Annotated in this window: 49 protein-coding genes (2 of these 49 running past the window's edge); 38 read left to right on the forward strand and 11 right to left on the reverse strand. The window is 71.5% G+C overall.

Annotated elements, in window-relative coordinates:
* Both UA75_RS09605 and UA75_RS09610 read right to left on the reverse strand, forming a co-directional pair.
* A protein-coding gene (locus tag UA75_RS09605) for a DUF58 domain-containing protein (RefSeq protein WP_075739952.1) crosses the window boundary here: on the reverse strand, positions 1-510 show its start. Its footprint begins 768 nt before the window's first position; 510 of the gene's 1,278 nt are visible here — the first part of the coding sequence; its start codon is at positions 508-510; its stop codon lies off the left edge, out of view.
* A 61-nt stretch (positions 511-571) separates the two neighbouring features.
* Positions 572-1,666, reverse strand: a complete 1,095-nt coding sequence (locus tag UA75_RS09610) for an AAA family ATPase (RefSeq protein WP_075739953.1) — start codon at positions 1,664-1,666, stop codon at positions 572-574.
* 570 nt (positions 1,667-2,236) lie between these two features.
* Between UA75_RS09610 and mraZ the strand changes: the two genes are divergently transcribed.
* The 14 genes from mraZ to UA75_RS09690 all read left to right on the forward strand — a co-directional run bounded on the left by mraZ (position 2,237) and on the right by UA75_RS09690 (position 20,313).
* Entirely contained in the window at positions 2,237-2,668 is a 432-nt protein-coding gene (gene mraZ, locus UA75_RS09620; RefSeq protein ID WP_075739955.1) for a division/cell wall cluster transcriptional repressor MraZ, read from the forward strand.
* A 218-nt stretch (positions 2,669-2,886) separates the two neighbouring features.
* The gene (gene rsmH, locus UA75_RS09625) at positions 2,887-3,873 is read left to right on the forward strand and encodes a 16S rRNA (cytosine(1402)-N(4))-methyltransferase RsmH (RefSeq protein ID WP_075739956.1); all 987 of its coding nucleotides are present in this window, start codon (positions 2,887-2,889) and stop codon (positions 3,871-3,873) included.
* The gene (locus tag UA75_RS32695) at positions 3,870-4,574 is read left to right on the forward strand and encodes a hypothetical protein (RefSeq protein ID WP_157434082.1); all 705 of its coding nucleotides are present in this window, start codon (positions 3,870-3,872) and stop codon (positions 4,572-4,574) included. Before rsmH ends, UA75_RS32695 begins: the two co-directional genes overlap by 4 nt.
* 23 nt (positions 4,575-4,597) lie before the next feature.
* On the forward strand, positions 4,598-6,418 hold the full coding sequence (locus tag UA75_RS09640) for a peptidoglycan D,D-transpeptidase FtsI family protein (RefSeq protein ID WP_075743607.1): 1,821 nt from the start codon (positions 4,598-4,600) through the stop codon (positions 6,416-6,418).
* A gap of 267 nt (positions 6,419-6,685) precedes the next feature.
* The gene (locus UA75_RS09645; RefSeq protein ID WP_075739959.1) at positions 6,686-8,227 is read left to right on the forward strand and encodes a UDP-N-acetylmuramoyl-L-alanyl-D-glutamate--2,6-diaminopimelate ligase; all 1,542 of its coding nucleotides are present in this window, start codon (positions 6,686-6,688) and stop codon (positions 8,225-8,227) included.
* A complete protein-coding gene (locus UA75_RS09650; protein ID WP_075739960.1) occupies positions 8,224-9,726 on the forward strand; it encodes a UDP-N-acetylmuramoyl-tripeptide--D-alanyl-D-alanine ligase in 1,503 nt (500 codons plus the stop codon). Before UA75_RS09645 ends, UA75_RS09650 begins: the two co-directional genes overlap by 4 nt.
* 20 nt (positions 9,727-9,746) lie before the next feature.
* Entirely contained in the window at positions 9,747-10,796 is a 1,050-nt protein-coding gene (mraY, locus tag UA75_RS09655; RefSeq protein ID WP_404799987.1) for a phospho-N-acetylmuramoyl-pentapeptide-transferase, read from the forward strand.
* Positions 10,797-11,252: 456 nt separating this feature from the next.
* A complete protein-coding gene (gene murD, locus UA75_RS09660) occupies positions 11,253-12,695 on the forward strand; it encodes a UDP-N-acetylmuramoyl-L-alanine--D-glutamate ligase (protein WP_083683987.1) in 1,443 nt (480 codons plus the stop codon).
* Between the two features lie 137 nt (positions 12,696-12,832).
* Positions 12,833-14,137, forward strand: a complete 1,305-nt coding sequence (gene ftsW / locus UA75_RS09665) for a putative lipid II flippase FtsW (protein WP_404799969.1) — start codon at positions 12,833-12,835, stop codon at positions 14,135-14,137.
* 61 nt (positions 14,138-14,198) lie between these two features.
* The gene (murG, locus tag UA75_RS09670) at positions 14,199-15,407 is read left to right on the forward strand and encodes an undecaprenyldiphospho-muramoylpentapeptide beta-N-acetylglucosaminyltransferase (protein WP_083683989.1); all 1,209 of its coding nucleotides are present in this window, start codon (positions 14,199-14,201) and stop codon (positions 15,405-15,407) included.
* A 133-nt stretch (positions 15,408-15,540) separates the two neighbouring features.
* Positions 15,541-16,992, forward strand: a complete 1,452-nt coding sequence (gene murC / locus UA75_RS09675) for a UDP-N-acetylmuramate--L-alanine ligase (RefSeq protein ID WP_075743609.1) — start codon at positions 15,541-15,543, stop codon at positions 16,990-16,992.
* Positions 16,993-17,928, forward strand: a complete 936-nt coding sequence (locus UA75_RS09680) for a cell division protein FtsQ/DivIB (RefSeq protein WP_083683065.1) — start codon at positions 16,993-16,995, stop codon at positions 17,926-17,928.
* Positions 17,929-18,249: 321 nt separating this feature from the next.
* Positions 18,250-19,266 carry a glucose-6-phosphate dehydrogenase (coenzyme-F420) gene (gene fgd, locus UA75_RS09685; protein ID WP_075739963.1) on the forward strand — a complete coding sequence of 339 codons (1,017 nt, stop codon included), beginning with the start codon at positions 18,250-18,252 and terminating at the stop codon, positions 19,264-19,266.
* A 201-nt stretch (positions 19,267-19,467) separates the two neighbouring features.
* Entirely contained in the window at positions 19,468-20,313 is an 846-nt protein-coding gene (locus UA75_RS09690) for a helix-turn-helix domain-containing protein (protein WP_075739964.1), read from the forward strand.
* A gap of 197 nt (positions 20,314-20,510) precedes the next feature.
* Here UA75_RS09690 and UA75_RS34895 read toward each other — a convergent pair whose 3' ends face one another.
* From UA75_RS34895 to UA75_RS09705, 4 genes are all read right to left on the reverse strand, one after another.
* Entirely contained in the window at positions 20,511-20,645 is a 135-nt protein-coding gene (locus UA75_RS34895; protein WP_257787504.1) for a hypothetical protein, read from the reverse strand.
* A 374-nt stretch (positions 20,646-21,019) separates the two neighbouring features.
* A complete protein-coding gene (locus tag UA75_RS09695; RefSeq protein WP_083683066.1) occupies positions 21,020-21,901 on the reverse strand; it encodes a biotin-dependent carboxyltransferase family protein in 882 nt (293 codons plus the stop codon).
* Entirely contained in the window at positions 21,901-22,659 is a 759-nt protein-coding gene (locus UA75_RS09700; protein WP_083683067.1) for a 5-oxoprolinase subunit B family protein, read from the reverse strand. Before UA75_RS09700 ends, UA75_RS09695 begins: the two co-directional genes overlap by 1 nt.
* A gap of 5 nt (positions 22,660-22,664) precedes the next feature.
* Positions 22,665-23,513: a LamB/YcsF family protein gene (locus UA75_RS09705; protein ID WP_083683068.1), complete on the reverse strand. Its 849-nt coding sequence runs from the start codon at positions 23,511-23,513 to the stop codon at positions 22,665-22,667.
* 680 nt (positions 23,514-24,193) lie between these two features.
* Here UA75_RS09705 and xylB point away from each other — a divergent pair.
* The 15 genes from xylB (at position 24,194) to UA75_RS09790 (ending at position 42,176) form a co-directional block, all read left to right on the forward strand.
* Entirely contained in the window at positions 24,194-25,651 is a 1,458-nt protein-coding gene (gene xylB / locus UA75_RS09715; protein ID WP_083683069.1) for a xylulokinase, read from the forward strand.
* 509 nt (positions 25,652-26,160) lie between these two features.
* Positions 26,161-27,534, forward strand: coding sequence for a cell division protein FtsZ (ftsZ, locus tag UA75_RS09720; protein WP_075739966.1), 1,374 nt, complete (start codon positions 26,161-26,163; stop codon positions 27,532-27,534).
* Positions 27,535-27,771: 237 nt separating this feature from the next.
* Positions 27,772-28,482, forward strand: coding sequence for a peptidoglycan editing factor PgeF (gene pgeF, locus UA75_RS09725; RefSeq protein WP_075739967.1), 711 nt, complete (start codon positions 27,772-27,774; stop codon positions 28,480-28,482).
* On the forward strand, positions 28,479-29,225 hold the full coding sequence (locus UA75_RS09730) for a YggS family pyridoxal phosphate-dependent enzyme (RefSeq protein ID WP_075739968.1): 747 nt from the start codon (positions 28,479-28,481) through the stop codon (positions 29,223-29,225). Before pgeF ends, UA75_RS09730 begins: the two co-directional genes overlap by 4 nt.
* Positions 29,226-29,328: 103 nt before the next feature.
* Positions 29,329-29,946 (forward strand): cell division protein SepF, encoded by a 618-nt coding sequence (locus tag UA75_RS09735; protein ID WP_075739969.1) that lies wholly within the window; start codon positions 29,329-29,331, stop codon positions 29,944-29,946.
* Between the two features lie 25 nt (positions 29,947-29,971).
* Complete coding sequence (locus UA75_RS09740) at positions 29,972-30,256, forward strand: YggT family protein (RefSeq protein ID WP_075739970.1); 285 nt, start codon at positions 29,972-29,974, stop codon at positions 30,254-30,256.
* A gap of 77 nt (positions 30,257-30,333) precedes the next feature.
* Positions 30,334-31,161: a DivIVA domain-containing protein gene (locus tag UA75_RS09745; RefSeq protein WP_075739971.1), complete on the forward strand. Its 828-nt coding sequence runs from the start codon at positions 30,334-30,336 to the stop codon at positions 31,159-31,161.
* Positions 31,162-31,646: 485 nt separating this feature from the next.
* Entirely contained in the window at positions 31,647-34,811 is a 3,165-nt protein-coding gene (gene ileS / locus UA75_RS09750) for an isoleucine--tRNA ligase (protein ID WP_075739972.1), read from the forward strand.
* Positions 34,812-34,980: 169 nt separating this feature from the next.
* The gene (locus tag UA75_RS09755) at positions 34,981-35,619 is read left to right on the forward strand and encodes a histidine phosphatase family protein (protein WP_075739973.1); all 639 of its coding nucleotides are present in this window, start codon (positions 34,981-34,983) and stop codon (positions 35,617-35,619) included.
* Between the two features lie 56 nt (positions 35,620-35,675).
* Complete coding sequence (lspA, locus tag UA75_RS09760) at positions 35,676-36,476, forward strand: signal peptidase II (RefSeq protein ID WP_404799970.1); 801 nt, start codon at positions 35,676-35,678, stop codon at positions 36,474-36,476.
* Positions 36,473-37,402 carry an RluA family pseudouridine synthase gene (locus UA75_RS09765; RefSeq protein ID WP_075739974.1) on the forward strand — a complete coding sequence of 310 codons (930 nt, stop codon included), beginning with the start codon at positions 36,473-36,475 and terminating at the stop codon, positions 37,400-37,402. Before lspA ends, UA75_RS09765 begins: the two co-directional genes overlap by 4 nt.
* A gap of 103 nt (positions 37,403-37,505) precedes the next feature.
* Complete coding sequence (locus tag UA75_RS09770) at positions 37,506-38,015, forward strand: hypothetical protein (protein WP_157434086.1); 510 nt, start codon at positions 37,506-37,508, stop codon at positions 38,013-38,015.
* Between the two features lie 1,175 nt (positions 38,016-39,190).
* Positions 39,191-39,829 carry a TetR/AcrR family transcriptional regulator gene (locus tag UA75_RS09780; RefSeq protein ID WP_075739977.1) on the forward strand — a complete coding sequence of 213 codons (639 nt, stop codon included), beginning with the start codon at positions 39,191-39,193 and terminating at the stop codon, positions 39,827-39,829.
* Between the two features lie 119 nt (positions 39,830-39,948).
* Positions 39,949-40,374, forward strand: a complete 426-nt coding sequence (locus UA75_RS09785; RefSeq protein WP_083683992.1) for a PH domain-containing protein — start codon at positions 39,949-39,951, stop codon at positions 40,372-40,374.
* Positions 40,371-42,176 carry a PH domain-containing protein gene (locus tag UA75_RS09790; protein ID WP_075739978.1) on the forward strand — a complete coding sequence of 602 codons (1,806 nt, stop codon included), beginning with the start codon at positions 40,371-40,373 and terminating at the stop codon, positions 42,174-42,176. The genes UA75_RS09785 and UA75_RS09790 overlap by 4 nt, the downstream gene beginning before the upstream one ends.
* A gap of 315 nt (positions 42,177-42,491) precedes the next feature.
* Here the strand turns inward: UA75_RS09790 and UA75_RS09795 are convergent, their stop codons facing one another.
* Together UA75_RS09795 and UA75_RS09800 are read right to left on the reverse strand one after the other, a co-directional pair.
* Positions 42,492-43,604, reverse strand: coding sequence for an AsnC family transcriptional regulator (locus tag UA75_RS09795; protein ID WP_157434087.1), 1,113 nt, complete (start codon positions 43,602-43,604; stop codon positions 42,492-42,494).
* Between the two features lie 147 nt (positions 43,605-43,751).
* Positions 43,752-44,540, reverse strand: coding sequence for a helix-turn-helix domain-containing protein (locus tag UA75_RS09800; protein WP_083683996.1), 789 nt, complete (start codon positions 44,538-44,540; stop codon positions 43,752-43,754).
* 192 nt (positions 44,541-44,732) lie between these two features.
* Between UA75_RS09800 and UA75_RS09805 the strand changes: the two genes are divergently transcribed.
* Positions 44,733-45,482 carry an SDR family NAD(P)-dependent oxidoreductase gene (locus UA75_RS09805; protein ID WP_075743618.1) on the forward strand — a complete coding sequence of 250 codons (750 nt, stop codon included), beginning with the start codon at positions 44,733-44,735 and terminating at the stop codon, positions 45,480-45,482.
* 273 nt (positions 45,483-45,755) lie between these two features.
* Here the strand turns inward: UA75_RS09805 and UA75_RS09810 are convergent, their stop codons facing one another.
* Complete coding sequence (locus UA75_RS09810) at positions 45,756-46,601, reverse strand: DUF4253 domain-containing protein (RefSeq protein WP_232237702.1); 846 nt, start codon at positions 46,599-46,601, stop codon at positions 45,756-45,758.
* Positions 46,602-47,017: 416 nt separating this feature from the next.
* Between UA75_RS09810 and UA75_RS09815 the strand changes: the two genes are divergently transcribed.
* From UA75_RS09815 to UA75_RS09850, 8 genes are all read left to right on the forward strand, one after another.
* Entirely contained in the window at positions 47,018-48,223 is a 1,206-nt protein-coding gene (locus UA75_RS09815) for a cytochrome P450 family protein (protein ID WP_075739979.1), read from the forward strand.
* Between the two features lie 710 nt (positions 48,224-48,933).
* A complete protein-coding gene (locus UA75_RS09820; RefSeq protein ID WP_075743620.1) occupies positions 48,934-50,148 on the forward strand; it encodes a cytochrome P450 family protein in 1,215 nt (404 codons plus the stop codon).
* Positions 50,149-50,461: 313 nt separating this feature from the next.
* Complete coding sequence (locus tag UA75_RS09825) at positions 50,462-51,754, forward strand: adenosylmethionine--8-amino-7-oxononanoate transaminase (protein WP_075743621.1); 1,293 nt, start codon at positions 50,462-50,464, stop codon at positions 51,752-51,754.
* Positions 51,755-51,875: 121 nt separating this feature from the next.
* Positions 51,876-52,607 (forward strand): dethiobiotin synthase, encoded by a 732-nt coding sequence (gene bioD / locus UA75_RS09830; RefSeq protein ID WP_075739980.1) that lies wholly within the window; start codon positions 51,876-51,878, stop codon positions 52,605-52,607.
* Complete coding sequence (locus tag UA75_RS09835) at positions 52,604-53,260, forward strand: hypothetical protein (RefSeq protein ID WP_075739981.1); 657 nt, start codon at positions 52,604-52,606, stop codon at positions 53,258-53,260. Before bioD ends, UA75_RS09835 begins: the two co-directional genes overlap by 4 nt.
* Positions 53,261-53,441: 181 nt before the next feature.
* Positions 53,442-54,428, forward strand: coding sequence for a biotin synthase BioB (gene bioB, locus UA75_RS09840; RefSeq protein WP_232237825.1), 987 nt, complete (start codon positions 53,442-53,444; stop codon positions 54,426-54,428).
* A 12-nt stretch (positions 54,429-54,440) separates the two neighbouring features.
* Complete coding sequence (locus UA75_RS34415) at positions 54,441-54,653, forward strand: hypothetical protein (protein WP_075743622.1); 213 nt, start codon at positions 54,441-54,443, stop codon at positions 54,651-54,653.
* Between the two features lie 19 nt (positions 54,654-54,672).
* Positions 54,673-55,470: a DUF2567 domain-containing protein gene (locus tag UA75_RS09850; protein WP_232237703.1), complete on the forward strand. Its 798-nt coding sequence runs from the start codon at positions 54,673-54,675 to the stop codon at positions 55,468-55,470.
* A gap of 96 nt (positions 55,471-55,566) precedes the next feature.
* On the opposite strand, the gene UA75_RS09855 is transcribed toward UA75_RS09850, so the two are convergent.
* Together UA75_RS09855 and UA75_RS09860 are read right to left on the reverse strand one after the other, a co-directional pair.
* Entirely contained in the window at positions 55,567-56,886 is a 1,320-nt protein-coding gene (locus UA75_RS09855; protein WP_075743624.1) for an FAD-dependent oxidoreductase, read from the reverse strand.
* Between the two features lie 154 nt (positions 56,887-57,040).
* Positions 57,041-57,671, reverse strand: partial view of an NUDIX hydrolase gene (locus UA75_RS09860; protein ID WP_269466413.1) — the 3' portion only. The gene runs 32 nt beyond the window's last position; only the last 631 of its 663 coding nucleotides appear in the window; its start codon lies beyond the right edge, outside the window; the stop codon is at positions 57,041-57,043.

The raw sequence follows: 57,671 nt of genomic DNA on the forward strand, positions 1-57,671 counted from the left end.
CGTCTGCACCGTCGGGACCACGATCACCGAGGACGTGCCTGCGGTCTCTCGGTCGAACTCGGCGAGGCCGAAGCTGTCGGTGACCTTCAGCAGCAGCGGTCCCACGCGGTGGAAGCCGCGTGTCGACGGCCTGATCCGATAGCTCAGCAACAGCGGTCTGCGCTGATGCGGCCGAGGAGTGAGAAAACGGGGCCGCTCACCGACGGCATAGGGGACCGAGTCCTCCAACAGCAGCGATCCGGCGCGCAGCCTGCCCCGACCCCATACTCGCAGCCGGACCTCGGCCGAGTGGCCTGCCTGCACGCGGGTGGGGACGATCAGCCGCTCCACCGCCACCCCGCTGCTCGACCGGCTCGCCACCCCGGCGGCGATCAACGGCAGCGCGATGGTGAAGAGCGCGACCCTGGCAAGGTCGCGCTCGTTGAGCACCAGCGCGCACAACGCCGCCGCGATCCCCGCCGCCAGCAGGCAGCGCCCTCGGGTGGTCAGTCCTGCCAGTGCCCTGCGCATCGTCCGCCTCGAACTCGACATCGTGACATCGGTGGCCCGTCGGGATCACTCCCGGCAGGAATCAGACGTGCTGCCCGGGTGTGGGCCACTCGCCGGGTTGTGCGCCGCGCGGCGGACCGCCGCCCGGTGGCACGGGACCGCCGCCCTGCGGAACGGGGACGCGGTGCAACAGCGCTCGCACCAGCTCGGACGACGTCCGCCGCGCGGCATGGGCCTCGGCGGTGAGCACCAGTCGATGAGCGAGGACGGGGATCGCCACCGCCTGCACGTCGTCCGGGACGACGAAGTCCCTGCCCAGTAGGGCGGCCTGTGCCCGAGCCGCCTTGACCAGATGCAGGGTCGCCCTCGGCGAGGCACCCAGCCGTAGCTCGGGAAGTCGTCTGCTGGCGGACACGAGCTCGACGGCATAGCGCCGGACCTCGGTGGCCAGGTGGACTCCTCGGACCGCCTTGACGAGTTCGAGGACGTGGGCGGCGGTGGAGACCGGCCGCAGGTCGGCCATCGGGTCGTGGCCGGAGTGCTCGTCGACCATCGCCAGCTCGGCCTGCGGGTCGGGGTAGCCGATGGAGACCCGAGCGGTGAAGCGGTCTCGCTGTGCCTCGGGAAGGGCGTAGGTGCCCTCCATCTCGACCGGGTTCTGGGTCGCCACCACCATGAAGGGCGCGCCGAGCGGATAGGTCTTGCCGTCGACGGTCACCTGATGCTCGGCCATGCACTCCAGCAGCGCCGACTGGGTCTTGGGCGAGGCTCGATTGATCTCGTCGCCCACGACGATGTTGGCGAAGACCGGTCCGGGGCGGAACTCGAACTCGGAGTTCTGCCGGTTGTAGATGGAGACGCCGGTGATGTCGCTCGGCAGGAGGTCCGGGGTGAACTGGATGCGGCTGACCGTGCAGTCGATCGACTTGCCCAGCGCCTTGGCGAGGGAGGTCTTTCCCACTCCCGGCACGTCTTCGACGAGGAGGTGTCCCTCGGCGAGCAGCGTCACCATCGCCGTGCGCACCACCTCCGGCTTGCCGACCAGCACCCGTTCCACATTGGCCGAGATGGCGCCCGCGACCTGCTGCACCTCGCCGAGACCTGCGGTCGGCCGGGCCTCGGGCGGCTCACCATGCTGCGCCGCGGGTGGCGCGGTGGGATGAATACTCGACGTCACACGACCTCCTGTGCTGTTCGGTGCCGCCGCAGCCGGTGGACCTCTGGGGTTCTGGCGAGGCACGGAGGGCGATGACCGGAGTGCGTCACGTCGGTCGACGGTGTGTGCCGACGTCAGTCTGTCGGTCGTGCACCGAGCGGCGAGCAGCGTCGCACTCAGTCTGTCAAACCTCGGTGCGATCCCCCATGGCGGTTGAAGATCCTTTGCGGCAGGAGTGACGCCCTGGGCACTGGCCGCGTTGCTCGCCGGCGGTCGTTCCACCGTCACCCACTTCGCTCCCGATCGCCGGGCGAGCCCGGCCGGGCGGTGTCCGATCTCGCCTCGACGCCCGCAGAAACGCCTCGCGCGATCGGGTGGTTGCGGGGGAGGCCCGTCACGGTGCTCCGGGGCGCCCCACCACGCCCCACCTCAGGGCGCACCCCTCTCAACAGGCAAAACGTCGACACGATCGAGCCGGGGCGCGCTCGTTTCGCGTTGACTGTGGTGCATGGTGGGGTAATGTGGCCGCCGGTGGGGCAGACGGGGGCCCTGTCGCCGATCTCGTCGGATCGGTGGGGGAGGTGGCGCGCGATGTTCCTCGGCACACACACTCCCCGACTCGACGACAAAGGCAGGTTGACGCTTCCTGCCCGGTTTCGCGACGCGCTGGCAGGGGGGCTGATGATTACCAAGGGACAGGATCACTGCCTCTTCGTCTTCCCGCGCGCGGTCTTCGAGGAGATGGCGCACAAGGTCGCGCAGGCACCCTTCACCAACGAGTCGGTCCGCGCGTACCAGCGGTACCTGTTCGCGGGAACCGACGAGCAGCGGCCGGACGGGCAGGGGCGGATCTCGATCACCCCGGACCTGCGGCGTTATGCGGGCCTGACCAAGGACTGTGTCGTCATCGGCGCGATCAGCAGGCTGGAGATCTGGGACGCCTCGGCGTGGGAGCGATACCTGGACGATCACGAGGACGGCTACGCGCAGGCTCGGGAGGAGGTGCTTCCGGGAGTCTTCTGAGCCGGAGGAAGTCCTCCGCGGTGCGGCGTCCTCCGCACGGCACAGCGGTGAGCGCGGTTCGGATGCTGTGAGGCCTCGGTCCGCTCGGTCCACGGTCCTGGCACACCTTCCCCGGTGTCAGGGCAGGCGGGCGGGCGGGGACCTGACGGTATCCGCCCTGGTGATCACGCGACAATTCATCTCAGTTCGCAGTCGCGCCACCGTGGGAGGGGGCCACCATGACAGAGAAGAACACGCCGTCGAGAGCGGACGGCCGGGCCCGACACGTGCCGGTCCTGCTCGATCGGACATTGGAACTGCTCGGGCCCGCGCTGTCCGGCGATCAACCGGTCCTCGTCGACGCCACGCTGGGGCTCGGTGGGCACACCGAGGCATTCCTGACCGCGTATCCGAGCCTCACCGTCGTCGGTCTCGATCGGGACCCGCACGCTCTTCGCCTGGCGGGCGAACGGCTCGCAGGCTTCGGTGACCGAGCCAGGCTGGTGCAGGCGGTCTACGACGAGCTTCCCGAGGCACTGGCGGGCCTGGGCATCCCGAGAGTCGACGGCGTGCTGTTCGATCTCGGCGTCTCCTCGATGCAGCTCGACGAGACAGAACGAGGCTTCGCCTACGCGCAGGACTCGCCGCTGGACATGCGGATGAACCCGGAGACCGGGCCGACCGCCGCCGACGTGCTCAACGAGTACGCCACCCGAGATCTGGCCAGGGTGCTGCGCGTCTACGGCGAGGAGCGCTTCGCCTCCCGGATCGCCGCCGCCGTCGTCCGCGAGCGGGCCAAGGCACCGTTCGTCACCAGCGGCAGGCTGGTGGAGCTGATCTACGACTCGGTGCCCGCCGCGACGCGCCGCACCGGCGGCCACCCCGCGAAGCGCACCTTCCAGGCGCTGCGGATCGAGGTCAACACCGAACTGGACGTGCTGGGCAGGGCCGTCCCCGCCGCCGTCGACGCGCTGCGGACGGGCGGGCGGGTGGTGGTGCTCTCGTACCACTCCCTGGAGGACCGCATCGTCAAGCAGGCGCTGGTCGGACGATCCCGGTCCACCAGCCCCGAGGGGCTGCCCGTCGAACTTCCCGGCCACGGACCGGAGTTGAGGCTGCTGGTCCGGCGAGGAGAACAGGCGAGCGAGGACGAGGTGGCGGCCAACCCGAGAGCCGCCTCGGTGCGGCTGCGGGCCGCCGAGCGGATCAAGGAGGCGTCGGGATGAGCACGGGAATGCGGACCCCCGGCCGAGCGGGTCGCAGCAGGACGGCGACCAGCATCCAGACGGCCCGCCGGGGCCGTCGTCGACGCCTCTCGGCCGTGCTGCCCAGGAGACGGCCGGGCTCCGCACCGAGAGCGCCCTTCGTGCTGCTGGTGATGGCGCTGCTCAGCGCGGGGCTGATCGGCACGCTGTGGCTGTCCACCTCGGCGGCCTCGGACTCCTACGAACTCAGCGACCTGCATGCCGAGGTCGCCTCGCTCACCGAGGACACCGAGCTGCTGCGGCAACAGGTGGCGGAGCTGGAGGCGCCGGGAACGCTGGCCGAGAAGGCGGCCGAGCTGGGCATGATCCCGGTGGAGGACCCGGCCCGGCTGCTGGTGTCGCCGGACGGGTCGGTCGAGCTCGTCGGCGAGCCGTGGCCCGCCGAGGCCGACTCTCCGGAGGAGGCGGCGTCGGGAGCAGCGCCGGAGGCAGGGGGCGATGGGGACCCCGAGCAGCAGGCGGGTCTGGTGCCCCCGGTGGACGGGGAGACCGACGAGGCGACCGGCGACGAGAGCCGGGCCGAGGACGCTCCGGCCGACGAGGAGGACACGGAGAATCCCGAGGATGCCTCGGATGCCGGGACCTCCGAGAACGCTGAGAACTCCCAGAACTCCCAGAACTCCCAGGACTCCGAGACCACTGAGAACTCCGAGGCACCCTGATGCCGGAGGCGAGAAGCAGGGGCATGCGCCGCCCGGTGCAGGTCCGGGCGCGTAACCGCGTCCGGTCGGACGTGCAGAACAACCATCGACGGCTGCGCGTCGGCAGACTGTTCCTGGTGCTGTGCCTGCTGGCGACCTCGGTGAAGCTCGTCGAGGTGCAGGTGGTGCAGGCCGGGGCGATCTCGGAGGGCTCCGAGCGGCAGCGTCGCAACGACACCGTGGTCAATGCCGAGCGCGGCGCCATCCTCGATCGCAACGGCAGCCCGCTGGCGATCAGCATCGAGACCAGGGTGCTCTTCGCGCAGCCGAGCGTGATCGAGCGGGTGCAGCGCGAGGAGGGCGAGGACCCGGCGGCCTACAAGCGTGAGATGGCCGCCCACCTCGTCGAGGTGCTCGGCGACGCCGTCGACGAACGTGAGCTCCTCGACGATCTCTTCAGCGATCGGACCTTCGTCTACCTCGTCGACGGCGTTCAGCCGAGCCAGGCCGAGCTGATCCGGCAGACGTATCCGGAGATCGGCAGCGAGTACCGCGCCCGCCGAAGCTATCCTGCGGGGCCGTTGGCCTCCAACGTGCTCGGCTTCGCGAACTGGCGGCCGGACGAGAAGCTGGTTCGGGGCATGGTCGGCCTGGAGAGCTCGCGCAACGACCTGCTCTCGGGGGAGGACGGCCTGCTCGTCGCGGACACCGCGGAGGGATCACGCGTCGTCATCCCCGGCTCGTCGCACGTGGTCGAGCCCGCGGTGCCCGGCTCCGATCTGATGCTGACCCTCGACTCCGATCTTCAGTTCGTCGCGCAGGAGCAGCTCACGCGCTACGTCGAGGAGAGCGGTGCCGAGGGCGGCAGCTTGGTCGTCCTCGACGCGAAGACCGCCGAGGTGCACGCGATGGTCAACGACCGGACTTACGATCCGAACAACACCACCGGGGTGAGTCCCGAGCAGCTGGCCAACCCGGCCGTCTCGCATCCCTTCGAGCCGGGCTCGGTGAACAAGATCGTCGCGGTGGCCGCCGCCGTCGAGGACGGCCTGCTGGCCCCCGACGACGTGCTCCAGGTCCCCGGCACCGTTCAGGTCGCGGACCGGACCATCCGGGACTCCTGGCAGCATGGGGTCGAGGCGATGACGGCGACCGGCGTGCTGGCCCGCTCCTCGAACGTGGGCACCCTGATGATCTCCGACGAGGTGGGCGAGGACCGGTTCGTCGAGATGCTCGAGCGGTTCGGCGTCGGCCGTCGCACCGACGTCGGCCTGCCCGGCGAGAGCCCCGGCCAGGTGCCCGCCAGGGAGAACTGGTCGGGCAGCACCTTCGGCAACCTGCCCATCGGACAGGGGCTGAGCATGACGGCGTTGCAGATGGCGGGCATGTATCAGGCGCTGGCCAACGACGGCGTGCGCATCCCGCCGAGGATCATCGACGCGCGGATCGACCCGGAGGGCCTCCGCACCGAGGAGCCCACGCCCTCCGGGGTGAAGGTCGTGAGCCCGGAGACGGCGCAGACCGTGCGGGACATGCTCCGGGCCGTGGTGCAGGACGAGCCGGGGCAGCGCGGCACCGGAACCGGCGGCGCCCTGCCCGGCTACCAGATCGCGGGCAAGACGGGCACGGCTCAGCAGCCGGACCCCGAGACCGGCGCCTACAGCAGCGTCGACGAGTGGATCACCTTCGCCGGAATCCTGCCCGCCGACGATCCTCGGTTCGTCATCGCAGTGATGTTGGACGCACCCGACCCCGACACGTCCGCCGCGCCGCTGTTCCGGGAGACGGCCTCTTATCTGACGCAGCGTCATGAGATCCCGCTGTCCCCGGAGCCGAGCCCGATCGTGACCCTGACCGAGCGCTGAGGGCCGACGACCTGCCGGGCGACACCCGATCTCGACGAGCGACCTGCTCGCGGTCGTCGTGATCGGGTGTGGACCTCGGCTCGGCGGGGAACTCCGATCGCGTGTGGACTCGTCGGCGGCCCGCCACCGGCGGTGTTCGGCACCAGGGCGGATCATCGCCTGTTACGCCATCGGAATCGACTGCTGGGACGGTCCCATGTGTCAGGTGTCGCGAGCCGCGTCGGTAGCCTTTCGCGCGTGTCAGCCCTCGCCTCCCCGAAAGCCGTCATGAAGGCGCCGAGACCGGCCCACGTGACGCCCCGTTCGGTGGCCGAACTCGCGAGCGTCGTGGCTGCCGGACTTCAGGTCGAGCAGACCAGTCTGGCGCCGGACGCGCGAGTGGTCACCGGTGCCACCCTTCGTGCTCAGGACGTCCGTCCCGGCGATCTGTTCGCCGCGTTGCCGGGTGCCCGCGCGCACGGCGCGGACTTCGCCGATCAGGCGGCGGCGGCGGGTGCCGTCGCCCTGCTGACCGACGAGGAGGGACACCGACGCGCCGTCGCGGCGGGCGTCGCCCTGCCGACCCTGGTGCACCCCGATCCCCGAGCCGCCATCGGCCCGGCGGCCGCTCGGGTCTACGGCGATCCCTCCACGCGGCTGCGCGTGCTCGGCATCACCGGCACCTCCGGGAAGACGACCACCTGCTATCTGCTCGACGGCGGCCTGCGCGCGGCAGGCGTGTCGACCGGGCTCGTCGGCACCGTCGAGACGCGGGTGGCGGGCGAACGCCTGAAGAGCGCCTTCACCACCCCGGAGGCCCCCGACCTCCAGGCGCTGTTCGCGCTGATGGTCGAGCGAGGCGTCGAACACGTCTCGATGGAGGTGTCCAGCCACGCGCTGTCCCTCGGTCGGGTGGCGGGCACCGAGTTCGCCGTCGGCGGGTTCACCAACCTCTCCCAGGATCATCTCGACTTCCACCTTGACCTCGAGGACTACTTCGCGGCCAAGGCACGCCTGTTCGACGGCCGGGCCCGACACGAGGTGGTCTGCGTCGACGGCGGCTGGGGCACCCGGCTGGTCACCCCGGACACGATCACCGTGGCCACCGGAGCGGACGCGGCGGCCTCCTGGACCGTCCGCGACGCGCGCGCCCTGCCGACCGGGGAGCAGACGTTCGTGGCGCTCGGACCCGACGGGGTTCGTCTCGATCTGCAGATCCGGCTGCCCGGACCGTTCAACATCGCCAACGCGCTGCTGGCCGCCGCGTGTCTGCACGCCGACGGCATCCCGGCCGACGCCATCGCCGCCGGACTGTCCTCCGTGGACGTTCCCGGCCGGATGGAGCGCGTCGTGGAGGGCCAGCCGTTCGTCGCGATGGTCGACTACTCGCACAAGCCGGGTGCCGTCGCCGCCGTGCTGGACGCCGCGCGCGCCCAGGCGGAGGGGCGCGTCCTGGTGGTGCTGGGCTGTGGTGGCGAACGCGACACGGGCAAGCGACCCGCGATGGGCGAGGAGGCGGCTCGCCGTGCCGACCTCCTCGTCGTCACGGACGACAATCCTCGTGGGGAGGACCCCACGTCGATCCGCTCCGCGATGCTGGCGGGCGCACTGGCCGTCCCGCGTGCCCAGCGCGGCGAGATCGTGGAGATCGGCGACCGCCGGGCGGCGATCACCGAGGCGGTGGCCAGGGCCAGGCCCGGCGACATCCTGGTGGTCGCGGGCAAGGGGCACGAGACCGGTCAGCAGGTGGGCCAGGTCGTGCTGCCCTTCTCCGACCGCGACGTGCTCGCCGAGGCCGTCCGGGCCCGTGAGACGGAGGAGAACCGTTGATCAGACTCACGCTGGGCGAGATCGCCGCCGCCGTCGGCGGCAGGCTGCACCGGGCCGACGGGTCGGAGACGATCACCTCCACGGTGGAGTTCGACACCCGCGAACTCACCGAGGGCGGGCTGTTCGTCGCACTGCCGGGTGAGCGCGTCGACGGTCACGACTTCGCCGCTGCGGCGGTCGCGGCGGGTGCCGCCGGAGTGCTGGCCGCCCGCGAGGTGGACGCTCCTTCGGTGATCGTCCCGCCCGTCGCCGACCTGGACCGGCCGGGCACCCCGGTGGCGCTGCTGGGCGACAGCACCGGCGCGGGCGCGTCGGTGCTGGCCGGGCTGGCCGCTGTCGCGAGAGAGGTCGCGTCGAGGCTGAGTCGTGCCGGGCTGACCGTCGTCGGGGTCACGGGATCGTCCGGGAAGACCTCGACCAAGGATCTGATCGCGCAGCTGCTGGAGCCGATGGGCGAGACGGTGGCGCCGCCCGGCTCGTTCAACAACGAGCTGGGGCATCCCTGGACCGTGCTGCGGGCCGACGAGCACACCCGACATCTCGTGCTGGAGCTGTCGGCCCGAGGTCCCGGCCACATCGCCCAGCTGTGCGCCATCGCGCCGCCGCGCATCGGCGCGGTGCTCAACGTCGGGACCGCGCACCTCGGGGAGTTCGGCTCGCAGGAGGCGGTGGCCCAGACCAAGGGCGAGCTGGCGGCGGCGGTGCCCGCCGAGGCCGACGGCGGGGTGGCGATCCTCAACCGGGACGATCCGAGGGTGGCGGCGATGGCCGAACGCACCTCGGGCAAGATCATCTACTTCGGGCAGCATCGGGACGCCGACGTGCGGGCGGTCGACGTGGTCCTCGACGGTGCGGCGCGGCCGAGCTTCCGCCTGGTCACTCCGCAGGGCGAGGCACCGGTCAGCATGGCGCTGCACGGCGCGCACCAGGTGGACAACGCACTGGCCGCCGCGGCGGTCGCCCTGGAACTGGGGGCCTCCGTCGCGGAGGTCGCCGAGCGGCTGTCGGCCGCCCGGCGGCGATCGGCGCGACGGATGGAGGTCACCGAGCGGTCCGACGGCGTCGTCGTGGTCAACGACTCCTACAACGCCAATCCCGAATCGGTGCGGGCCGCGCTGCGGACCCTCGCGTCGATGGCACGGGACACCGAGGGGGAGCCGCGCCGAAGCTGGGCGGTGCTCGGGGTGATGGGCGAGCTGGGGCCGGACGGCGCCGTCGCACACGACGAGATCGGCAGGCTCGCGGTCCGGCTGAACATCAGCAGGCTCGTGGTCGTGGGGGAGCAGGCCCGCCCGATGTATCAGGGCGCGTGCCTGGAAGGCTCTTGGGGGAACGAAGCGGTACTGGTGCCTGACGTGGCAGGCGCCGTCGATCTGTTGGGCGATCAGCTGCAGCCCGGTGACGTCGTGCTGGTCAAGGCGTCGAAGGTCGCCGAACTCTGGCGAGTGGCCGACGCGATCCTCGACGAGTCACGGGCATCGAACGGAGGCACTTCGTGAGACCGATCCTCATCGCGGCCATGGTCGCGCTTGCGGTATCGATCCTGCTCACCCCATACCTGATCCGAGTGTTCTCTCGGCAGGGCTTCGGCCAGGAGATCCGGGAGGAGGGACCGCAGAGCCATCAGGGCAAGCGTGGCACGCCGACCATGGGCGGCGTGGCGATCCTGGTGGCGATCTGGGCCGGCTACCTCGTCACGCACCTCACGGTGGGCGACGGCCCCACGGCCTCTGGTCTCCTGGTGCTGATGCTCACCACGGTGCTGGGCATCGTCGGATTCCTCGACGACTTCCTCAAGATCCGCAAGCAGCGCAACCTCGGTCTGAACAAGACGGCGAAGCTCATCGGGCAGTTCCTGGCCGCCGTGATCTTCGCCGTTCTCGCGCTGCGCTTCGCCAACGACCGGGGACTCACGCCCGCCTCCGTGCACCTGTCCTTCATGCGGGACATCGCGGTGGTCTCCTTCGGCGTCGTCGGCTTCGTGGTGTTCTGCAACATCGCGATCATGGCCTGGTCCAACGCGGTGAACCTGACCGACGGCCTGGACGGCCTCGCGGGCGGCAGCGCCGCCATGGTGCTGGCCAGCTACGTGCTGATCACCTTCTGGCAGTTCCGCTACGACTGCGGCCTGCGGCCCACGCCCGGCTGTTACGACGTCCGAGACCCGCTGGACCTGGCGATCATCGCCGCCGCCGCGATGGCAGGCTGTATCGGCTTCCTGTGGTGGAACGCGGCACCCGCGAAGATCTTCATGGGCGACACCGGCTCCCTCGCGCTCGGCGGTCTGCTGGCCGGCCTGTCGATCACGAGCCGCACCGAGCTGCTCATGGTGATCCTCGGCGGTCTGTTCGTCGTCGAGGCGCTGTCGGTGAGCCTTCAGGTCGTGGTCTTCCGGACGACACGCAGACGAATGTTCCGCATGGCACCCTTCCATCATCACTTCGAACTAGGCGGCTGGGCGGAGACCACGGTCATCATCCGGTTCTGGCTGTTGTCCGGTGTGACCTGTCTGCTGGGTCTCGGGATCTTCTACAGCGACTGGGCGGGCGCGTCCGGTCTCACGCCGTAGCTCGGCGCCGAACAACCGCCGTGCTCGGTCACTCCTTGCGCGGCACGACGTCGAACGTTGAGAACACCGGCGGCCTCGGGAAACTGCGGAGTTCCAGTTCAGGGCGGCATCGGGACCCCGAAGTTCAAGGCCACCGAAGTTCAAGGCCACCGAAGTTCCACCGACACCGGAGTCCGAGGACACGGCGGTCCAGCGAACATCGGAGTCCGAAAGACGGCGAGACCCGCCGGGCCTCGGCGGTTCGCCGAGGCCCGGCAGGGACGATCGAGTACAGCGGGTCGTCGCCGAGCCCGTCCGAGCGCAACGCGACACCGCGCCCGCGCGTCTGTCCTGACGGGCGCGTGGGCGCGGGGGCGGCCCTCGGCAGTCTCGTCGGCGACGCGGAGCGGCTGACCGCGACGGCGGGACGCCGCACCAGATGACGGAGTCAGACGTGATCAGCAGGAGGAGGTGACGGTGGACGGCTCACCCTTCGCCGGGCTCTCGGTGGTCGTGGCCGGGGCAGGCGTCTCGGGCGTCTCGGCCGCCAGAGCGCTGCTCGCGCAGGGCGCGGCGGTGTCCGTCGTGGACGGCTCGGCGGCTCGGATCGAGTCGATGAACCTGCCGGGAGTCACCGGGCTGGTCGGCGTGGACGCCGTGCCGCCGGGCACCGATCTCGTGGTCACCAGTCCGGGATGGCGGCCCTCCGCGCCGCTGCTGGTCGCCGCCGCCGAGGCGGGGGTCGAGGTGATCGGCGAGGTGGAGCTCGCCTGGCGACTCGATCAGCTGCGGCCGGGCGGACCAGCCGACTGGCTTGCGGTCACCGGGACCAACGGCAAGACCACCACGGTGAGCATGGTCGAGTCGATCCTGCTCGCCGCCGGACTCGACGCGGTCGCCTGCGGAAACGTCGGACTTCCCGTCGTCGACGCGGTCCTGGCCGGTCACCGGGTGCTCGCCGTGGAGCTGTCGAGTTTCCAGCTCCACTGGTCCTCCTCCGTGCGGCCCGCCGCAGGGCTGGTGCTCAACGTCGCGGAGGACCACCTGGACTGGCACGGTTCGGCCGCCGCCTACGCGGCGGCCAAGGCACGCGCGCTCACCGGAGCGGTCGCCGTCGCCGGGATCGACGACGAGCAGGCCGCCCTACTGCTGGCCGCGGCGCCCGCCGACCGCCGCATCGGCGTGACGGCAGGCGAGCCCGCTGCGGGTCAGTTCGGCGTCTCGGCCGGTGTGCTGGTGGATCGGGTCTTCGGGCAGGCGGACACCTCGGTGCCGCTGATCGACGCCGACCGGGTCCGGCCCGCAGGCCCGACCGGGATCGTCGATGCCCTGGCGGCGGCTGCGCTGACCAGGTCCTACGGTGTCGAGCCCTCGGCGATCGAGGCGGGACTGCTCGCCTTCCGGCCAGGCGCACACCGGGCGGTGGTCGTCGCCGAGCACGGCGGAGTGGTCTTCGTCGACGACTCGAAGGCCACCAACCCGCACGCCGCCGCCGCGTCGCTGCGCGGCCACGCCAGGGTGGTCTGGCTGGCGGGCGGCCTGCTCAAGGGCGCGTCGGTCGACGAGCTGGTGGCCGAGACCGGTGATCGCCTCGCCGCCGCCGTGCTCTTCGGCGCCGACCGAGCCCTCATCGCCGCCGCGCTGGCGCGACACGCACCGGATGTCCCGGTCTATGAGGTCGCCGCAGGTGACGATAAGGCCATGCTGGAGGTGGTGGACATCGCGAGCCGAGTGGCTCGTCCGGGTGAGGCCGTGCTCCTGGCTCCCGCCGCAGCGTCGATGGACATGTTCACCGACTACGCCCATCGGGGCGATTCCTTCACTGCGGCGGTACTGGATCGGCTCGCGTCGATCACCGACGGCGACCAGCGCTCCGGCGCCGGTCCCGACGATGTTGCCGAACGGGGTGGCCCGGTCTGACACGAGACGCGGCGACGAAGGCGACTTCCCGCACCAGAGCGACACCGAGGGCCAAATCCGATCGGCTCAGCGGTTTCGCACTGCTGCGCGGAGTCCTGACCGCCTGGCTGGCGCGACCCCTCACCTCGTTCCACCTGGTGCTCGCCGTCTTCGGCCTGCTCACCGTGTTCGGCCTGGTGATGGTGCTGTCGGCCTCCGCGGTGGACTCGATGGACCAGTACGGCTCGTCGTACGCGATCTTCTACCGACAGCTCCTCTACTGCGGGGTGGGCCTGGTGCTCTTCCTCGTGGTGCTGCGCATCCCGCCCAAGACGTTCCGCAGACTCAGCCCGCTGATGCTGGCGGTCTGCCTCCTGCTGCTGGCCCTGGTACTGGTCATCGGCCATGAGGCAGGCGGGGCACGCAGCTGGTTCCGGCTGGGGCCGCTGCCCTCCTTCCAACCCGTCGAGGTCGCCAAGGTCGCCTTCGCCCTCTGGGGCGCGCACGTCCTGGTGGTGAAGCGGGCGCTGCTGCGACAGTGGCGGCACCTGCTGGTTCCGGTGGTCCCGGTCGCCCTGCTGATCTTCACATTGATCATGATGCAGCCGGACCTCGGCAGCACGATCACCGTCGGCATCGTGCTGCTGGCGCTGCTGTGGTTCGCCGGAGCGCCGCTGCGACTCTTCGCCGTGATCGTGCTCGCGGGCGTCACCGGCGCGCTGGTGCTCGCGCTCTCCGCCCCCTACCGGCTGGACAGGATGCTGTCCTTCTTCGACCCAGGGGGCGACCCGCTCAACACCGGCTACCACGCGCGCCAGGCGCTGTTCGCCCTGGCCGACGGCGGGATGCTCGGCAAGGGACTCGGGCAGGGCAGTGCGAAGTTCAGCTATCTGCCCAACGTGCACAACGACTTCATCTTCGCCGTCGTCGGCGAGGAGCTGGGCCTGGTCGGCTGTGCCCTGGTGATCGGGCTGTTCGCGACGCTGGCCTACGTCGGTCTGCGCATCGCCGCCCGCAACACCGATCCGTGGAACCGACTGGTGGCCGCGACGCTGACGACGTGGCTGGTCGCGCAGGCCGCGGTCAACATCGGCTACGTGGTCGGCCTGCTGCCGGTCACCGGCCTCCAGCTCCCGCTGATGTCCTCCGGCGGAACCAGCCTCATCGCCGGAATGATCGTCTTCGGTATGCTCGCCAACTTCGCCCGGCACGAGCCGGAGGCCGTGGCGGCGCTGCGGTCGCAGGGTGTGAACCGACGGCGACGCTGGTTCCATCTCCCCCTGCCCGATGCCTACCGGCCTCGGCCCCGCCGCAGGTCCGTGCGGCCTGCGACTCCGCCGCGACGCCCGGGACGGCCGACGGGCACGCTTCGGACGACCGCACAGTCCGCCGGACGCGGTCGTGCCGGTCGGGCGCCCTCCGCACGGACCGGCCGACGGCGTCGACCGCGCCGGGCGCCGTGAACATCCCCGATCGCCGGGTCGCGTCGACTCCGGCGTCCCACTTATCAGGAGGTCTTCGACGATGGTCGGACCCGCAGCCGGTCCTACCGGCCGCAGCGATCAGCACGGCGCCGACGAGACGGTGCGCTTCACCCCTGCGAACGGCCCCGCCGCCTCCGCCGCGCGCGGTTCGGCGCAGCCCGCGGGACGAGGGCTGTGCGTCGTCGTCGCAGGCGGCGGCACCGCAGGGCACATCGAACCCGCGCTGGCCCTGGCCGACGCGGTCCGCAGACTGATGCCCGAGGCCAGGGTCGTCGCCCTGGGCACCGAGCGGGGCCTGGAGAGCAGGCTCGTCCCGGCCAGGGGATATCCGCTCGAACTGATCCCGCCGGTCCCGATGCCGAGGAAACCGAGCCCCGACCTGCTGAAGCTGCCGCTGCGGGTACGGTCCGCCGTGCGCGACACCCGCGCGGTGCTCGCCAGGGTCGGCGCGGACGTCGTCGTCGGTTTCGGCGGCTACGTGTCACTGCCCGCCTACCTCGCCGCCAGGGGACGGGTGCCGATCGTGGTCCACGAGGCGAACGCCCGGGCGGGGCTGGCCAACAAGGTCGGCGCCCGGTTCGCCGCAGCGGTCGCGGCCGCCGTGCCTGACAGCGGACTGCCCGACGCGAAGGTGATCGGCATCCCGCTTCGGCACTCCATCACCTCCCTGGACCGGCGGGCGCTGCGGGCGGAGGCCCGGGCCCACTTCGGGCTGCACCCGGACGCACCGACGCTGCTGATCTCCGGCGGATCGCAGGGAGCCAGGACGCTCAACACGGCCGTCTCCGGCGCGGCGGGTGCACTGTCCAGGGCGGGCATCGGCGTCCTGCACGCCTACGGCCCCAAGAACACCGTGGCGGTCCAGTCCGTCCCGGGCACCCCGCCCTACGTGGCGGTGCCCTATCTGGAGCGGATGGATCTCGCCTTGGCGGCGGCCGATCTGATTCTCTGTCGCTCCGGTGCGATGACGGTCGCGGAGGTCTCGGCGGTGGGACTCCCCGCCGTGTTCGTGCCGCTGCCGCACGGCAACGGCGAACAGGCCCTCAACGCGGTTCCGGTGGTCGACGCAGGCGGCGGTCTGCTGATCCCCGATGGGGAGCTGACGGCGCAGCGGGTGATCGACACCGTGCTTCCGCTGGTGCTGGATCAGGGGAGGCTCGCCGCGATGGCCGGGGCGACGGCAGGCAGCGGACACCGCGAGGCGGCCGACGTCCTGGCCACGATGGTGCTGCGGGCGGCGGGTCGATGATCGCGCTTCCTGGCGAGGCGCGACGCGGAGCAGACGGGTGTGAGGGCAGGATGGACCGATGGCGGGGATGACTGAGGCTGAGGCGCAGCGGATCGCACCGGACCGACAGGACCGGGGCGTCACGGGGGGAACGATGGAACTGCAGAAGGCCGACGGCGTGCTGCCGCCGGTGTTGCGGCGGGTGCACCTGGTGGGCATCGGCGGCGCCGGGATGAGCGGCATCGCCCGCATTCTACTGGCCAGGGGCGCCGAGGTCAGCGGCTCCGACGCCAAGGACTCCCGAACGGTGCTGGCACTGCGCGCCCAGGGCGCGAAGGTGGCACTCGGGCACGAGGCGAACCATCTCGACCAGCTCGACGAGCCGCCGACGGCGGTGGTGGTGTCCACCGCGATCCGGGCGGTCAATCCGGAACTCGCCGCTGCGCAGGAGCGGGGCATCACGGTGCTGCGGCGGGCCGAGGCACTGGCGGAGCTGACGACCGGCCGCCGCGTGGTGTGCGTCGCCGGAACCCACGGCAAGACGTCGACCACCTCGATGCTCACCGTGGCACTCCAGCGGTGCAGGCTCGATCCGTCGTTCGCCATCGGCGGTGATCTCAACGAGTCCGGCTCCAACGCCCACCACGGCACGGGCGACGTGTTCGTCGCCGAGGCAGACGAGAGCGACGGCTCGTTCCTGTTCTTCACCCCCGACGTCGCGGTGGTCACCAACGTCGAGCCGGATCACCTGGATCACCACGGCACGGCCGAGGCCTACACCCAGGTGTTCGAGTCCTTCGTGTCCCGAGTCCGTCCCGGCGGCGTGATGATCATCGGCGTCGACGACCCGGGCTCGGCCGCGCTGGCCCTGCACGCCGAGGCGGCGGGCGTCCGGGTCCGTCGGTACGGCCGAGACGTCGAGGCGCCGGGTGACGCCCGCATCGTCGGTTACGCGCCTGCCGAGCTCCTCGGCAATGTCACGGTCGACCTGCTCGGCGACCCCGGCGCCGACCAGGAGCGGCTGGAGATCAAGGTCGCCGTCCCTGGCGAGCACATGGCGGGCAATGCGGTCGCCGCGCTGCTGGCAGGCCTGGAACTGGGCGCCGATCGTGCCGAGCTGCTCGCCGGGCTGGCGGGCTTTCGCGGGGTCCGCCGACGGTTCGAGCGCAAGGGCGAGGCGGGCGGGGTCCGGGTCTACGACGATTACGCGCACCATCCGACGGAGGTGTCGGCCCAGCTGCGGGCGGCGCGACCGGTCGCGGGGGATCATCGGCTGATCGTGGTCTTCCAGCCCCACCTGTACTCGCGGACCAAGACCTTCGCCGCCGAGTTCGGGACGGCGCTTGCGCTGGCCGACGAGGTGGTGGTCCTCGACGTCTACGGCGCCAGGGAGGAGCCGGAGCCGGGTGTCACCGGCAGTCTGGTCGCCTCGCACGTCCCGCTGCCCGCCGAGCGGGTGCGGTTCGAGCCGTCGTTCGAGCAGGTGCCCGAGGTCGTCGCGGAGCTGACCCGGCCCGGCGACGTGGTGATCACCATGGGCGCGGGGGACGTCACCATGCTGGGGCCGGAGATCCTCAGCAGGCTCGCCTCGGTGCAGGAGCGGTAGATGGCCGCCGCCACGGTTCGGGGAGCCCGGCGCGTGCGGCGTGCCGGGCAGGCCGGGGCGCGCGGGTCGGCACCTGCCGGGCCCGGTTCGCGGTCCGCCCGGACCGAGCGGCGCTCCGGCGGTGCGAATGCCGGGGGCGGCCGGGCGGCCCGAGGCGCCGGAGACACCGCGACCAGGTCGGGCCCGGTCCGCTCGATCCGCGGCCGCTCGGTGCGGGCCCGATCGCGCCGAGGCAGACCGCGTCGGGTGCGGCGGACTCCTCGGTCCGTGCTGCGCGATCTGTTGCGCCCCAGAGGACTGTCGATCCTGCTGCTGGCGATCCTCACCGTCGCGGCGGTGCTCTGGTACACCCCGCTGCTGTCGGTGCGCACCGTCGAGGTCGCGGGCGTCCAGGAACTCGCGGAGGGGGACGTCCTCGACGCGGCGGGCGTCACCCTGGGCACGCCCATGCTGCGGCTGGACACCGGAACGGTGCACGAGAGGATCGCCGGGCTGCCCAGGGTTGCCGAGGTCACCGTCGGACGCTCGTGGCCGTCGACGGCGGTGCTGACCGTCGTCGAACGGGAGCCCGTGGTGCTGCTGCGCGATTCCGACGGGCTCTGGCTCACCGATCGGACCGGACTCGCCTACGCGACGGTGGACGAACCTCCTGCCGGGCTGCCCGAGTTGCAGGTGGACAGCCCCGGACCGCACGACCCGGTCACGCTGGCGGCCGTGCAGGTCGTGGACTCGCTGCCTGCCGAGGTCCGGTCGGAGGTGCTCTCGGTGAGCGCGGACTCGACGCGGGACATCCGGCTTGCGCTGAGCCTTGGTCGCGAGGTCCGCTGGGGCGAGGCCCTCGACTCCGAGCGCAAGGGGCGGGTGCTGGCCGCGCTCCTCACGCAGGAGGGCTCGGTGTACGACGTCGCCGCACCCGACCTGCCGACGATCAGCTGAGCCGGTCGCCTGCGGCCGCCCGGATCGGGCCTGCGCATCGGTCCTGAACACCCGCGTCGGTCCGGCACACCCGATCGGCGGGTCGTCGCCTGGCGAGGTCGGCAGCACGTCGCCAGGATCGCGGTGAGTCCGGCGCGATGGGTCCGGTCCTCGATCTGACGCCCTGAGCCCGTCCTGCGGCGGAATCCGGCGGCCGATCGGGAAGGTGATCTGCGCCGGATCGGGGAATCCTCACTCGTCGAATCGACTTGTGATGATCAGCGGATCGTCGCGACCGGGCGGACCGGCGGGCGATGTCCGGACGGACAGGAAGGCGATGAGATGCTTAAGATTGGCTACAAGGCGTCGGCGGAGCAGTTCGAGCCGCGCACGCTGCTGAAGTTCGGCGTGCTCGCCGAGGAGGCCGGCTTCGACTCGGTGATGATCAGCGATCACTTCCAGCCGTGGAAGCACACCGACGGACACGCGCCGTACGCCTTCGCCTGGCTCGGTGCACTCGGCGAGCGGACCACCAGGGTGCAGATCGGCACAAGCGTGCTCACCCCGACGTTTCGACACCACCCCTCGCTGGTCGCGCAGGCCACCGCGACGCTGGGCGTGCTCTTCCCCGGCCGGGTCATCCTGGGCGTGGGCACCGGGGAGTCCCTCAACGAGGTGCCAGCCACCGGGATCGAGTGGCCTGCGTACAAGGAGCGCTTCGAGCGGCTCGGCGAGTCGGTCGGGCTGATCAGAGAGCTGTGGCAGCGCGACCACGTCAGCCATGAGGGCACCTACTACCGCACGGAGAACGCGACGGTCTACGACCGGCCCGACGAGCAGATCCCGATCTTCATCGCGGCGGGCGGACCCAGGATGGCCCGGTTCGCGGGCCGGTCCGGTGACGGGATGATCTGCACCAGCGGCAAGGGCGTCGAGCTGTACCGCGACGCGCTGCTGCCCGGCCTGGTCGAGGGGGCGACCAAGGCGGGTCGCGATCCCGAGAAGCTGGAACGCATGATCGAGGTGAAGGTCTCCTTCGACCTCGACCGCGCGAGGGCGATGGAGGACACCCGTAACTGGGCCGCGCTGGCGCTGCCGCCGGAGTCCAAGGTCGGGGTGGAGGACCCGCGTGAGATGGAGCGGCTGGCCGCCGAGCTGACCGCCGAGCAGGCCGCGAGCCGATGGATCGTCTCCGACGACGCCGAGGAACACGTCGAGCGGATCAAGGCGTACCTCGATCTCGGCTTCGATCACCTGGTGTTCCATGCGCCCGGCGAGGACCAGCCCCGGTTCCTCCAGCTCTACGCGGAGCAGGTCCTGCCGCGCCTGCGTGAGCTGAGCCCGGCTCGGCTCGGCTGAGCCGACGGGGCAGGCAGGCCTGCCCCGGCCGACGCGCCCGCCGCCAGGGACCGGACCACGGGCGCGCCCGCACCGCGACCGCGACGTTCGACCTGCCGGGAGGATCACCCGATGGATTTCACGGTCGGGTGAACCTCCTTGGCGTCGGGCCCGGTGTTGATCAGAGTGGGGATCAAGGACACACCGAGCGGGAGGTCCACCATGTCCGGTCCCAGCCTGAGAAGGCGGCAGCTCGGCGCCGCGCTGCGTGAGCTGCGCATGGCGCGGGGTATCTCCGTGCTGGAGGCCGCTCGACAGACCAGCCTCTCGACGCCGACGGTCAGCCGCATCGAGAACGGCGTGCGCCGGGTGCGCCCGGTGGACGTGCGCGTGCTGCTGGCGGCCTACGGCGTCGACCTCGCCGAGGCGGGCCGCTACCTCGAGCTCGCCGAGGAGGCCGACCGCCCCGGCTGGTGGGAGCGGGCGCATCCCACGGTCAGCCAGGCCGGGGCCTATCAGCTGGAGATGGAGAGCACCGCGACGGAGCTGCGGAGCTGGCATCCCGAGCTGCTGCCGCCGCTCGCTCAGACCGACGGGTATCTGCGAGCGGTGCGGACGGCGGCGCTGCCAGAGCTGTCCGCCGAGGAACTCGACGAGGCGGTCCGGCTCGGGCGGACCCGGCGGGAGGCCCTCTCGGACAACGGCACTCGCCTCATCTCGGTGGTAGGGGAGGGCGCCCTGCGGCGTCTGGTGGGCGGGGCTCGTGAGATGCGTGATCAGCTCGACTGGCTGTTGGTCGCCGGTCAGCAGCCCGAGTTCTCGATCCGCGTCCTGCCCTTCCACAGTGGAGCGCACCCGGCGATGGAGTCGGCCTTCACCCTGCTGGGGTTCGACGACGTGCCCGGCCGGTCGGCGGTCTGGTTGGAGAGCGACCGCGTCGCGCAGGTAGTGGAGCACCCGGAGGACGTCGAGCACTACGCGGCGACGTTCGACCTGCTGTCCTGGAGCGCGCTCTCCGAGGCGGACTCCGCCCGGCTGATCGACTCCATCGCCGCAGGGCTGCGCTGACGTCCCGTCCACCGCGGTCGGCCGAGGTGATCGGGGTTCTGACGGGGCGCGGCCCGTCCGGGCCCTCCAGGCGGGAGCCGTATTCGACGGACGTCACGCGTAGAACCGCGCCCGGTGACGCGGATCGCGGCATCGAGGGATCGCGGTCCTCGTGCTCGGTCTCATGGCCGTCCATGGCCGTCCATGGCCGTCCATGGTCAGTCCGACTCCTCGGCGGCGGCGTCGAGGGACAGCCCGGTGATGCCAGGCTGGGAAACGGTCCTGGCGCCTGTCGCCCTGGTGAACTGGTCTCGACGAGGTTCGGAAGAAGGACGAGCACGAATCGCGGCCATCGGGCTCCCTGCCGAGGACCGCTCGGCAGGAGGCTCACGGTCCTGCTCGTGGTCGAGACGTACTCCTGGCTGCTCGACAGTGCAGGCAACCGAACGCCCGCCGGACGGGAAGCCGTACTGCTCTCCGCTCGGTCGCGGGGGACCGGCGTCGCGTCGATCCCTGGTCACCAGCGTCGCCCGGCAAGCCCCGGCGGTACTCGCGGCGGCGGGACGGCGGTCCAGGCCCGCCCGGCAGGCCGCCCGAGGACTGGTGCCATCGGTTGCCGAGGGTTCACCACAGGCGGGGCGACGGGCCTGTCGAGTCAGTCCGGGGGTGGGCCCGTCAGTCCGGCCGGGCGAGGATCTGCCGAGCGGCAGGGCCGCCGAGTCGAGCCTCAGCCTGGCCCGGTCGCGAGCCGGAAGCGGAGCAGCCCGCCGGGCCGGACCTGGGCGGCGGCAGGCAGGTCGTCCTCGTCCACCACGGCGATGACCGGGTAGCCGCCGGTGACTGGATGGTCGACGTGGAACAGCACGGGCAGGCCGCTCGCGGGCACCTGGATCGCGCCCCGGACCATGCCTTCGGAGGGCAGCTCGCGCGACACCCGGCGGCGCAGCGGCGGGCCTGCCAGCCGTAGGCCGACGCGATTGCTCTGCTCCGTCACCTCGTAGTCGCTCGTGCACAGCAGCCGGAGGGCCTCCGGGTCGAACCAGTCGTCTCGGGGGCCGGGGTGCAGCCGCAGCACCGGGATCTCGGGCAGCGGGGCCACCGGCGCCTGACTCACCACCGGCCAGTCCTCGGGCCGGGGTCCCAACGGCAGTCGGGTGCCCTCGACCAGCGGCGCGGGACCCAGCCCGGAGAGCAGGTCGGTGGAGCGAGATCCGAGTATCGGCGGAACGGCGATGCCGCCACGCACCGCGAGATAGGTGCGGAGACCGAGGGCGGGCAGGCCCAGACTCAACTCCTCGCCCGCCTCGGCCCAGACCGGGCCGTGCATGCCGATCGCCCGCCCGTTCAGGGCGGCGGGCAGCGGCGCTCCGGTGAGCGCCAGCAGGGTGGGCGCGTCGAACTCGACCCGCAGGCCGCCGAACGTGGCCTCGATCGCCGCGCAGGACTCGGCATTGCCCACCAGCCGGTTGGCGAGGCGCAGCGCGGGCCGGTCGGCCGCGCCGGAACGGGTCACCCCCAGCGCCGCGTAGCCGGGGCGGCCGAGGTCCTGCACCGTGGCCAGTGATCCGGGCGCGTGCACCGTCATCGAGGCGCGTCGTTCGACGGACATCAGCGCACCTCGCGGAAGCGGACGCGGTCCCCCGGCGTCAACAGGGCAGGCTCAGGCCGATCGGTCTGCCACAACGCCAGCTCGGTCCGGCCCAGCAGTCGCCAGCCGCCGGGGGAGTCCCGGGGGTAGACCGCGCTGAACTCGTCGGCGACGGCCACCGACCCGCCGGGCACCCGAACCCTCGGGGTCTCCCGGCGCGGCACCGTGAGCAGCGGGTCGCCGCCGACCAGGTAACCGAAGCCGGGGGCGAATCCGCAGAACGCGACCCGGTACTCCCGGCCGCAGTGGCGTCGCACCACGTCCTGTTCGGACAGTCCGGTCAGCTCGGCGACCTCCCCGAGGTCGGGTCCGGAATAGGACACCGGGATCTCCACCAGGGTGCCCTCCCGGTTCGGAACGGGGGAGAGGTCTCGCGATCTCAGCTCGGTGATCAGCCGGTCCGCCGCCAGCCGGTCGGCATCGAAGGAGATCAGCACGGTGCGTGCCGCAGGCACGATCTCGTCGACCGCCTCGGGCCGGTCGGCGGTCAGCGAATGGTGCAGGGCCTGTACCTGGGTGAGGTCGTCGAGTTCCACGAGCAGCGCACCGCGTCCGACGCGGTGGACGGCAGGCCTCGGCGCAGTAGTGGGGACGCTCGCGTCGGCGGGCGAGGCGGGGGTGCTCGCCGGGTCGCTCGACTCGGGCGGGGCCGTCGCGTGCCTGCCCGCCTCGGTGGGGGGAGAGGCGTCGGCGTCCGGCTCGGCGTCGGGATTCCGCATGACGCTCACCGGAAGGCCTCGAGAGTGATGCCCGCCGCCGTGAGCCGATCCCGCACCAGCCGGGCGATGGCCACCGCGCCCGGTGTGTCGCCGTGGACGCACAGTGAATGCGGCCGGACCTCGACGTCCTCGCCCGTCGTCGCCCGCACCACGCCGTCACGCACCATCCGGACGCACCGGTCGGCGATCTCCGAGGCGTCGTGCAGCACCGCGTTCGCCTCGCGGCGCGATACGAGTGTGCCTCGGGCCGTGTAGGCACGATCGGCGAAGGCCTCGTGGACCGTGGACAGCCCGGCTGCCTCGGCGTGGGCCAGCCACTGCGAGCCGGGCAGCCCCAGCACCGCCAGCGTCGGGTCGTAGTCCCGCACCGCCGCGACGACGGCGGCCGCCTGCTCGGTGTGGGTCACGATCGCGTTGTACAGCGCGCCATGCGGTTTGACGTAGCGGACCCGGTCGCCCGCGATTCTGGCGAATCCGTCGAGCGCGCCGAGCTGGTAGACGATGTCGTCGGCCAGCGCCGCCGGTTCGACGTCGATGAAGCGACGACCGAAGCCTGCCAGGTCGCGGTAGGAGACCTGGGCGCCGATCACCACGCCTGCGGCCACGGCCCGATCGGTGACCTTGCGCAGGATGCTCGGATCGCCGGCATGGAAGCCGCAGGCGATGTTGGCACTGGTCACCACGTCCAGCAGCGCGTCGTCGTCGCCGAGTGTCCAGATCCCGAAGCCCTCGCCGAGATCGCAGTTGAGGTCCACCGTGGACGTGGTCGGCCGTGACCGCGTACCCGTCCCTGCCTCGCTCGGATCGGTGCCGGTCCTGCCTGCCGTTCCCTCGGGACCGCTGCTCGTGTCCATCGCCGGTCGCCCTCCGCGTTCATGCCGGGCAGCCTGCCCGGCATCTCCATGGTCGTCGAGCCTGCCGGCTAGCGGCCCGCACCCCCCGGCGGACCCGCCGTCACGGTCGTCGGAGAACGTCCGGCGGCGATGTCCGCCGTCGCCGAGCAGGGCCGGTGTCCGGCAGACGCCGTGCATCGACGGGCCGTGCGGAGCGCGGTCCGACGCCGGGGTGTGTGCGGTGCCCGTCGGTCGGGCGCCGATCGGGACGTCTGCCCGTTCGGCCCGAACGCCTCGGCCATCGGCAGCAGTTCCCGATCCGCGTCGCCGCCCCGGTAGACCCATACCGCCGCGATGGTCTGCCGTTTCTGGTCATGGGGTGTGAAAGGTCGAGCACAGTCCCGCCACCGGGTGCCTGGGTGGTGGCCGACACCGGGCAGGACGGGGCCTCCGCCGACGATCGGCTGTCCGAGCAGGAGCTGCGGCAGGCGGTGGGGCCCGTCCGGTCCGGGATCGACGCGCGCGGACTCGTACCAGGCGCGCCGCCCGCGCGGACTCCGCATGTCCAGTCGAACCCGGCGGCACATCGAACCCGGCCTTACGCGGGACCCTGCCGGACGCCGGTCCGGGGCGCGGCCGAGGGCCGGGGACACGGGTCGGCGTTCGTGCCCCGGCCTGGGGGTTGATGAGAGGCTGTCCCGGTGACGACCGAGGCGCTGTTGGGCATCGACCTGGGGACGAGCGGGGTCAAGACCGTGCTCCTGGCGGCATCGGGCGAGATCCTCAGCGAGGGCTCCGCCGACTGCCCCCTGCACAGCGCACGGGCAGGCTGGGCCGAGGCTGATCCGAGGGACTGGTGGATCGCCGTCGTGCACGCCGTCGGACAGGCGGTGGCCCGCTGCGGCACGCGCTCTGCGGTCGCCGTCCGGGGAGTGGGCGTGACCGGGCAGATGCACGGGCTCGTCCTGGTGGATCGACACGGCGATCCGGTCCGGCCCGCGCTGCTCTGGCCGGACCGGCGGGCCCTGGCCCAGTCCGAGGAGTGGGGCGAGTTGCCGACGGTGCTGCGCGGCAGACTGGCCAACCCGATCACCCCCGGCATGACCGGTCCGCTGCTGAGCTGGGTGGCCGAGCACGAACCCGAGCACTGCGCGACGGCCGATCGGCTGCTGCTGCCCAAGGACTGGCTGCGGCTGCGGCTGACCGGCGCGGTCGGCACCGATCCGAGCGATGCATCGGCGACGCTGCTGTGGGACGTCGCGGCGGACACCTGGTCGGAGCGCGCCGTCGAGGCCATGGGCCTGCCGTCTCGGCTGCTGCCGCCGGTAGGGCACTCCGAGGCGACCGCCGGGGCGCTGCGGCCCGCCGAGGCTGCCGAACTGGGGCTGCCTGCGGGCATTCCGGTGGTGTTCGGCGCGGCCGACACCCCGGCCGCGCTGCTGGCCACCGGTCTCAGACCCGGTGAGGTCCAGCTCACCATCGGCAGCGGTGCCCAACTCGTCTCGCTCACCGACGATCCGAGCGCCGCACCGCAGCCGCTCGTCCATCTCTACCGGACGGCGCGGCCGCAGGGCTGGTATCGGATGGCGGCGGTGCAGAACGCCGGACTGGCACTGGACTGGGTCCGGTCCCTGCTCGGCGCCGACTGGTCCGAGGTGTACGCGGCGGCGGCCGAGGGCGAACCCGGCGCCGACGGGGTGACCTTCGTGCCGTACCTCACCGGCGAGCGCACCCCGAGGATGGACCCGACGCTGGCCTCGACGTTCACCGGTCTGCGGCTCGGCCACGACCGGCGGACGATCCTGCGGGCCGCCGTCGAGGGCGTCGCCTTCGCCATCCGCGATGCCGCGAGCGCCCTCCCTGAGCCGCTGCCGGACGTGATCCGCCTCGCCGGTGGCGGCATCCGGGACGACCGGTTTCGTGCGCTGGTGGCCGATGTGCTGGACGTGGAGCTGTCTCCTGTGGAACTGCGCAGCGCCTCCGCGGTGGGTGCGGCGATACTCGCCGCGGCCGGGGCCGGGCTTCCCGTCCCGCCCGCCGGTCGCGCCGACGGCAGCCCGGTCCGGCCGAGCGGCCGGGATCACAGCGCGGCCTTCGACCGTTATCGAGACCTGGTGGAGCCGCCCGCGGAGGACGAGTTCGGGCACGGGCACCACTGAACCGACCCGCGATCCGCCACAGGGTGATGCTCCGCCGAGTGATCCTCCGGCGGGTGATCCCCCACCGAGTAGTCCTCCACAGTGGTGCGTCCGACTCGATCAGGTCGCACACCCACCGGTCCGCTGGTGCGCGGCGGACTCGCCGTCGGCTGCGCCTGCCCTCGGTCTCGTCGGCGACGCCCGTTCTCCGATCAGAACGACGGTGTGGCGCGCATCGGGGCCGTTCGTCTGGCAGGCTTGCATCAGACTCGGGCGACCGCTTGGATGTTCTGGTGATCATCCGCAGGGGACCGATCCCGCGCGGGTGATGTCTCACATCACCGGCGCCCGGCGTGGCTGCTGGACCGGGGGCGCTACGGTGCCTAACGTCCGCAGCGGAAGTACCGGGGTCGACGGGCCTCCGGCCTCATCGCGGAGGTCGACCTCTGTCGGTCCAGGGCAGGCGGCCTGGACGTGCAGGCGCAGGCACGACAGCCCGAGCACGAGCCACGATCAGGAAGGCGGATCCGATGACGCCCCCGCACAACTATCTCGCGGTGATAAAGGTCGTCGGCATCGGTGGCGGCGGAGTCAACGCAGTCAACCGCATGATCGAGGTCGGGCTCAAGGGTGTTGAGTTCATCGCGGTCAACACCGATGCCCAGGCGCTGTTGATGTCCGATGCGGACGTCAAGCTCGACATCGGCCGCGAACTCACGCGCGGTCTCGGGGCGGGAGCCAATCCCGAGGTCGGACACCGGGCCGCCGAGGACCACCGGGAGGAGATCGAGGAGGTCCTCAAGGGCGCCGACATGGTGTTCGTCACGGCGGGAGAGGGCGGTGGCACCGGAACCGGCGGCGCGCCGGTCGTCGCCTCGATCGCTCGCAAGCTCGGCGCACTGACCATCGGCGTGGTCACCCGACCGTTCTCCTTCGAGGGCAAGCGGCGGGGGAAGCAGGCCGAGGACGGCATTCAGGAGCTGCGCAACGAGTGCGACACCCTGATCGTCATCCCCAACGACCGACTCCTCCAGCTCGGTGACATCGGCGTCAGCCTCATGGACGCCTTCCGCTCGGCCGACGAGGTCCTGCTCTCCGGTGTGCAGGGCATCACCGACCTGATCACCACGCCGGGTCTGATCAACCTCGACTTCGCCGACGTGAAGAGCGTCATGTCCGGGGCGGGCAGTGCCTTGATGGGCATCGGCTCGGCCAGAGGCGAGGGCAGAGCCGTGCAGGCCGCGCAGAAGGCGATCAACTCGCCATTGCTCGAGGCGTCGATGGACGGTGCGCACGGCGTGCTGCTCTCCATCGCGGGCGGCTCCGACCTGGGCCTGTTCGAGATCAACGAGTCGGCCTCGCTCGTCCAGGAGTCCGCGCACCCCGAGGCGAACATCATCTTCGGTACGGTGATCGACGACTCACTCGGCGACGAGGTCAGGGTGACGGTGATCGCGGCGGGCTTCGACAGCGGCGGGCCGACGCACAAGAAGCTGGAACCGGCACCGGTCAGCTCGCGGGCTCCCCTGGCGTCGGCGACCTCGGGTCGCCCGCCGGGATCGGGAGAACCGCCGCCGACGGAGCAGGAACACGTTCCAGAACGCGCGGCGCCCGTGCACCATCACCAGCCTTCGATGAACTCCAACCCCGTCACGCCTGCGGTGTCACGGCAGTCCGACCCGATGGGGCCCCGGCCGACGATGCCGCCGCCGATGCATGGCGGCCGTTTCGGCGGGCTGGACTCCGCTGGGCAGCAGCCCGGTCGTGATCTGGGCGGCTATGACGGCTCCCGCTCGACGCTGCCGGGGACGCCTCGGCCGGGCGGCCTGCCCGGTCGGTCCCTGCCGGTGTCCGACGACGGCGAGGACGACGAGGTCGACATCCCGCCCTTCATGCGACGCTGAACCGCACGGTCGTCCGCCGAGCCCGTGACACGAACTGATCGTGTCGCGGGCTCGATCGCGTCACGACTCGGTCGCGGGGCGTGCCCGGCTTCGGAGGCGCGGCCCACCCGGCTCTAGGATCGCCCTTGGTGGGGATGCCCGGTGCTCGAGAAGGCACCTGGCTTCGCAGTCCCTCCGTCGCGTCGGCGGGGAGCGGCGCGGGGCACGGCAGACTCTTCGGCGGAGGAGGGGTTACGGGTGCGCGTTCGGCGAGTGATCACCACGCGGGATGGTGGCGTGTCCTCGGCCCCGTACGACTCGTTCAACCTCGGTGACCACGTCGGCGACGACCCGGCCTCGGTCGAGGCCAATCGACGGCGGCTCGCCGCCGAACTCCCGGCGACGCCGAACGGCCTGGCCTGGATGGAGCAGGTCCACGGCCGGAGCACGGCGATCGTGGACGGTGCGACCCCCGCGCCGGTGGAGGCGACCGACGCACTGGTCACCACGAGACCGGGACTGGCACTGGTCGCACTGGTCGCCGACTGCGTGCCGGTGCTGCTCGCGGATCCGGTGGCGGGCGTCGTCTCGGCGGTGCACGCCGGGCGGGTCGGCAGCCGGGTCGGTGTCGTGACCGCCGCGCTGCGGGCGATGACCGAGGTGGGCGCCAGCGTCGATCGGGTGGAGGCGTTGTTGGGCCCGTCGATCTGCGGGAAGTGCTACGAGGTGCCCGCCGCGATGCGTGCCGACGTCGAGGCTCACCTGCCCGGTTCGGCATCGCGGACCCGGCAGGGCAGGCCGGGGCTGGATCTGCGGGCAGGGCTTCGCAGGCAGCTCACCGACGCCGGGATCGCGCGGCTCGGTGTCGATCCTCGGTGCACCGTGGAGTCGCCGGAACTGTTCAGTCACCGCAGGGAATCGACCACTGGGCGATTCGGCGCGGCGATCTGGCTGGAGCCTGCCTCGTGAGTGAACAGGACTTTACCGGCGAAAGCGAGCGCCGCGAGTTCCTGTCCGGGCGGCTGGCAGCGGTGCGTGAGCGCATCGCCGCGGCCTGCCTGACCGCAGGCCGACCGCTCGACGCGGTCCGGCTGCTCGCCGTCACCAAGACTTTTCCGGCTTCGGATGCCGCCCTGCTCGGTGATCTCGGACTCACCGAGTTCGGGGAGAACCGTGATCAGGACGCGGCGCCCAAGGCCGCCGAGGTCGCCGGGCTGCGGCCGGAACTGCCGATTCGCTGGCACATGGTGGGGCAGGTGCAGCGGAACAAGGCGAGGTCGGTGGCCAGATGGGCCGACGTCGTCGAGTCGGTCGACAGCCCCCGACTCGTCGAGGCGTTGGCGCGGGCCTCGGCGGCGGCGCGCGAGGCGGGCGAACGTGAGTCTCGTCTCGATGCGTTGGTGCAGGTCAGCCTCGACGGGGCGCCGGGGAGAGGCGGTTGTCCCCCGAAAGAGGTGGCGCAGATCGCAGAAATGATCGACCATTCAGGTGAATTACGACTCATTGGGGTGATGGCTGTCGCCCCGCTGGGAGGAGACTCTGAGCGCTCCTTCGAGACCTTGCACACGGTATCCGACCTGCTGCGACGTGATCATCCGCATGCGGTGGAGATCTCGGCGGGGATGAGTAATGACCTCGAACGGGCGATTGCGGCGGGCTCCACGAGTGTGCGTGTCGGAACGGCGCTTCTGGGTACCAGGCCGATAGCGTGAGTACGGGCGTTGTGGGGAGGCAGACGGCGGGTGACACCGTCGTCGGGACAGGCGTCGGGACGTTGGCCAGGTCAGCCAGTCCGGATGCGGGGAAGGGCTGTCGATGAGCGCACTACAGAAGCTGAAGGCCTACTTCGGCATGGTCCCCGCCGAGGACATGGACGACTACGACGAGGCAGGTTACGAGGCCGACGAGTACGAGTCCTACCCCGACCGGGTGGGGGCTCGGTCGCGGCGTGCCACCGCGCTGCGCGGTGGATACCGGCCGGTCGACTTCGACGAGGACGATGACGCCGTCGAGGCTGTTCAGAGCAGGTCGAGGACCCGGAGCTCCTGGTCGCCCCAGCCCGCCACGCGCGGAGCACTGGCGGTCGACTCGCAGCGTGACTCGGTCACCCGACTGCGACCTGCGGCGGAGTCCGTCGTCTCCGGCGCGGCAGGGGCGGCCGCGGGTCGGATCACGACGCTGCACCCCAAGACTTACATCGAGGCCAGGACCATCGGGGAGCACTACCGCGAGGGCACCCCGGTGATCATCAACCTGACCGAGATGACCGACGCCGACGCCCGTCGTCTCGTCGACTTCGCCGCTGGGCTGGCGTTCGCTCTTCGGGGGGACATCGACAAGGTGACGAGCAAGGTCTTCCTGCTCTCACCCGCCGATGTGGACGTCACGGCGGAGCAGCGGCGGCGGATCGCCGAGGGCGGTCTGTTCGGCTGACGGCAGATGATGGCAGAGTTGGGGTGTGGAACTCTTCCGGATCATCGCGTACTACGCGCTCTTCTTCTTCTGGCTGCTCTTGATGGCGCGTATCGTGGTGGAGCTGGTTCGGTCGTTCGCCAGGGACTGGCGTCCGGCCGGGGGGGTTGCGGTCGCGCTTGAGACCATCTACACAGTGACCGACCCGCCGGTTCGCGCGCTGCGACGCGTGATCCCGACAGTTCGGATCGGCGGGGTCGGACTAGACCTGTCGATTATGGTTCTACTGCTGGTCGTCTTCATCCTGATGCGACTGGTGATCCCGACTTGAACAAGACGACACGGGCAGACCGGGCAGCGGGGAGCTCCGGGGTTCCGCTGTCGAGGAGTGCGTGAGGTGATCTAGCCATGCCGTTGACGCCCGCCGACGTGCACAACGTCGCGTTCAGCAAGCCACCGATTGGCAAGCGGGGCTACAACGAGGACGAGGTGGACGCATTCCTCGACCTGGTTGAAGGCGAACTCGCAAGACTGATCGAGGAGAACAACGAACTGCGCAACCAGATCGAGCAGCTGGATCAGCAGCTCGACAACGCGCGCGCTGACCTGGAGGACGCCCGAGCAGGAGCCGCGGCCGCACCCGTCGCGGCGAGCAGGCCGGTGGAGGAGCCGCGCAGGCTCTCGCCGGTGCCGCCGCCGTCGCTGGTGGAGCAGACCGCGCCGGGGGGCGACCACCACGTCCAGGCCGCCAAGGTCCTCGGACTGGCGCAGGAGATGGCCGACCGCCTCACCGGGGAGGCGAAGGCCGAGGCCGACGGGATGCTGTCGGAGGCGAGGACGAAGTCCGAGCAGCTGCTCTCCGACGCGCGGACCAAGTCCGACGGCATGGTGAACGAGGCTCGTACGCGAGCCGAGACCATGCTGGGCGACGCCAGGACCCGCTCCGAGACCGTGGAGCGCCAGTCCAGGGAGAAGGCCGCCACCCTCGAACGCGACGCGCAGCGCAAGCACTCCGAGATCCTCGCGGGGATCACCCAGGAGAAGAACAGCCTGGAGAAGGAGATCGAGGTGCTGCGCACCTTCGAACGCGAGTACCGCACCAGGCTCAAGACGATGTTGGACTCGCAGCTCCGTGAGCTGGAGGACCGGGGCAGCGCCGTCCCGTCCGCCGAGTCCACCCGATCGAGTCACCAGACGGGATACAGCTTCGGCGGTCGCACCGCCGAGGCGGGCTGAGCACCGAGGCCGACCGGCGACGTCGGTCGGGATCGGCGTCGAGAACCGTCGACCGCCCCAGCGGACTCCGCTGGGGCGGTGCCGTCTGTCTCGGCCCGGTCGACCGGGCCGCTTCGACGGGCCCTGCAGCGGTGCAGCGAAGGCGGCCCGACCGGCCCGGCGGCGGCCGGGCGTCGGAGCGCCCCTCCGGGCGCCGGGTCGGGCGAAAAGGATTCGACCTCGGCGCTAATCTGTGCGTAACAGGCTTTGATCCGGCCATCACCGGGGAGCCGCCGGAAGAACCGGGCCGAGACGGCCCGCAGTAGAGCCGGCCGGGCGGGCCCGTCACAGCCCTGAACGAGAGGTCGACGTCCGCGCTGCTGCGGGGTGCGTCGGCAAGCGGGGTGGTACCGCGGGGTGTCGAAGGCGACACGTCGTCCCCGGAGGGAGTCCGCGAACGGCGGGCCTCCGCGACGACCGCCACCACCCTGCGAGGAGTATCTCCGATGGCCTACCCCAAGGTCCGTCTCACCGGTCCGGACACCGCAGGCGTGCCCGCGCAGCCGTTCTTCCCCGAGCTGGAGAACGCGGTGCTGTCCTACTGGTCGGCCGACGACACCTTCGCGGCGAGCGTGCAAGCCCGCCCCTCCGGAGAGAACGGCTCCAACGAGTTCGTCTTCTACGACGGCCCCCCCTTCGCCAACGGTCTTCCGCACTACGGGCACCTGCTCACCGGCTACGTCAAGGACGTCGTCCCCCGGTACCAGACCATGCGAGGCAGGCGTGTCGAACGCCGCTTCGGCTGGGACTGCCACGGCCTGCCCGCCGAGGTGGAGGCCGAACGACAGCTCGGGATCGACCACAAGTCCCAGATCGAGGCCATGGGCGTCGACGTCTTCAACGACGCCTGCCGCACCTCGGTCCTGCGCTATACCGACCAGTGGCGCGACTACGTCACGCGCCAGGCCCGCTGGGTGGACTTCGACGACGACTACAAGACCCTCGACCTGGACTACATGGAAAGCGTCATGTGGGCCTTCAAGTCGCTCTGGGACAAGGGCCTGGTCTACGAGGGCTTCCGGGTCCTCTGGTACTGCTGGCGCTGCGAGACGCCGCTGTCCAATACCGAGACGAAGATGGACGACGTCTACCGGGACCGGCAGGACCCGGCGGTCACCGTCGCGATGCGGCTGGAGACCGGGGAGCGGGCCCTGATCTGGACGACGACGCCGTGGACCCTGCCCAGCAACCTCGCCATGGCCGTCCACCCGGACGTCGAGTACGTGACCGTCGAGCACGAGGGCGAGCGTTATCTCCTCGCCGAGGCCCGGCTGGCGCACTACGCCAGGGAGCTGGGCGAGGACGCCGCCGAGCGGATCGTGGCGCGCTGTACGGGCGCCGACCTGCTCGGTCGTCGGTACTCGCCGCCCTTCGACTTCTTCGCGGGCTGGGAGAACGCGCACCGCATCCTGGCCGCCGACTACGTCACCACCGAGGACGGCACCGGGATCGTGCACATCGCCCCGGCCTTCGGTGAGGAGGACAAGGCGGTGACCGACGCGGCGGGCATCGACCCGGTCGTGCCGGTCGACTCGCGGGGGCGGTTCACCAGCGAGGTCCCGCCGTACGAGGGGCAGCAGGTCTTCGAGGCGAACAAGGAGATCATCCGCGACCTCAAGGCGGCCGGGCTCCTGGTGCGCCACGAGACCTATGACCACCCCTACCCGCACTGCTGGCGGTGCCGTAACCCGCTGATCCAGCGTGCGGTCTCCTCCTGGTTCGTCGCCGTGACCCGGTTCCGGGAGCGGATGGTCGAGCTGAACCAGCAGATCGACTGGGTGCCGAGCCAGATCAGGGACGGGCAGTTCGGCAAGTGGTTGGAGGGCGCCAGGGACTGGTCGATCTCGCGGAACCGCTACTGGGGTTCGCCGATCCCGGTGTGGACCTCCGACGATCCGGCCTACCCGAGGGTCGACGTGTACGGCTCTCTCGACGAGCTGGAGCGGGACTTCGGCGTGCGCCCGGAGGACCTGCACCGGCCGTACATCGACCGGCTGACCAGGCCTAACCCGGACGACCCGTCCGGGCGCTCCACCATGCGCCGGGTCCCCGAGGTGCTGGACTGCTGGTTCGAGTCGGGCTCGATGCCCTTCGCCCAGGTGCACTATCCCTTCGAGAACCGGGAGTGGTTCGAGCACCACTACCCCGGTGACTTCATCGTGGAGTACAACGGCCAGACCAGGGGGTGGTTCTACACGCTGCACGTGCTGGCCACCGCCCTGTTCGACCGGCCTGCGTTCCGCAACGTCGCCGCCCACGGCATCGTGCTCGGCGACGACGGCCAGAAGATGTCGAAGTCGCTGCGCAACTATCCGGCCGTCGACGAGGTGTTCCAGCGGGACGGCTCGGACGCGATGCGCTGGTTCCTGATGGCCAGCCCGATCCTGCGCGGCGGCAACCTCATCGTCACCGAGCGCGGGGTGCGCGACGCGGTCCGACAGTCGGTTCTGCCGCTGTGGAACTCGTGGTACTTCCTCGCGCTCTACGCCAATGCGGAGTCGCTCGAGGGGGCCTCGCAGACCGATCCCGACTTCACCGAGCGGACGGGACGGACCGTCTCCACCCATGTCCTGGACCGGTACGTGCTGGCCAAGACGCATGAGCTGGTCGTCGACGTGGGCGCCGCGTTCGACGTGCACGACCTGCCGGGCGCCTGCTCGCTGATCGAGGACTTCCTGGAGGTGCTGACCAACTGGTACGTCCGACGCTCCCGTGAGCGGTTCTGGGCGGGCGAACAGGCGGCGGTGGACACTCTGCACACCGTGTTGGAGGTCGTCTGCCGGGTCGCGGCCCCGCTGCTGCCGCTGACCACGGAGGCGGTGTGGCGCGGCCTGACCGGGGGCAGGTCGGTGCACCTGGCCGACTGGCCGCTGGTGGACGAGCTGCCCGCCGACCCGGCCCTGGTCATCGCGATGGACCGGGTGCGGCAGGTCTGCTCCACCACCTCCGCGCTGCGCAAGGCCGCCAGGCTGCGGGTCCGGCTGCCGCTGCGCACGCTCGTGGTGGCGGCGCCGGACGCGGCGGCCCTGGAACCCTTCACCGGACTGATCCGGGACGAGGTCAACGTCAAGAACGTCGAGCTGACCACGGAGGTGTCCGCCTACGGTCGGTTCGAGGTCGTGGTCAACGCCAGGGCCGCCGGACCGAGGCTCGGCAAGGCCGTGCAGCAGGTGATCCGCGCGGTCAAGGCGGGCGAATGGACTCAGGAGTCCGACGGCACCGTCTCGGCGGCGGGCGTCCGGCTGCTGCCCGGCGAGTTCGAGGAGCGGCTGGTGGCCGCCGACCCGTCGGCGACCTCGGCGCTGCCCGGCGGTACGGGCGTGGTGGTGCTCGACACCGAGGTGACCGAGGAGCTGGCGGCCGAGGGACTGGCCAAGGACGTGGTCCGGGTGGTGCAGCAGGCCCGCCGGGACGCGGACTTCGACGTGTCCGACCGCATCGAGCTGACGGTTCAGGCCGGGGCCGAGGTCGTCGACTCGCTGCGGCCGAGGGAGGGCTTCCTCGCCCAGGAGACGCTCGCCGTGCGGGTCGTCTTCGGCCCGGTCGACGGCGGCTTCGCGGGCACGGTCGGCGAGGGCGCGGAGATCGCCGTCGCCGTCACCAGGGCCTGAGAGGCACTGCCGGGCGGCGCCCGGCTGCGATGGCGGCCGAGTCGAACTGACGGCCGCTCCGCCCGGCGGTGTGATCCGCCGCCGGGCGGAGCGGCCGGCGGGTTCTTCGGGGTGCCGGGCGGGCCGGTCCGCACGGATTCGCTGATCACGTCGAGCCGAGGGGACGCGGATGGGCGCTGAAGTGGTGCTCGTGCGCCATGCGGAGTCGATCCCGCCCCGGCCGGGCGGTCCGGCCGAGTCGGTGCGGCCCCTGAGCGACGGGGGACTGGCCCAGGCGGCCGGGTTGGTGGCCGAGCTGTGCTTGCCGCCGCCCGACGTCGTCTACGCCAGCCCTTATCGGCGTGCCGTCCAGACGGTGGCACCGTCGGCGGCCGAACTTGGCCTGCCCGTCCTGACCCGCACCGACCTGCGTGAGTGGGATTCCGGACTCGCTCCGACGCCGGATTACGCCCGGCACTACGCGGCGAGCTGGGCCGATCCGAAGCACCGAAGGCCCGGCGGCGAGAGCCTCGTCGAGCTGACCGCTCGGGCCTCGGCCGCGCTGGTCGACCTCGTCGCACGGCATCCCGAGTCGAGGATCGTCGTCGGCACGCACGGCACCTTCCTGGCCAGGGCACTGGTCGGCCTCGGCGTGGCGGTCGACTGGCCGTTCTCCCGGGACATGGCCTCGCCCGCGGTGTTCCGGGTGCAAGGGCTCGGCACGCCCGACGTCCGCGTGTCGGGTCCGGGGCTGCCCGCGAGTCGTCCGGGCTTCTCGCGGGACGGCGACCCGCCTCGACGGTGCAGCCGGGCCGAACGCCGTGGGTGAGGTCCGTCGCTGTGCGTCGGGTCGGTCGCCCTGTCTTCGTGCGGGACAATGGCCGAGTGAACACCGAGCATCCCGACTCCGACCCCGTCGACGGGGCGCGTGACCCGTCCCGCGCCGAGCCGTCCGCGCGGGGTGCCGACGTGCGCCGGGCCGCAGCAGCCAGCCCGACAGGCTCCGAGGGCGTCGAGGACTCCGCGCCCGCCGAGGCCGCAGGCTCGCCGGGGCAGGCCGAGGCGTCGCTGCCGCGTAGACGGGTGGGGCTGCTCGCACTCGCCGCCCTGCTCGTCCTCGCGCTCGACATCGTCACCAAGGTCGTCGCCGTCGCCACCCTGGAGCACCGTCCGCCGGTCGAGCTCTTCGGTGGAGGCCTCTACCTGGTCCTCTTCCGCAATCCCGGTGCGGCCTTCTCGATGGCCACCGGGATGACCTGGCTGCTGACCCTCATTGCGATCGGCGTCGTGATCGGCATCCTGTGGATCGCCCCTCGGCTGCGCTCGGTCGGCTGGGGCATCGGGCTCGGCCTGGTGCTCGGCGGCGCGCTCGGCAACCTCGTCGACCGTCTCTTCCGCGCGCCGGGGCCGCTGGAGGGACACGTGGTGGACTTCCTGTCGCTGTTCGCGCCGGACGGCAGTGTGTGGCCGGTGTTCAACGTCGCGGACTCCTCGCTGGTCAGCGGGGGTGTGCTGCTGGTGCTGCTCGCCTTCCTCGGCAAGGACTACGACGGCACGACGATCAAGAACGAGAAGAAGTCCGCGAAGGACGCGGCGCAGGCGACCCCGCGTGACGCGGGCGCCGACTCCACCGATCACTCGGTGGCGACCGGGTCCGATCGGACCCGACAGGAGGATTCCGCATGAGCGAGCAGCGCACCCTTCCGGTGCCGGACGGCCTGGACGGCCTTCGGGTGGACGCCGGGCTGGCCAAGCTGCTCGGCCTCTCCCGGACGGCGATCGTGGCGATGGCCGAGGCGGGCGACGTGCTCGTGGACGGCAGCCCGGCGGGCAAGAGCGATCGGCTGATCGCGGGGAGTCGACTGGAGGTCGTGCTTCCCGGCCCGGCGCACCCGCAGGTCATCGAGCCCAAGGAGGTCGACGGCCTCCGGGTGATCTACCAGGACGACGACATCGCGGTGGTGGACAAGCCCGTCGGCGTCGCGGTGCATCCCAGCCCCGGCTGGACGGGGCCGACGGTGGTGGCCGGGCTCGCCGCCATGGGGCTGCGGGTCGCGACCTCGGGTGCCGCCGAGCGGCAGGGCGTCGTCCACCGGCTCGACGTGGGCACCACGGGGGTGATGGTGGTCGCCAAGAGCGAGACCGCCTACTCCTCGCTCAAGCGGGCGTTCAAGGAACGCACGGTGGACAAGATCTACCATGCCGTCGTCCAGGGACATCCGGACCCGATCCGGGGGACCATCGACGCGCCCATCGATCGGCATCCTCGGCACGACTACAAGTTCGCCGTCATCGCCGAGGGCAGGCCCAGCGTGACCCATTACGAGGTGGTGGAGGCCTTCCGCCATGCCTCGCTGGCCGAGGTGCGGTTGGAGACGGGGCGTACCCACCAGATCCGGGTGCACTTCTCCGCCCTGCGACACCCGTGTGTCGGCGACCTGACCTACGGCGCCGATCCGAGCCTGGCCAAGGAACTGAACCTGACCCGGCAGTGGCTGCATGCCCGGCGTCTCGGCTTCGAGCATCCGGCCGACGGGCGGTACGTCGAGTTCGAGAGCGAGTACCCGGCGGACCTGGCCGCTGCCCTGGATCGCTTGCGAGAGCAGAGCTGACGCCGCGCCCATTGCGCCGCCGTGGGATCTCGCGTTTCGCGAACAGAGGTCATCGGCGCGTAATAACATCGTGATGCATGGTCTGGGAGCGCTGGGAGGCCTCGTGCAGGACAGAGACGAGTTCGGCAGGGCGGACCGGGGGCGGGTCGAACCCGTGACCCCGCCGATGGGCATCCGGCTGCCCGCAGGCGGGCCCGGTGCGCAGCAACAGGCGGCGCCCTCCGCCGCAGCGCACCCCGAGGATCTGCGACACGGCGCGCAGCAGTACGGCGCGGGCTGGGACGCCTCGGGGCAGGCGTCCGATCGTGGGGCCGCGCGGGCCGAGCCGGTCACGCCGCCGATGGGAACGCCGCTTCCGCTCGGCGGTGCGGGCAACGGCGCGGCGCTCGGCGGTCCCGTTCTCGACGATGCGGGTGCGTCAGGGCTGATCGACGACGTCGGACACGCCGCACCGGCGGTCATCGGCGGGGCGGACCCGTTCGACGACGGGCGGGTGGAGCGGGACTGGCCCACGCTGGCGCGCAACCGGAACGAGCCGCCTGAGGAGCAGGTTCCGGACGGCGCGGGCGGCTCGTGGGTCGGCCGGATGTTCGGCAACCGGCGCGAGGACTGAGCCCGTTCGCGACTCCACGGGAGCAGGGCGGCAGCACGCGGTCTCGGCGGGGTCGTCTCGTGCTTCGACGGCGGCGGGGCTCGGTCCGTGGGTGGCAGTCCGCCCGCCCGCCGCTCCGGTCGTGTGGTGACCGGCCCGGCCTGCGCGAGATCACCAGAGCGAGCCTGCTGCCCGGCCGCCTCCTGATCGATGCTCGACTCCGTGATCCGCGCTGATCGACCCCGTGTCTGGTGCGGAGCCGGTCCGCGCCGTCGGTTCGCGGCTCGCAGGCGACGGCGGAGTCTCTACGGACCGCCCATCACGGCGGCGTGCTCATGAGCACGTGACCACCGTGTCGCCACCCCGGAGCGGATCGGTAGCCGAACACCGTCGGCGGCCGTGCCGCTGCTCGGCGCCGCCCTCGCAGGCGGGGCCGGTCGGGAGGTGACGGCGGACCGGGCGCCCATGACCGGCTGCGTGCCACCGTGACGGTCGCTTCTCGATCTGCCAGTCGCCGGGGCTGGTCGGGTGGCTCGCGGCGCGGCCGTGCCGACTGCCCGCCCCGACCCCGACCGATCGTCGTGGCGGCGCCGCGCCTCCCGGCTTGTTCGTCCGGAGCCCATTCGATCGCTGATGCCTGCGCCGAGCCGCCTGCCGTACGGATGGGCGGACCGATACGCGGCTGACCGGGGGACCTCGCGACCTCGCACGCCGCCTCGGGTCGGCGACCTCGGGCGGCGACTCGTCAGCGGCCGATCGGAGCCGCATGGCGTCCTGCCCCGACACCAGCCCCGTCGTGCCCGGTGAGTCTGGATGCCGCAGACGCCCTGCGACGGGCTCGCGACCGCCGCCGACTCGCGCGACATCGAGCGGGTCCGCCGCGTCGCCGCGCCGAGCGCCGCCGACGGATCTGCGCCGTGGGCGGATGGATCGTGCCCTGGGCGCATGATCGCGCTCGCGTGTCTGAGGACCTCCGCTGCCGGGGCGCCCGGCAGCGGAGACGGCGACGCGAGCGAGCGGGCGAGGCGGGGGACGGCGGACCCGGCGTCACGAGCCTGCCCAGGACGTCCGGAGCGACAGCACACCACCATCATCATCAGCGGGTGCTTCGACAGTCCGAGGGAACCTGACAGCCGCAGCATCGCCCTGACCAGGAGATTCGGTTAAAAACTGAACACGATGCTAGATTTTTGGTCATGCAGTCAGGAATTGAGGGGGACGATCAGGAATCCCGCTCCTTCATCGAACGAGCGCGGCGGGAGCAGATCCTCCGCGCGGCGATCGAGACCATCGCCGAGCTCGGCTTGGCCAAGGCCTCTCTCGCCCGCATCGCCGCACACGCCGGGATCAGCACCGGACTCATCTCGTATCACTTCGCCGGTCGAGACGATCTGATCGCGCACGTCGTCCGCAGCGTGAACGACGGAATGGGTCGCGTGCTCACCGAGCGGATGGAGGCGGCCGAGGACTACCAGGGCGCGCTCCGAGGCCTGATCACCGGGTTCGTCCGCTTCTGCGCGGACAACCGCGCCCCGATGTATGCGCTGCGCGAGATCGCCGTGGCGGCGCGGAGCGAGCAGAGTCGGGGGCCGTCCTCGTCCGATCGTGAGGACCTTGCCTCGGGCGTCGCCGAGCTGCTCAGCGAGGGGCAACGGGACGGCGAGTTCCGCGACTTCTCGGTTCGCGTGCTGGCACTGACGCTGGGCGCCGCCCTGGAGGCCGTCCCACAAGAGCTGTACTCCCGACCCGACACCGACGTGGACGCCTACGCCGACGAGCTGGCCACGATCTTCGTGCTCGCCGTCCGACGTCCGCAGCCTGAGGAGACGACGTGACCGACCTGTCCGTGCCGAACGGACTCGGTGCGACCCCCGTACCGCCGTCCAACCGGGACGAGCTCTGGCTTCAACCGCCTCGCCACCGAATCGAACGCCGGGCCGTCGGCTGGTGGCTGATGCGCGGCGTCCTGGCCGTGGCGGTGATCGTCGGCGCGCTCGTCGCCGCCTACCTGCTGGCCGAGCCCGCCCGGCCCTGGGTGGGCCCGGTCCTGATCGGGGCCTCGGTGCTCGGCGTCGCCTACCTGGCCGTCGTCCCCGCCTGGCGGTACGCGGTCCATCGCTGGGAGGCGACCGAGGAGGCGGTCTACGTGCGGACGGGCTGGTTCGTCCGCGAATGGCGGGTGGCGCCGATCTCGCGAATCCAGACCGTCGACACGGTGCGGGGCCCGCTGCAACAGGTGTTCGGCCTGGCCACCGTCACGGTGACCACCGCGTCCGCCCACGGCGCGATCTACCTCGTCGGGCTCGATCATCGGATCGCGGCCGACCTGACCACCGACCTGACCAGGATCACCCAGGCGACTCCGGGAGACGCGACGTGACCACGCCGACTCAGGCCGACGAACTCGCAGGCGACCCGGCGGCCGAGTCCCGGGCGGCGGCCGCCGTGCCGGGCGACGACGTTCCCTGGCGCAGACTCGACCTCCGCATGGTCTGGATCGACCTGCTGATGATGGTGCTCTCCCTCGTCCCGTTCGTGCTGGCGACGGTGGTGTTCGACGTCGTGATCGACGAGTCGGCGATCTGGCCGACCGCGATCCTCGGCGTCGTCGGCGTCGGCTCCGCCCTCGCCGACCTGCTGCGCTGGGTGAAGACCCGCTACCGGATCACCGACGAGCGGGTCGAGTACCGCTCCGGTCTCCTGGTGCGCACCTACCGTTCGGTGCGCCGCGACCGGATTCGCAGCATCGACACGACCGCGAAGCTGCGACATCGAGTCTTCGGCCTGCGCGTGGTCGACGTCCGGGCCGGTGCCCAGGCCGCAGCCGGGGAGGCCGAACTGGTGCTCGACGCGGTCTCGCGGGCGGAGGCCGAGGCGCTCCGGCGCGAGCTGACGGGCGTGGGCACCCGCGAGCGGGCTGCGGACGCTGCCGGGGAGACGGGGCCCGGCCCGGCGGACGCCGTCCCGGCGACATCGCCGCCGAGGCTCGATGCGGAGCCCGGTGACGGCGTGCCGCTCGGCGCGCAGGCCGCCGACTCCGCAGGCCCCGAGACGCTGCTGTCGTCATTCCGGCCGCAGTGGCTCGTCCACAACGTGTTCAGTGTCTGGGGCTTCGTCGCGGCGGCGGGCCTGCTCTGGGGGGCGCACTGGCTGTCGGTGTCTTTCGGGCTCGACCTGACCGGCGACGTGGTGACCTTCGTCGACGGCCTGAACCTGCCGGTCGTCACTCTTGTCCTGCTCGGCATCGTGGCGGCGGGCGTCCTCGGCTCGATCGCGTTGACGGTCAACTTCTTCGCCGAGAACTGGCGGTTCCGACTCAGCCGGGTCCCCGGGGCGCAGAGCACGGTGCTGCACACCTCGCAGGGCCTGTTCAAGACTCGCGAGATCAACCGGGACGATCGGCGCCTTCGCGGTGTCGAGATCTCAGAGCCGTTGTTCCTGCGGTGGTTGCGCACTGCGGACACGACCGTGATCTCCACCGGGCTGTCCGAGGGCAGCACCTCGGAGAACGCCGCCGCGGCCATCCTGCCGCGAGTCCCGGTGGCCGAGGCCCGCCGGGTGGCAGGCGCCGTGCTGGGCGACGACCGTCCCTTCGCGACGCGGCCGATCCGGCATCCGAGGGCCGCGCTGCGTCGCCGGGCAGGCTGGGCCGTGGTCGTGACGGCGCTGGTGGCCGGGCTCCTCGCCTGGCTCGGCGCGACCGTGCCCGTGATTCCCGACTGCGCCTGGCAGGCGGGGCTCGGCGTACTGCCGATCGGGCTGCTGTGTGCCGTCGTGACCTATCGATCACTCGGTCACGCACTGGTCGGCGACCATCTCGTCACCAGGAGCGGGCTGACTCGCACGACGGCCGTCCTGCGTCGGGAGGCCGTGATCGGCTGGACCATCCGGCAGTCGGTCTTGCAACGTCGGCTCGGTCTGATGACCGTCGGCGCCACCACGGCCGCCGGGTACGGGCTTTACGCCGCCGTCGATCTCGGCTCGCCGGAGGCGCTGCGGTTCGCCCGCTCGGCGACTCCCGAGCTGCTCCGGCCGTGTCTGGGCGGTACTGCGACGCAGGACGGCGGGGTGACGCGGGACGGCGGGCCTGCGGATGGCGGCAGCGCGGCGGACGGCGGCGGGACGCACGGCGCTACCGCCGGAGCGGGAGCCGCCGTCGACGCGGGGGCCGTGCAGCGGTGACGGACGCGGGCCCCCTGCGCACTCGGTCGTCGCCGGGACGTATGCCCCGACGTCCCGGCGCGGGACGTCGCGCGGCGGTCGGCACGCGGCGGGCCCATCGGCGACCGGCCTGGCAGCAGACGGCCTGACGGCGACCGGCCTGGCGGCGGCGGGCCCGCACGGGGAGTGTCTGGCAGCGCCGGGCCTGCCCGGACCGGGGCGGAGCCGCGAGGAGATCGACCCCGTCTGCCGCGAGGTGCACCCGCCGAGACGATGCCGAGGCACCGCCCCGCGTCCTGCCGCTGCACCAGGAGGGCACCCGGTCGAGCGCCGAGGTCAGTCCTCGACCGTCCACGTCAGACTGAGCCGGTCCTCGCCCTGCTGGGGCGTCCAGCGCACCGAGGCAAGCCGGGTCGACTCTGGCAGCACGTAGACGGTGTGCCCGCCCGCCGTCTCGCCGGGCTGCACGCCGATCCGATACGGCGGCCGAGAGGACAGGGACACCGGCGCCTTGCCGATCTCCTGGCCGTCCTCACTGACCAGCATCAGGTAGAGGTCCGGCAGGGAGGCGAACGGGATCTGCCCTCGGTTGGTCAACTCGGTGTGCACGACCACCGCCCGCTCACCCTCCTGGAGCCGGTATCCCGCCGCCTCGAAGAGGAAGTTCGCCGGGTCCACCACTTCCAGGAGCTGGATGCGGAGCTGCTCGCCCTCCAACCCCTGGATGTCCAGGGCACTGCCCACCTCGCCGGTACGGCGGACGCTGGTCGCGGGGCCGGGCTGGGCGAGCACGTTGGTGGGCTGATCGCCCCTGGCCCACGAGGCAGACTGCGGCGGTCCCCAGGTGCTCATCGGGTCCTGCCCGCCCTGGGCGGGGAACGGCGTGCTGGGCGGGCCCGCGACCTGACCGGGCAGCGGGAAGGGCGTACTCGGCGGGCTGGGCTGCTGCGGGGCGGCGTGCGGGTGTGCCGCTGGTTGCTGCGGAGCGAACTGCTGCCCGTGGTGTGGTCCGGACTGGGCGCCGTGCATCGGGTAGGCGCCGCTGGGTGTCGCCTGCTGCATCGGATAGGGCCCGCTCTGGGCGGCCTGCGGGTAGACCCCGCTGGGGGTGCCCTGCGGGTACGGTCCGCTCACCGCGGCCGGGGGATACGGGCCGCTCGGGCCGCCGTGCATCGGATAGGCACCGCTCGGGGTGCCGGGCATCGGCGGGGCCTGCTGCTGGGGCGATCCTCCCCAGTAGCCGATCGCGGCCAACGCGCCGCGAATGCCCTGTGGATCGCATTCCACGCCGACGATCAGGGGCAGGCCGCTGACCGACAACGCCGCCAGTCGCGCGGCCACCTCTCTGACGTCCATGCCGAGGTGGTTCGCCAGATCGGTCACGGAGGTACGGCCCGCCTCCGCGACCACGGCGAGCAGGCGAAGGTCCACGGGGTCCGGCGCTACCACGGTTGCGCACGCTACCCGGTCGGCCGGGGCCGATGACGCAGGGTTGTTGATCCGTCGGCTGCTCGGCGGGATTCCGCTGTGGACCGGACCGGCTCGGCGGCCGGGTCCGATCGTTGCTCATCCGATCGGACGGACCGGATTCCCGCCTCACCCGGCGGGCGCGTAGATCACGATCCAATGGTCCCGCTCGGCGTCGTGCAGCATCTCGCTCTGGAAGGTGAGCCATCCTCGGGTCGGGTGGCGCACCTGTTTCACGGCGGACCGCCGGGCCCCGACCTCGCCTTGCGCCCAGTGGTTTCGGAAGGTGGCACTCGTCGCGGAGAGTTCCGCGAGCAGGGATCGGAGGTGCTCGTCGTCCGGGTACCGGCCCAGCGCCGAGCGAAGCTCCGCCGCAGCCCACCGGCCGTACTGGTGGGCTCCCTTGTCGCCGAGGACGTGGCGAGCCTCGGCGGTGAAGCCCTGGTGGATGATGTTGCGCCGGTACCGACCCACGCTGGGGATCGGGCCGAGGAGTTCGGTGGCGGCGGCATTGCGCGCCAGCACGTTCAGGCGCCCGTCGTGGACGGTGACGGGGACGGTGTCGTCCAGGCCGCGCAGCAGTCGGCGGAGCCCCGGTCGGATCTCGCTGTCCGGGGCGAGCGGCTCGGGCGGCAGCTCGCCCGCGAGCCGGAACAGGTGATCCCGCTCGGCGGCCGTGAGGCCGAGGGCCCGTGCCAGCGCGGTGAGGATCTCCCGTGAGGGACGCTGCGCTCGCCCCTGCTCGAGGCGGGTGTAGTACTCGACGGAGATCCCGGCGGCCTCGGCCAGCTCCTGCCGTCGCAGCCCCGGTACCTGCCTGCGCGACGCCCGCCCGACGGCCCGCTGGGCTGGCGGCGCCATCATGGCCCGCCGACCACGCAGGTACTTCCCGAAGTCCGCCCTGTTCCCCGTCGACATGGACACCATTCTGCCGCCGGCCGCCCGGTGGACTGGCCCTCCCAGTACCAGGCGTGCGGGAGTCTTCCCGGCCTGCGGGCGGTCCAGCACAGTCGTCGTAGAGCGCGACCCGTGCCGGGCGGCACGAGCGCTCGTCCACCGCAGTCATCGGCAGCATCCACCTGAAGACATCAAGACAAGGGAGTGCCCCTCGTGCCCACGAACCGCATCGCGCTCGTCACCGGAGCCAACCAGGGCATGGGAAAGCAGGTCGCGAAAGAGCTGGTCTCGGACGGGGTCGCCGTGTTCGTCGGGTCCCGTGATCTCGTCCGAGGCGAGGCGGCGGCCGCCGAGATCGGCGACGGCGCCACCGCGCTCGCGCTCGACGTGACCGACGCGGCGTCGATCGCCTCGGCCGCCGAGCGGATTCGCGCGGAGGCCGGTCGGCTCGACCTCCTCGTCAACAACGCCGCCATCGCCACCCGCACCGCCGTCGACCTGGCCGAGTTCCGTGCCATGGCGAAGGCGAGCATCGCCCCGCTCGACGAGGTGCGGGCTGTCTGGGAGGTGAACGTCTTCGGCCCGCTGGCGGTGTACCAGGCCATGCTGCCGCTGCTTCGCCGGTCGTCGGACGCGCGCATCGTGAACGTGACGAGCGCGCTGGGCTCGATGACGACCGTTGCAGACCCGATCTTCGCGTTCCACGCGGGCTTCGAGCCGATCTACGCCGCGTCGAAGACGGCGCTCAACGCCGTGACGCTGTCCATGATGGTCGAGTTGGCATCGACCGACATCAAGGTCAACCTCGTCTCGCCGGGGTTCGCGAACACTGCGTTGGTCAACTTCGAGGGGACGGAGTCGGTCGAGGACGCCTCCCGCGAGGTGATGCGCGTCGCCCGTCTCGGCCCGACGGGCCCGACCGGGACCTTCACCCGTTGGGAGGGTGAGCACATCCCCTGGTGACCCGCTTCCGGCAGCAGGGCCGGACACCGCCGACGCGCCGACGAGGACGGTCCTGGTCGTCCTCGTCGAGGGATCGGACGGGGTCGCGTCGAGCTATTCCACGATGCGGGTGCATCGGCACGGTGCCGCACTTCCCCGTGCCGCCTTCCCCGCGCTGCCACAGCCGTGGCGTGGGATCGTGCGGCGCTCAGCCGAGTTCGCCGGCGACCACCACGCAGGCCGCCGTCGCCCCGAGGCAACTCACCGGATCACCGGCGTCTTCGGTGACACGGCTCAATCCCACCAGAAGGACCAAGAGTTTTTTCCGAGAATGTCCTCCGCGTAGTCGCGGAGGGTGCCGGGGCCCTGGTCGATGTTGTCCGGGCAGAAGGTCCAGTGCTCGGCGGCGACGTGCTCGGCGTGCTCCTGCGTGGTGGGCGGGGCCGCGATGCTCAGGTCGAGGGTGTCGAATCCGATGCGGACGACGCGGGCGCCGAACCGGTCCTCCCAGCTGCGGACGATCGCGGCCATCGGCGCGGTGCGATCCGAGTGGTTGGTGGGGCCCATCCAGCCGATGACCGCCAGGGCGTCGGCGCTGCGCGGCGCGGCGACCAGCCCGAGCCGTCCGGAGTCCGACGCCGTCAGGTCGGCGTACCAGTCGGCGACCTCTTCTGCGGTGCGCGGGGACGTCCCCGCCGTCGCCAGGCCGGGGAAGGTCGAGTCGAAGGGCGTGAGATGTCCGGTGTCGGTGCTGCCGGAGGGCTCCAGCCAATCGGCCCAGATGTCGGCCATGACCCGTGCCGCGTCGTGACGGTCGACGTCGGCGACCGTCTCGGGGGCCAGTTCCCCGGTCTCCCAGGGCAGGCCGCCGTGCTCGGCGGTCTCCAGGATCAGCGGCCACAGTCCCGAGACGGCGTGTTCGGTGCGCAGCCGGGCCCAGAGTGCGCCGTCGGCGGCGTCATCGCCGAGCCAGAGTGCGGGCCTGGTCCGCGACGCCACGGTCCGCGCGAAGCTCTCGTCCGGCAGGATCAGCCGCCCGGGGGGCAGCGGCATCGACAGGGTGCGGCCCGCCCTCCCCTCGGGGAAGAGCGATCCCCAGTCGTCGAGCGGCTGGGCGGTGGTGCTGGGCTGGTCGATCACGTCGAGACCTCCCGGAGAGCGAGCCCGAAGTCGCGGCAGCGCCGATGCTCTCATGCCCGGCGGCGGGCCAAGCCGATCAACCGGGGAAGTTTGTTCTTGTTTTTGCTCGTTCGGCCGGTCTCGGCGGCGTGGCGGCGGTGCAGCGGTCACCGGGGCGTCTCGGCAGGTTCACCCACCGGAGTGGCGAGTGCGCGCTGATTGCCCGATCGTCGTGGGGATCGGGGGTGATCGGGCCGCGAATGGCAGGCCGCGTTAGTCCGATCAGGTGAATGTCGACGGTAGGTCGAATGGTGTGCAGTCGGGTTCAGCAGGCACATCGCGATCATCGCACCGTCTGGTGTGCCCTGGGTCACTCCGTTACGTGTGTTTACTGGAGTTGTCAGGTATTGCGCCAGTTCTCATCCTGTGGAGAGTCCATGACCGGAGTGCCTTCGTCCGCTGAGCAGACCGAGGATTTCGAGAAGGTGGTGCTGGGGGATCCGCACCCCGCTTACCGGGAATTACGCATCGAGGGCCCGGTTCGGCGGATGGTGATCCCGGAACGGGAGGCGGCCTGGATCGTGACCCGCTATGACGAGGCTCGTGCCGCGTTGGCCGACCCCGCATTGCAGAAGTCGCCGCCCGCCATCGCGAGCGGACGGTTCACCGAGGACGAGTACTTCAGTCAGGAACTCAGCGCCAACCTGCTGCAGGCGGATCAGCCCGAGCACACCAGGCTGCGCAAGCTGGTCACCAAGGCGTTCACCTCTCGTCGGGTCGCGGCGCTGCGCCCGCGTATCGAGCAGATCGCCGACGATCTGCTCGACGAGATGGAGGGCCACACCGAGCTGGACCTGCTCGATGCCTTCGCCTTTCCGCTGCCGATGACGGTCATCTGCGAGTTCCTCGGGGTTCCCGACGAGGACCGCGACGACTTCCGCCAGTGGTCGAACCTGCTACTCGACGTCGACTCGCCGGAGACCGCTCCCGCGTCCGCGAGCATGGCGGCCTACCTGATGAGGCTCATCGCGGCCAAGCGGGAGGCACCCGCCGACGACCTGTTGACCGCGTTGATCCAGGCCAAGGACGACGAGGACCGGCTCTCCGAGCGCGAGCTGGTGGGCATGGTCTTCGTCCTGCTGGTCGCGGGGCACGAGACGACCGTCAACCTGATCGGCAACGGCGTGCACGCGCTGCTGCGCCACCCCGACCAGCTGGCCGCTCTGAAGGCCGACCCCGGCCTGCTCCCTGGTGCGGTCGAGGAGTTTCTGCGTTTCGACGGACCCGTCCATCTCGCGACGATGCGTTGGGCCTCCGCCGACATGACCTTGTACGGGGCGCAGGTGTCGGCAGGGGACCCGGTGCTGGTGTCGCTGCTGTCGGCCAACCGGGACCCGAGTCGCTTCGAGGAGCCCGACCGGCTCGACGTCACCAGGACTCCGGGGGGCCACCTCGCGTTCGGACACGGAATCCACTTCTGCCTCGGCGCACCGCTCGCCAGGATGGAGGGCGAGATCGCCTTCGGCAGGCTGCTCGCCCGCTTCCCCGAGCTGAGCCTTGCGGGTGAGCCGGAGACGCTGAGTTGGCGCTACAGCACGCTGATCCGCGGGCTGGAGACGCTGCCGGTGCGGCTCACCGCCTGAACCGGCGGGCACCCGGCCCGTCGGTGCGGGAGTCGGGGACGACCTGCTCGACCGAGGTGCGGCCCGGGCCGCTGCGCGGCGTGCGAGTGCCGCCGCTGTGGGCGGGCCGCCTGCTCGGCGTTCGCCGGGATCGGCGGCCCGAGCCCGAGGCGGTGTGCGTGAAGCGCAGCCCGGTCGGAAGGAGCCGTCGGAGGTCTCGTCGCCGATCCCGAGCACCCGCCTGATCCGCGACGCCACGGGCTGCGGCGAGGGCAGCCCTCGCCCGGGCGGCGGTGTTCGGGCGTCGTGGAGCGGTTCGGCGGTGGCGCCGGGCTGGTCGATCAGGCGGAACCTTCTCCGAGCGCGAGTCCGAGCGCGGTCGCGCTGCGGCTCTCGTGCTCGGGGCACGTCGTTCGCCGGAGGTCCGCCTGCTCGTCGCTCGTTCGGCCGGTCTGGATGGGTCTCGGCGTAGCGGCGTCATCCCGTCGGCTCGCCGGGCCACCCGTTGCGAGGGAGCGGAGGCTGCCTGATCGTCACCCGAATCCCCGGTGTGATCGGGCAGCGAATGCCGACCTGAATGACTTCGATCCGGTGGATGCCGAGGAATGTCCGGCCTCGCTCACCAGGTACGTCGCCGCCCGTTCGGCTCAAGGCTTGTTTCTCGGCACTCTGTTACGCATGTTCACTGGAGTCGTCCGGAATTGCGCCGATTCCCCCGCCGTGGAGTGTTCATGTCCCTGTCGCCGTCGTCTACTGAGCAGATCGATGATTTCGAGAAGGTGGTGCTGAGCGACCCGCATCAGGCTTACCGCGTACTCCGTGCCGACGGTCCGGTACGGAAGATGCAGATGCCCGATGGGATGAAGGCCTGGGTCATCACCCGTTATGACGAGGCTCGTGCCGCGCTGGCCGACCCGGCGCTCCAGAAGGCACCGCCCGCCGGCGGGATGGCCGAGCAGGGACTCCAGCAGCTCGACGACGACTTCTCCGACGACCTGGCGGCCAACCTGATCACGGTGGACCCCCCTGAGCACACCAGACTGCGCAAGCTCGTGACCAAGGCCTTCACCTCCCGTCGGGTCGAGGCGCTGCGTCCGCGTATCGAGCAGATCGCCGACGAGCTGCTGGACGAGATGGCGAACCACACCGAGGTGGACCTGCTCGACGCGTTCGCCTTTCCGCTGCCGATGACGGTCATCTGCGAGTTCCTCGGGGTTCCCGACGAGGATCGTGACGACTTCCGCCAGTGGTCCAAGTACCTGCTCGACGTCGACTCCGCCGAGGCCGGTCCCGTGTCGGCGAGCATGGCCGCGTACCTGATGCGACTCATCGCGACCAAGCGAGACGATCCCGGCGACGACCTGCTCACCGCGCTGATCCAGGCCAGGGACGACGACGACCGACTCTCCGAGCAGGAACTGGTGAGCATGGTCTTCGTCCTGCTGTTGGCGGGACACGAGACGACCGTGAGCCTGATCAGCAACGGCGTGCTCGCCCTGCTACGGCATCCCGAGCAGCTCGCCGCCCTGACGGCCGACCCCGGCCTGCTCCCGGGTGCGGTCGAGGAGTTCCTGCGTTTCGACGGGCCCATCCATCTCGCGACGCTGCGCTGGGCCACCACGGACCTGACTCTGCACGGTGCCTCGGTGGCGGCCGGGGAGCCGGTGCTCGTCTCACTGCTGTCGGCGAACCGCGACGCGAGCCGTTTCGACGACCCCGATCGGTTCGACATCACCAGGAAGCCCGAGAGTCACCTCGCATTCGGACACGGAATCCACTACTGCCTCGGTGCGGCGTTGGCGAGGCTGGAAGGCGAGATCGCCTTCGGCAGGCTGCTCGCTCGATTCCCGGACCTGAGCCTGGCAGGCGAGCCCGAGGCGCTGCAGTGGCGCCACAGCACGCTCATCCGAGGCGTGGAGCGGCTGCCGGTGCGGCTCGCGGCCTGATCCGGTGGTGCCTGGCCTCTGGCCGTCCCCGGCGGCCTTCGCGTCCTCCTCGGCGACCGGACGAGCCCCGGCCGCCGAGGGGCGGGCCGCCGCCCGGCGGCGGCGGACCTCGGCCGCTCCGAGGTGCGCAGCACCGCCGCTGTCGGGTCCCGACCCCGGCGACGCCTCGACCGCCGGGCAGGCGCCGGACTCGGCCCGCAGATCCGCCTCGGTCGCGGGCTCCGGACCGTCGCGAGCGCCCGAGGCGGCCGCATCCCGTACGCCCGCTCGGGTCTTCGCCTGCACCGGCCGAACGGGCCTTAAGCTCCCGGACGTGGATTCCGCCCGGCTGATCGAACTGGACCGTGCCCACGTCTGGCACCCCTACGGCCCGATGCCCGGTGTGGTCGATCCGCTCGTCGTGGAGTCGGCGTCCGGGGTCCGACTGCGGACCGCGGAGCCGATCGAGGGCCGGGACGAGCTGATCGACGGCATGTCCTCCTGGTGGTCGGCGATCCACGGCTACCGCAATCCCGTGCTCGACGCGGCGATCACCGACCAGCTCGGCCGGATGAGCCACGTCATGTTCGGCGGCCTCACCCATGAGCCGGCCGTCGCGCTGTGCGCCCGCCTCGTGGAGATCACCCCGGCTCCGCTGCGCCACGTCTTCCTCTCCGACTCCGGGTCGGTGTCGGTGGAGGTGGCGATCAAGATGTGCCTCCAGTACTGGCGTTCGGTCGGCAGGCCGGCGAAGCGTCGCCTGCTCACCTGGCGAGGCGGCTATCACGGTGACACCTTCCACCCGATGAGCGTCTGCGACCCCGACGGCGGCATGCATTCGCTGTGGCGAGGGGTGCTGCCGGAACAGGTCTTCGTCCCGGCGCCGCCGCCGGGCTTCGACGTCGGCGTCGACCACGACTACGTCGCGCTGCTGGCCCGCGAGATCGAGGAGCACGCCGACGAACTCGCCGCGGTGATCGTCGAGCCGGTCGTGCAGAACGCGGGCGGGATGCGATTCCACGACCCCCGGTATCTGCACGTCCTGCGGGAGCTGACCCTGGCCAACGACGTGCTGCTGATCTTCGACGAGATCGCCACCGGCTTCGGCCGCACCGGGGAGCTGTTCGCTGCGGACCATGCGGGGATCAGCCCCGACGTCATGTGCGTCGGCAAGGCCCTGACCGGCGGATACCTGTCCCTGGCCGCGACCCTGTGCACCGAGCGGGTGGCCGACGGCATCTCCAGGGGGGAGCAGCCGGTACTCGCCCACGGGCCGACGTTCATGGGCAATCCGCTGGCCTGCGCGGCGGCGGGGGCGTCTCTCGACCTGCTGGCGGGCGACGACTGGCGACGAGCGGTCCGACGTATCGAGAGCGGACTCGCCTGCGGCCTGGCCCCGGCCCGCGACCTGCCCTCGGTGCGCGGCGTGCGGGTCCTGGGCGCGATCGGCGCGATCCAGCTCGACCATCAGGTGGACATGGTCGCCGCGCGGACGGTCGCCGCCCGGCACGGTGTCTGGCTGCGCCCCTTCGGCGAGCTGGTCTACACGATGCCGCCCTACGTCATCGGTGACGACGACCTCGCCGCCGTCACCGCCGCGATGACCGAGATCGCCGCCACGCTCTGACCGGCGCGGACGGCAGGCAGACCCTGCCGGCAGCCTCCTAGGGTGCCTGCTGCGCCGTCGATCGCGACGCGGGCGAACCGCCTCGTCGAGAGGCGCACTCCGCTGCCTCTAGGCTCGGCAGATGGGTGTCCTCGTGATCACCGGAACCGGAACCGGTGTGGGCAAGACCGTCGTCACTGCCGCAGTGGCCGCCTGCGCCCTCGGCGCGGGTCGCACCACGGCCGTCCTCAAACCCGCCCAGACCGGCGTGCGACGAGGAGAGTCGGGCGATGTCGACGACGTCCGCAGACTCGCAGGCCCCGTGACGACGAGAGAACTGGCCCGCTATCCCGATCCGCTCGCCCCGGCGACGGCGGCGGCGCGGGTGGGGCGGTCCGGCGTCGGCTCGGCGGAGATCGCCGCTGCGGCGCGGGAGCTGAGTCGTGATCACGACCGGGTCCTGGTCGAGGGCGCGGGCGGGCTCCTGGTCCGGTTCGACGCGGCGGGCAGCACTCTCGCCTGCGCGGCCACGGCGTTGGACGCTCCGGTCCTGGTCGTCGTCCGGGCGGGACTGGGGACCCTCAACGACACGGCCCTGACCGTCGAGGCCCTGCGCGCCAGAGGCCTCACCTGTCTCGGCGTGGTGATCGGCGAGTGGCCGGACCTCCCGGATCTGGCGGCCGAGCACAATCTCCTCGATCTTCCCGAGGTCGCAGGCGCTCCGCTGCTGGGTGTGCTGCCCGCGGGCATCGGTCGTCTCTCGTCGGAGGAGTTCCGCGCCAGAGCACCCGGCTGGCTGAGTCCCGAACTGGGCGGGCTGGCCGACGATCCGGCGGTGACGATCCGCACTGACAGTGTGGGAGCCACGCGATGAGCGCGGGGAACTCGCGAGGGCAGCGCGGAGCGGGCCGAGCCGGGCCCGCAGGCCGAGGGAATCAGACCGGCTGCGGGCTGTGGCTCACCGCCGTCTTCGTCACGGTCGCCTCGCTGCTGCTCTGGCAGGCCGTCACCGCCGAGGGATTCGGACGCCTCGTGTCCGCCTGCGGCGCCGCGCTGCTGTTTGTCGCCGCCTTCGCCACGGCGGGCACCTCGCTGAATCTCGGGTCCGGCCGGACGAAGGCGGGCTGTGCCCTCACCGCCGCTCTGCTGCTCCTGGCGCCGGGCCTGCTGCTCCTCGGCGGTGCCTATGCGGGCGAGGGAACCGGGGTGATCCGCGTGCTGGTGGAGGTCGTCGGCTGGCTGCTTGTGCTGAGCTGGCTGTTGGTGACGATCATCGCCTTCGGACTCGGCAAGGCGCACCGCTTCGTCGCCTCGGTGCGCGGCGGGCTGGACGAGAACTCGCCCGACTCTCCCGCCGGGTCGGCGGCGCAGGCACCGGCACGTCCTGGGACGGACGGCGGCGCGGGTGCGATGATCGTCGACGGAGATCCGGCGAGCCCCGGCGGACCGGCGATGCCGCGTCCGTCGCCGCCTTCTGACGGCCCGGCACCCCGCGATCAACCGGACGGCGACCGTCCGGCGCACTGATCTCGCGGAGGACGAACGGACCTGTGACGATCTTCTGGCGGTCGTCGACAGTGTCGCGCTGCGGATTCGGGCGCACCGTGACAATGCGTCGATCGCCCGCCTGCCGGCATCGTGGCTCGGCATACCTGAATCAAGGGAGTCCACTGTGACAGTGACGTCCGATCAGACCGACATCCTCACCATGGCCAGGGAGCAGGTCCTCGTGCAGGGCCGAGGGCTGGACCAGGCCCAGATCGAGGCCGTGCTGCGGCTGCCGGACGACCGGATCGAGAAGCTGCTCGAACTCGCCCACGAGGTGCGGATGAAGTGGTGCGGTCCCGAGGTGGAGGTCGAGGGCATCGTCAGCCTCAAGACCGGCGGCTGCCCGGAGGACTGTCACTTCTGCTCGCAGTCGGGTCGTTTCCTCTCGCCGGTCCGTGCCGTGCAGCTCGACATTCCGGGTCTGGTGGCGGCCGCCCGCCAGACGGTGGTCACCGGAGCGACCGAGTTCTGCATCGTCGCCGCCGTGCGCGGGCCGGACGACCGGCTGCTCGCCCAGGTGCAGGCGGGCATCGAGGCCATCCGCGCGGAGCCCGACACGGCCGAGATCAACATCGCCTGTTCGCTGGGCATGCTCACCCAGGAACAGGTGGACCGGCTGGTCGAGATGGGTGTGCACCGGTACAACCACAACCTGGAGACCGCCCGGTCCCACTTCCCCGAGGTCGTCACCACGCACACCTGGGAGGAGCGGTGGGAGACGCTGCGGATGGTCGGTGCGGCCGGGATGGAGGTCTGCTGCGGCGGGATCATCGGCATGGGCGAGACCGTGGCGCAGCGGGCCGAGTTCGCCGCCCAGCTCGGCGAGCTGGACCCCGACGAGGTGCCGCTGAACTTCCTCATCCCCAACCCCGGCACCCCCTTCGAGGACTACCCGGTGGTCGAGGGCGCCGAGGCGCTGCGCACGGTGGCGGCCTTCCGGCTGGCCCTGCCGCGCACGATCCTGCGTTTCGCGGGCGGGCGGGAGCTGACCTTCGGCGATCTCGGCGCCAAGCAGGGGATGCTCGGCGGGATCAACGCGATCATCGTCGGCAACTACCTGACCAATCTCGGCAGGCCCGCCGAGCAGGATCTGGAGATGCTCGACGAGCTGCGCATGCCGGTCAAGGCACTGAACCGGACGTTGTGAGCGGAGCGGGTGATGGCTGAAGACGACTTCTGCGGCTGGTGCGGGGCGGCTCGATCGACTCCGCACGCGAACGGCTGCGCCCGGCGTCGGATCGTTGATCCACCGCGATTCTGCGCACACTGCGCCCGCCGTATGGTTGTGCAGGTGACCCCGGCGGGGTGGAGCGCCCGGTGCAGTGTGCACGGCGAGCTGCACGCCCCGAGCCGGGACGCCGGCGTCGGCTGAGACGGCGTTCGGCGCGGACATGAGTGGCATGGAGGCCGATGTGGGGCAGGAGCCGATGGGCGCGGCGGGGATGCCCGCCGGGAGCATCCCCACCGGGGGAGTGCCCGCCTCGCAACCGCCGGGTGCCGTCCCGACGAGGGACGGCTCCGGCGTGGCGGCGGCGACCAGGGCCGACGGGTTCCGGACCGACGAGTCCGGTGCAGGGGGCTTCGACACCGGCGGGTTCGACACGGGCGAGTTCGGCTCCGATGGGGCCGACGAGCACTCGGCGGGAGAGTTCGGCGCCCCGGCGGTCGGTCGTCGAGTCCCGCCCGCCTTCGCCGCCGCCGACGTGCTGCCCGCGTTGAGCACACTGTCCGTCATCGGGCTTCTCGGACTGCCGCTCGGCTGGCTGTGGTCGGTGCTGGCGCCGCCGATGCAGGTGCGGGTGCTCTCCGACGGCGCACTGATCCCGCTCTCGATGGAGAGCTACCACCGGTTCGACGCCATCGCGGTGTTCGTGCTGCTCGGCGCGGCACTGGGCGTCCTGACCGGCATGGCGTGCTGGCTGCTTCGGCAGCGACGCGGGCCCCTGACCGCACTCGCCGTCGTGGGCGGCTCGGTGCTGGCCGCCTGGCTCGCGATGCGCACCGGACTGTCCTTCGCGGCCTCGGCTCATCCGCTCGGTGATCAGATCAGCGCCGGGATGACGCTGGTCCGCGCGCCCGGTCTCGACTCGCCGTGGGCGATGGTCGCCCAGCCGCTCGGCGCGGCGCTGGCCTATGGGCTGGCCACGGCCTGGAACGGCGAGGACGATCTGGGCCGCAGGCTCTCCTGAGCGAAGGATCGATCGGGGCGCCGCCTGCGAGACCGGACAGACGAGGAAGGCCGGGCCCCCGATCGGGGGCCCGGCCTTCGTTCGTTCTCGTCCGAGTCAGTCGCTGCGGCTGACCGACAGCATCTCGGTGCGATCGACGACCTTGATCCGTTCCCGGCCGCCCGCGACACCGAGGCCGATCTCATGCTCGTCCAGCCTGGTCCAGCCGGTCCAGTCGGTGAAGGGCACGCCGCGATCGGCCAGGAACCGCAGGATCGCCTCGGGCTCGGGGCGATCGCCCAGCTCCGCGCCGTCGACGTCGGCGAGCAGGCTGTTGATCGTCTCCAGCGCGTCGCCCTTGGTGTGGCCGATCAGGCCGACCGGGCCGCGCTTGATCCAGCCGGTGACGTAGACGCCGGGGATGTGCTCCTCGTCGAGGTCGAGCACCCGACCGGCCTGGTGCGGCACGGTGCCGGTGGCGTGATCGAAGGGCACCTCGGGCAGCGGCGAGCTGAGGTAGCCGACCGCCCGGTACACCGCCTGCACGTCCCAGTCGTGGAACTCGCCGGTGCCCGTGACGTTGCCGGTGCCGTCGAGCTCCATCCGCTCGGTGCGCAGGCCCTCGACCTCCGTCGTGCCGGTGACCTCGACGGGGCGGTGCAGGAAGTGCAGGTGCAGTCGGCGCGGCCTGCTGCCGGGCTCACGCATCGCCCAGTCCTGGAGGACCTTGACGATCGTCTTGACCTGGTTGCTCTCCCGGATCGCCGCCATGCTGCCCTCGTCGAACTCGATGTCCTCGGGGTAGACGATGACCTCGACGTTCGGGGAGTGGTCCAGCTCGCGTAGTTCGAGCGGGGTGAACTTGGCCTGGGCGGGGCCGCGCCTGCCGAAGACGTGGACGTCGGTGACCGGGCTGGCGGCCAGGCCCTGATAGACGTTGTCCGGGATCTCGGTGGTGAGCAGCTCGTCCGCGGTCTTGGCGAGCACCCGTGCCACGTCCAGCGCGACGTTGCCTGCGCCGATCACGGCGACGCTGCGCGCCGTCAGGGGCCACTCGCGCGGGACGTCGGGGTGCCCGTCGTACCAGGAGACGAAGTCGGCGGCGCCGTGGCAGCCGGTCTTCTCGACGCCGGGGATGTCCAGGGCGCGGTCCGCCGTGGCACCCGTGGAGAAGATCACCGCGTCGTAGTGCTCCCGCAGTTCGTCGAGCTTGACGTCCACGCCGTAGTCGACGTTGCCGATGAACCGCACTTCGGGCTTCTCCAGCACGCGGCGCAGTGCGTGGATGATCTGCTTGATCCGGGGGTGATCCGGGGCGACGCCGTAGCGGACCAGGCCGTAGGGGGCGGGCAGACGCTCGAAGATGTCGATGCTCACCGGCTGCTCGGACTTGGTCAGGATGTCGGCCGCGTAGATTCCGGCCGGACCCGCGCCGATCACCGCTACCCGCAGCGGGCGACTCATGGACTCTCCTCAGTGGTCATCACGCTTGGATTGGCGATACGTCCACGTCCAGGGGGTGCACCCTGTCGTTAGGTAGAGGTTAGCCCGGCCTAAGCGGTCCCTTCCGCCCGGGGGACTGTGGCTCTGATCACCTGCGCGGTGCCGTGCCCGGCGGCGGCGGCCGGAGCACCGCGAACGGGTCCGTGACTTGGATGCCGTGGCCGGTGAACCGGAAGAGCGCTGCGGGCCTGCCGCCTGCGGGTCCGGAGGGCGAGGTGTGCCCGGTGGGCTCCAACAGGCCGCGCCGGGTGAGGACCCGCTGGAGGTTGGTGGGCGAGACCCGATAGCCGAGCGCCACGGAGTAGATCCCGCACAGTGTCGAGATGCTGAACTCCGGCGGGGCGAGGGCGAACCCGAGGTTGGTGTAGGACAGCTTCGCCCGCAGCCGGTTGCGGGCCCGCAGCACGATCGCCTCGTGGTCGAAGGCGGTGTCGGGGAGCTGGTCGACGGGATACCAGCGGGTGTCCTCGGGGACCTCGGGGTCGACGTCACAGGGCGCGAGCCCGAGGAAGGCGGTGGCCACCGTCCGAGGGCCGGGGACACGGTCCGGCGCGCTGAAGACCGCGAGCTGTTCGACGTGGGAGAGCCTGCGGACGTCGACCTTCTCGGCGAGCTGACGGCGGATCGAGGCCTCGACGTCCTCGTCGGGGCCGAGCCGCCCGCCGGGCAGGGACCAGCGGCCCGCCTGGGGTGCCATGCCGCGCTGCCACAGCAGCACC

The organism is Actinoalloteichus sp. GBA129-24 (assembly GCF_001941645.1).
GTDB classification, from domain to species: Bacteria; Actinomycetota; Actinomycetes; order Mycobacteriales; family Pseudonocardiaceae; genus Actinoalloteichus_A; species Actinoalloteichus_A fjordicus.

Bases quoted from the DNA above. Each gene is read 5' to 3' on its own strand.
- ftsZ (WP_075739966.1), top strand. From the start codon at position 26,161: ATGACGCCCCCGCACAACTATCTCGCGGTGATAAAGGTCGTCGGCATC.
- UA75_RS09835 (WP_075739981.1), top strand. From the start codon at position 52,604: ATGAGCGCGGGGAACTCGCGAGGGCAGCGCGGAGCGGGCCGAGCCGGG.
- UA75_RS09785 (WP_083683992.1), top strand. From the start codon at position 39,949: ATGCGCGGCGTCCTGGCCGTGGCGGTGATCGTCGGCGCGCTCGTCGCC.
- UA75_RS09695 (WP_083683066.1), bottom strand. From the start codon at position 21,901: ATGTCCGTCGAACGACGCGCCTCGATGACGGTGCACGCGCCCGGATCA.
- UA75_RS09645 (WP_075739959.1), top strand. From the start codon at position 6,686: ATGAAGGCGCCGAGACCGGCCCACGTGACGCCCCGTTCGGTGGCCGAA.
- UA75_RS09700 (WP_083683067.1), bottom strand. From the start codon at position 22,659: ATGCGGAATCCCGACGCCGAGCCGGACGCCGACGCCTCTCCCCCCACC.
- UA75_RS09705 (WP_083683068.1), bottom strand. From the start codon at position 23,513: ATGGACACGAGCAGCGGTCCCGAGGGAACGGCAGGCAGGACCGGCACC.
- UA75_RS09690 (WP_075739964.1), top strand. From the start codon at position 19,468: ATGTCCGGTCCCAGCCTGAGAAGGCGGCAGCTCGGCGCCGCGCTGCGT.
- UA75_RS09815 (WP_075739979.1), top strand. From the start codon at position 47,018: ATGACCGGAGTGCCTTCGTCCGCTGAGCAGACCGAGGATTTCGAGAAG.
- fgd (WP_075739963.1), top strand. From the start codon at position 18,250: ATGCTTAAGATTGGCTACAAGGCGTCGGCGGAGCAGTTCGAGCCGCGC.
- UA75_RS09640 (WP_075743607.1), top strand. From the start codon at position 4,598: ATGCGCCGCCCGGTGCAGGTCCGGGCGCGTAACCGCGTCCGGTCGGAC.
- bioB (WP_232237825.1), top strand. From the start codon at position 53,442: ATGGCCAGGGAGCAGGTCCTCGTGCAGGGCCGAGGGCTGGACCAGGCC.
- UA75_RS09680 (WP_083683065.1), top strand. From the start codon at position 16,993: ATGGCCGCCGCCACGGTTCGGGGAGCCCGGCGCGTGCGGCGTGCCGGG.
- UA75_RS34415 (WP_075743622.1), top strand. From the start codon at position 54,441: ATGGCTGAAGACGACTTCTGCGGCTGGTGCGGGGCGGCTCGATCGACT.
- UA75_RS32695 (WP_157434082.1), top strand. From the start codon at position 3,870: ATGAGCACGGGAATGCGGACCCCCGGCCGAGCGGGTCGCAGCAGGACG.
- murG (WP_083683989.1), top strand. From the start codon at position 14,199: ATGGTCGGACCCGCAGCCGGTCCTACCGGCCGCAGCGATCAGCACGGC.
- ileS (WP_075739972.1), top strand. From the start codon at position 31,647: ATGGCCTACCCCAAGGTCCGTCTCACCGGTCCGGACACCGCAGGCGTG.
- UA75_RS34895 (WP_257787504.1), bottom strand. From the start codon at position 20,645: ATGGCCGCGATTCGTGCTCGTCCTTCTTCCGAACCTCGTCGAGACCAG.
- UA75_RS09780 (WP_075739977.1), top strand. From the start codon at position 39,191: ATGCAGTCAGGAATTGAGGGGGACGATCAGGAATCCCGCTCCTTCATC.
- murC (WP_075743609.1), top strand. From the start codon at position 15,541: ATGGAACTGCAGAAGGCCGACGGCGTGCTGCCGCCGGTGTTGCGGCGG.
- mraZ (WP_075739955.1), top strand. From the start codon at position 2,237: ATGTTCCTCGGCACACACACTCCCCGACTCGACGACAAAGGCAGGTTG.
- rsmH (WP_075739956.1), top strand. From the start codon at position 2,887: ATGACAGAGAAGAACACGCCGTCGAGAGCGGACGGCCGGGCCCGACAC.
- mraY (WP_404799987.1), top strand. From the start codon at position 9,747: ATGGTCGCGCTTGCGGTATCGATCCTGCTCACCCCATACCTGATCCGA.
- UA75_RS09820 (WP_075743620.1), top strand. From the start codon at position 48,934: ATGTCCCTGTCGCCGTCGTCTACTGAGCAGATCGATGATTTCGAGAAG.
- UA75_RS09800 (WP_083683996.1), bottom strand. From the start codon at position 44,540: ATGTCGACGGGGAACAGGGCGGACTTCGGGAAGTACCTGCGTGGTCGG.
- UA75_RS09850 (WP_232237703.1), top strand. From the start codon at position 54,673: ATGAGTGGCATGGAGGCCGATGTGGGGCAGGAGCCGATGGGCGCGGCG.
- UA75_RS09755 (WP_075739973.1), top strand. From the start codon at position 34,981: ATGGGCGCTGAAGTGGTGCTCGTGCGCCATGCGGAGTCGATCCCGCCC.
- bioD (WP_075739980.1), top strand. From the start codon at position 51,876: ATGGGTGTCCTCGTGATCACCGGAACCGGAACCGGTGTGGGCAAGACC.
- UA75_RS09735 (WP_075739969.1), top strand. From the start codon at position 29,329: ATGAGCGCACTACAGAAGCTGAAGGCCTACTTCGGCATGGTCCCCGCC.
- UA75_RS09765 (WP_075739974.1), top strand. From the start codon at position 36,473: ATGAGCGAGCAGCGCACCCTTCCGGTGCCGGACGGCCTGGACGGCCTT.
- UA75_RS09745 (WP_075739971.1), top strand. From the start codon at position 30,334: ATGCCGTTGACGCCCGCCGACGTGCACAACGTCGCGTTCAGCAAGCCA.